Source organism: Bradyrhizobium sp. JR4.3, from assembly GCF_040547695.1.
GTDB classification, from domain to species: Bacteria; Pseudomonadota; Alphaproteobacteria; order Rhizobiales; family Xanthobacteraceae; genus Bradyrhizobium; species Bradyrhizobium canariense.
On record NZ_JBEPQF010000011.1, the window covers coordinates 113,643 to 171,313 of the forward strand.

39 protein-coding genes (2 of these 39 cut by a window edge) are annotated in these 57,671 nt (G+C 65.0%); 31 read left to right on the forward strand and 8 right to left on the reverse strand.

Going from position 1 to position 57,671, the window contains the following annotated elements; all coding sequences use genetic code 11:
• The 5 genes from ABIB91_RS19320 to mmsB form a co-directional block, all read left to right on the forward strand.
• A protein-coding gene (locus tag ABIB91_RS19320; protein ID WP_354164504.1) for an aldose epimerase family protein crosses the window boundary here: on the forward strand, positions 1-284 show its end. The gene continues 793 nt to the left of window position 1, outside the view; 284 of the gene's 1,077 nt are visible here — the last part of the coding sequence; its start codon lies beyond the left edge, outside the window; its stop codon occupies positions 282-284.
• Complete coding sequence (locus tag ABIB91_RS19325) at positions 284-1,162, forward strand: SMP-30/gluconolactonase/LRE family protein (RefSeq protein WP_354164506.1); 879 nt, start codon at positions 284-286, stop codon at positions 1,160-1,162. The genes ABIB91_RS19320 and ABIB91_RS19325 overlap by 1 nt, the downstream gene beginning before the upstream one ends.
• A 73-nt stretch (positions 1,163-1,235) precedes the next feature.
• The gene (gene chvE / locus ABIB91_RS19330; RefSeq protein WP_247370836.1) at positions 1,236-2,309 is read left to right on the forward strand and encodes a multiple monosaccharide ABC transporter substrate-binding protein; all 1,074 of its coding nucleotides are present in this window, start codon (positions 1,236-1,238) and stop codon (positions 2,307-2,309) included.
• A 188-nt stretch (positions 2,310-2,497) separates the two neighbouring features.
• Positions 2,498-4,075 (forward strand): multiple monosaccharide ABC transporter ATP-binding protein, encoded by a 1,578-nt coding sequence (gene mmsA / locus ABIB91_RS19335; RefSeq protein ID WP_354164508.1) that lies wholly within the window; start codon positions 2,498-2,500, stop codon positions 4,073-4,075.
• Positions 4,072-5,262 (forward strand): multiple monosaccharide ABC transporter permease, encoded by a 1,191-nt coding sequence (mmsB, locus tag ABIB91_RS19340; RefSeq protein WP_007608442.1) that lies wholly within the window; start codon positions 4,072-4,074, stop codon positions 5,260-5,262. The genes mmsA and mmsB overlap by 4 nt, the downstream gene beginning before the upstream one ends.
• A gap of 14 nt (positions 5,263-5,276) precedes the next feature.
• Here mmsB and ABIB91_RS19345 read toward each other — a convergent pair whose 3' ends face one another.
• A complete protein-coding gene (locus ABIB91_RS19345) occupies positions 5,277-5,432 on the reverse strand; it encodes a hypothetical protein (protein WP_211394234.1) in 156 nt (51 codons plus the stop codon).
• A gap of 172 nt (positions 5,433-5,604) precedes the next feature.
• Here ABIB91_RS19345 and ABIB91_RS19350 point away from each other — a divergent pair, with 172 nt between their 5' ends.
• The 15 genes from ABIB91_RS19350 to ABIB91_RS19420 all read left to right on the forward strand — a co-directional run bounded on the left by ABIB91_RS19350 (position 5,605) and on the right by ABIB91_RS19420 (position 20,730).
• On the forward strand, positions 5,605-6,180 hold the full coding sequence (locus tag ABIB91_RS19350) for a cytochrome c oxidase subunit 3 family protein (protein ID WP_007593229.1): 576 nt from the start codon (positions 5,605-5,607) through the stop codon (positions 6,178-6,180).
• Positions 6,181-6,182: 2 nt separating this feature from the next.
• Entirely contained in the window at positions 6,183-6,443 is a 261-nt protein-coding gene (locus tag ABIB91_RS19355; protein WP_007593227.1) for a cytochrome C oxidase subunit IV family protein, read from the forward strand.
• Positions 6,444-6,539: 96 nt separating this feature from the next.
• Positions 6,540-6,992 (forward strand): c-type cytochrome, encoded by a 453-nt coding sequence (locus ABIB91_RS19360; RefSeq protein WP_354164514.1) that lies wholly within the window; start codon positions 6,540-6,542, stop codon positions 6,990-6,992.
• A gap of 39 nt (positions 6,993-7,031) precedes the next feature.
• Positions 7,032-8,378 (forward strand): cbb3-type cytochrome c oxidase subunit I, encoded by a 1,347-nt coding sequence (locus ABIB91_RS19365; RefSeq protein ID WP_007593223.1) that lies wholly within the window; start codon positions 7,032-7,034, stop codon positions 8,376-8,378.
• A 59-nt stretch (positions 8,379-8,437) separates the two neighbouring features.
• Entirely contained in the window at positions 8,438-9,250 is an 813-nt protein-coding gene (locus ABIB91_RS19370) for a CbbQ/NirQ/NorQ/GpvN family protein (protein ID WP_354164517.1), read from the forward strand.
• A gap of 10 nt (positions 9,251-9,260) precedes the next feature.
• Positions 9,261-11,177, forward strand: coding sequence for a nitric oxide reductase activation protein NorD (locus tag ABIB91_RS19375; protein WP_354164520.1), 1,917 nt, complete (start codon positions 9,261-9,263; stop codon positions 11,175-11,177).
• Between the two features lie 73 nt (positions 11,178-11,250).
• A complete protein-coding gene (locus tag ABIB91_RS19380) occupies positions 11,251-11,916 on the forward strand; it encodes an HAD family hydrolase (protein ID WP_354164524.1) in 666 nt (221 codons plus the stop codon).
• 8 nt (positions 11,917-11,924) lie between these two features.
• A complete protein-coding gene (locus tag ABIB91_RS19385) occupies positions 11,925-12,875 on the forward strand; it encodes a sugar-binding transcriptional regulator (protein WP_354164527.1) in 951 nt (316 codons plus the stop codon).
• 288 nt (positions 12,876-13,163) lie between these two features.
• Positions 13,164-14,477 carry an ABC transporter substrate-binding protein gene (locus ABIB91_RS19390; RefSeq protein WP_219680967.1) on the forward strand — a complete coding sequence of 438 codons (1,314 nt, stop codon included), beginning with the start codon at positions 13,164-13,166 and terminating at the stop codon, positions 14,475-14,477.
• Between the two features lie 90 nt (positions 14,478-14,567).
• Complete coding sequence (locus ABIB91_RS19395; protein ID WP_219680968.1) at positions 14,568-15,440, forward strand: carbohydrate ABC transporter permease; 873 nt, start codon at positions 14,568-14,570, stop codon at positions 15,438-15,440.
• A 3-nt stretch (positions 15,441-15,443) separates the two neighbouring features.
• Complete coding sequence (locus ABIB91_RS19400) at positions 15,444-16,274, forward strand: carbohydrate ABC transporter permease (RefSeq protein WP_354164532.1); 831 nt, start codon at positions 15,444-15,446, stop codon at positions 16,272-16,274.
• Between the two features lie 16 nt (positions 16,275-16,290).
• On the forward strand, positions 16,291-17,298 hold the full coding sequence (locus ABIB91_RS19405) for an ABC transporter ATP-binding protein (protein ID WP_007593209.1): 1,008 nt from the start codon (positions 16,291-16,293) through the stop codon (positions 17,296-17,298).
• A gap of 32 nt (positions 17,299-17,330) precedes the next feature.
• Positions 17,331-18,104: an SDR family NAD(P)-dependent oxidoreductase gene (locus ABIB91_RS19410; RefSeq protein WP_354164535.1), complete on the forward strand. Its 774-nt coding sequence runs from the start codon at positions 17,331-17,333 to the stop codon at positions 18,102-18,104.
• A 38-nt stretch (positions 18,105-18,142) separates the two neighbouring features.
• The gene (locus ABIB91_RS19415) at positions 18,143-19,789 is read left to right on the forward strand and encodes an FGGY-family carbohydrate kinase (protein ID WP_354164538.1); all 1,647 of its coding nucleotides are present in this window, start codon (positions 18,143-18,145) and stop codon (positions 19,787-19,789) included.
• Between the two features lie 5 nt (positions 19,790-19,794).
• The gene (locus ABIB91_RS19420) at positions 19,795-20,730 is read left to right on the forward strand and encodes a carbohydrate kinase family protein (RefSeq protein WP_354164541.1); all 936 of its coding nucleotides are present in this window, start codon (positions 19,795-19,797) and stop codon (positions 20,728-20,730) included.
• Positions 20,731-20,901: 171 nt separating this feature from the next.
• Here the strand turns inward: ABIB91_RS19420 and ABIB91_RS19425 are convergent, their stop codons facing one another.
• Complete coding sequence (locus tag ABIB91_RS19425) at positions 20,902-21,789, reverse strand: LysR family transcriptional regulator (RefSeq protein ID WP_354164544.1); 888 nt, start codon at positions 21,787-21,789, stop codon at positions 20,902-20,904.
• Between the two features lie 120 nt (positions 21,790-21,909).
• Between ABIB91_RS19425 and ABIB91_RS19430 the strand changes: the two genes are divergently transcribed.
• From ABIB91_RS19430 to ABIB91_RS19460, 7 genes are all read left to right on the forward strand, one after another.
• Positions 21,910-23,331 (forward strand): amidase, encoded by a 1,422-nt coding sequence (locus tag ABIB91_RS19430; RefSeq protein ID WP_354164547.1) that lies wholly within the window; start codon positions 21,910-21,912, stop codon positions 23,329-23,331.
• Between the two features lie 96 nt (positions 23,332-23,427).
• The gene (locus ABIB91_RS19435; protein ID WP_354164550.1) at positions 23,428-24,378 is read left to right on the forward strand and encodes an ABC transporter permease; all 951 of its coding nucleotides are present in this window, start codon (positions 23,428-23,430) and stop codon (positions 24,376-24,378) included.
• Entirely contained in the window at positions 24,375-25,268 is an 894-nt protein-coding gene (locus ABIB91_RS19440) for an ABC transporter permease (protein ID WP_354164553.1), read from the forward strand. Before ABIB91_RS19435 ends, ABIB91_RS19440 begins: the two co-directional genes overlap by 4 nt.
• A gap of 2 nt (positions 25,269-25,270) precedes the next feature.
• Positions 25,271-26,284 carry an ABC transporter ATP-binding protein gene (locus ABIB91_RS19445; RefSeq protein ID WP_354164556.1) on the forward strand — a complete coding sequence of 338 codons (1,014 nt, stop codon included), beginning with the start codon at positions 25,271-25,273 and terminating at the stop codon, positions 26,282-26,284.
• Entirely contained in the window at positions 26,281-27,285 is a 1,005-nt protein-coding gene (locus ABIB91_RS19450) for an ABC transporter ATP-binding protein (RefSeq protein ID WP_354164559.1), read from the forward strand. The genes ABIB91_RS19445 and ABIB91_RS19450 overlap by 4 nt, the downstream gene beginning before the upstream one ends.
• A gap of 54 nt (positions 27,286-27,339) precedes the next feature.
• On the forward strand, positions 27,340-28,833 hold the full coding sequence (locus tag ABIB91_RS19455; protein WP_354164562.1) for an ABC transporter substrate-binding protein: 1,494 nt from the start codon (positions 27,340-27,342) through the stop codon (positions 28,831-28,833).
• Positions 28,834-29,185: 352 nt separating this feature from the next.
• Positions 29,186-30,160 (forward strand): magnesium transporter CorA family protein, encoded by a 975-nt coding sequence (locus ABIB91_RS19460; RefSeq protein WP_354164564.1) that lies wholly within the window; start codon positions 29,186-29,188, stop codon positions 30,158-30,160.
• 43 nt (positions 30,161-30,203) lie between these two features.
• Here ABIB91_RS19460 and ABIB91_RS19465 read toward each other — a convergent pair whose 3' ends face one another.
• Both ABIB91_RS19465 and ABIB91_RS19470 read right to left on the reverse strand, forming a co-directional pair.
• Positions 30,204-30,830 (reverse strand): alpha/beta hydrolase, encoded by a 627-nt coding sequence (locus ABIB91_RS19465; protein WP_354164567.1) that lies wholly within the window; start codon positions 30,828-30,830, stop codon positions 30,204-30,206.
• Positions 30,827-31,765 carry a ring-cleaving dioxygenase gene (locus tag ABIB91_RS19470; protein ID WP_354164570.1) on the reverse strand — a complete coding sequence of 313 codons (939 nt, stop codon included), beginning with the start codon at positions 31,763-31,765 and terminating at the stop codon, positions 30,827-30,829. The genes ABIB91_RS19465 and ABIB91_RS19470 overlap by 4 nt, the downstream gene beginning before the upstream one ends.
• A gap of 129 nt (positions 31,766-31,894) precedes the next feature.
• Here ABIB91_RS19470 and ABIB91_RS19475 point away from each other — a divergent pair, with 129 nt between their 5' ends.
• Positions 31,895-32,806, forward strand: a complete 912-nt coding sequence (locus ABIB91_RS19475) for a LysR family transcriptional regulator (protein WP_354164572.1) — start codon at positions 31,895-31,897, stop codon at positions 32,804-32,806.
• Positions 32,807-33,173: 367 nt separating this feature from the next.
• Here the strand turns inward: ABIB91_RS19475 and ABIB91_RS19480 are convergent, their stop codons facing one another.
• Positions 33,174-35,867, reverse strand: a complete 2,694-nt coding sequence (locus ABIB91_RS19480; protein WP_354164574.1) for a hybrid sensor histidine kinase/response regulator — start codon at positions 35,865-35,867, stop codon at positions 33,174-33,176.
• Positions 35,864-36,895: an ABC transporter substrate-binding protein gene (locus tag ABIB91_RS19485; RefSeq protein WP_354164577.1), complete on the reverse strand. Its 1,032-nt coding sequence runs from the start codon at positions 36,893-36,895 to the stop codon at positions 35,864-35,866. Before ABIB91_RS19485 ends, ABIB91_RS19480 begins: the two co-directional genes overlap by 4 nt.
• A 294-nt stretch (positions 36,896-37,189) precedes the next feature.
• On the opposite strand from ABIB91_RS19485, the gene ABIB91_RS19490 reads away from it, so the two are divergent.
• The 3 genes from ABIB91_RS19490 to ABIB91_RS19500 all read left to right on the forward strand — a co-directional run bounded on the left by ABIB91_RS19490 (position 37,190) and on the right by ABIB91_RS19500 (position 56,610).
• Complete coding sequence (locus ABIB91_RS19490) at positions 37,190-37,960, forward strand: hypothetical protein (protein WP_354164581.1); 771 nt, start codon at positions 37,190-37,192, stop codon at positions 37,958-37,960.
• A gap of 69 nt (positions 37,961-38,029) precedes the next feature.
• Positions 38,030-54,904, forward strand: a complete 16,875-nt coding sequence (locus ABIB91_RS19495; protein ID WP_354164584.1) for a leukotoxin LktA family filamentous adhesin — start codon at positions 38,030-38,032, stop codon at positions 54,902-54,904.
• An 11-nt stretch (positions 54,905-54,915) separates the two neighbouring features.
• Positions 54,916-56,610 carry a ShlB/FhaC/HecB family hemolysin secretion/activation protein gene (locus tag ABIB91_RS19500; protein ID WP_354164587.1) on the forward strand — a complete coding sequence of 565 codons (1,695 nt, stop codon included), beginning with the start codon at positions 54,916-54,918 and terminating at the stop codon, positions 56,608-56,610.
• 18 nt (positions 56,611-56,628) lie between these two features.
• Here ABIB91_RS19500 and bluB read toward each other — a convergent pair whose 3' ends face one another.
• Positions 56,629-57,261: a 5,6-dimethylbenzimidazole synthase gene (bluB, locus tag ABIB91_RS19505; protein WP_354164590.1), complete on the reverse strand. Its 633-nt coding sequence runs from the start codon at positions 57,259-57,261 to the stop codon at positions 56,629-56,631.
• 4 nt (positions 57,262-57,265) lie between these two features.
• Positions 57,266-57,671, reverse strand: the 3' portion of a protein-coding gene (gene cobS, locus ABIB91_RS19510) for an adenosylcobinamide-GDP ribazoletransferase (protein WP_354164592.1). The gene runs 377 nt beyond the window's last position; the window shows 406 of its 783 coding nt (coding positions 378-783); the start codon falls outside the window, past its right edge; the stop codon is at positions 57,266-57,268.

Here is a 57,671-nt window from a genome sequence, read left to right on the forward strand (position 1 = left end):
ATGGCAAACTTGCGCTCGCGGCGCGGCTGGAGGCACCGCGCTCGGGGCGCATCATGGAGCTGCTCACCAATCAGCCCGGTCTGCAGGTCTATTCGGGTAATTATCTCGACGGCACGATCTCGGGCAAGGGCGGCAAGCTCTACCGGCAGTCCGACGCGATGTGCCTGGAGCCGCATATCTGGCCGGACGCACCGAACCGGCCGGATTTCCCGAGCCCGCGCCTAGCGCCGGGCGAGGTCTACCGCCATCACACGGTCTATCGCTTTGCGGTGAGGAGGTCATGATGGAACAGGTGCCCACCTCGGTTCTTTCGGACGATCCTTGCCATCTCGGCGAGGGGCCGACCTATGACGTGACCACGGACACGGCCTGGTGGTTCGATATCCGCGAGGGGCGACTGTTCGAGGCGCAGCTCGCCAGCGGCAGCATTCGCGTTCATGCGCTGGGCCGGATGGCGAGCGCACTTGGGCGGATCGACGCCGAACGGCAGTTGATCGTCGCGGAAGACGGGCTCTATATCCGCAAAATCGCCGATGGCGCGATGACGCTGCTCTGTCCGCTCCAAGCCGATAATCCCGCGACCCGTTCCAACGATGCCCGCGTGCATCCCTCCGGCACGTTCTGGATCGGCACCATGGGCCGCAAGGCGGAAGCAGGGGCAGGCGCGATCTACGCGTTCCATCACGGCGAGATATCGATGCTGTTTCCGCGCGTCAGCATTCCCAACTCGATCTGCTTCTCGCCCGACGGCACCACCGGCTATTTCGCCGACACTGCGCGCGCGGTGCTCTACGCGGTGCCGCTCAATCCCACGACCGGCCTGCCGCGCGGCGAGCCGGAGGTGCTGCTGCGCCACACCGGTATCGGCGGCCTCGACGGTTCGGTGTGCGACGCGGACGGAAACATCTGGAACGCGGGCTGGGGCGCTGGCCGTATCGACGTCTACTCTCCGCAAGGCGAGCGCCTGCGCTCGATGAGCGTGCCGGCAAAGCAGGCGAGCTGCCCCGCTTTTGTCGGCCCTGATCTGTCGCGTCTCCTCGTCACCTCGGCCTGGCAGGACATGGACGCGGCGGCGCGTGCCGCCGATCCGCAAGCCGGCTACACCTTTCTGTTGGAGGCATCCGCGCGCGGTCGCGCGGAGCCTGACGTCAAGCTCGCATAGGAGGCTCGAAGCCGCACACCACCAAAGTTCGCGACGACACGAAAAAACAGTCTGACACCAAAGGGAGTGAAACATGCTGAAACTGAAGACGACCTTCCTCGCGCTGGCGCTGGCCGGCGCTGCGACGATGGCCGCGGGCGTCACCGCCTCGGCCCAGGACAAAGCAACGGTCGGCATCGCCATGCCGACCAAATCGTCGGCGCGCTGGATCGACGATGGCAACAACATGGTCAAGGTGCTGAAGGAGCGCGGCTACAACACCGACCTGCAATATGCCGAGGACGACATTCCGAACCAGCTCTCGCAGGTCGAGAACATGGTGACCAAGGGCGCGAAAGCGCTGGTGATCGCCGCGATCGACGGCACCACGCTCTCTGACGTGCTCAAGCAGGCGAAAGCAAAAGGCATCACCGTGATCGCCTATGACCGCCTGATCCGCGGCACGCCGAACGTCGACTATTACGCGACCTTCGACAATTTCCAGGTCGGCGTGCTCCAGGCCGAGTCGATCGTGCAGGGCCTCGGCCTCAAGGATGGCAAGGGTCCGTTCAACATCGAGCTGTTCGGCGGCTCGCCCGACGACAACAACGCCTACTTCTTCTACAACGGCGCGATGAGTGTGCTGAAGCCGTACATCGACAGCGGCAAGCTCGTCGTCGTCTCCGGCCAGATGGGCATGGACAAGGTCGCGACCTTGCGCTGGGACGGCGCCACCGCGCAGGCCCGCATGGACAATCTGCTCAGCGCCTACTACGGCAACAAGAAGGTCAACGCGGTGCTGTCGCCGTATGACGGTCTGTCGATCGGCATCATCTCCTCGCTGAAGGGCGTCGGTTATGGTAGCGCCGGCCAGCCGATGCCCATCATCTCGGGCCAGGATGCCGAGGTGCCCTCGATCAAGGCGATGCTGCGCGGCGATCAGTATTCGACCATCTTCAAGGACACCCGCGACCTCGCCAAGGTGACCGCCGACATGGTCGACGCTGCGCTGGCCGGCAAGCAGGTCACCGTCAACGACACCAAGACCTACGAGAACGGCGCCAAGACCGTGCCGTCCTATCTGCTCAAGCCGGTCGTGGTCTACAAGGACAATTGGGAGAAGGTCCTGGTCGAGAGCGGCTACTACAAGAAGTCGCAGTTCCAGTAGGAGGTCTACTCCCTCTCCCGACCTGCGGAGAGGGAGTTCTTTAGGGTTAGGGCGAAGCGCATGTTTATCAACTCGTCATGCCCGGGCTTGTCCCGGGCATCCACGTCCCTCTTCGCAAGCGGCTGCACGTGGATGGCCGGGACAAGCCCGGCCATGACGATTGTGGAAGCCCCCAGGAGAATGAACCGATGACCGCAATGCTGGAGATGCGCAACGTCAGCAAGAGCTTTTCCGGCGTGCAGGCGCTGCGCGACGTCAACTTCTCGGTTGAAGCCGGGCAGATCCACGCCCTGGTCGGCGAGAACGGTGCTGGCAAGTCCACGCTGATGAAGGTGCTCAGCGGCGTCTACCCGGCCGGCAGCTACGAGGGCACCATCATCTTTGATGGCGAGGAGCGCCGCTTCCGCGACATTAATGATTCCGAGGCGCTCGGTATCATCATCATCCATCAGGAGCTGGCGCTGATCCCGCTGATGTCGATTGCCGAAAACATTTTTCTGTCGCACCCACCGTCAAAGCTCGGCGTCATCGACCGCGACGAGGTGTATCGGCGCACGCGCGACCTGCTCGCGCAGGTCGGCCTCAAGGAATCGCCGGATACGCTGATCACCGATCTCGGCGTCGGCAAGCAGCAGCTTGTCGAGATCGCCAAGGCGCTGTCCAAGCGGGTGCGGATGCTGATCCTGGACGAGCCGACCGCGAGCCTCAACGAGGCCGACAGCGCCGCGCTGCTGGAGCGGCTGATGGCGTTCCGCGAGCAGGGGATCGGCTCGATCCTGATCTCGCACAAGCTGAACGAGGTCGCCAAGGTCGCCGACCACATCACCGTGCTGCGCGACGGCCGCACCGTCGACGGCATCGACTGCCGCGCCGAGCCGATCCAGGAAGACCGCATCATCCGCAGCATGGTCAACCGCGATCTCGCCCATCGCTTTCCGGAGCGCAGCGCAAAAATCGGCGAGCCCGTTCTCACCGTCGAGAACTGGTCGGTCTACCATCCCATCCATCCCGAGCGGCAGGTGATCAAGAACGTCGATTTCAGGGTGAAGCGCGGCGAGGTCGTCGGCATCGCCGGGTTGATGGGGGCGGGGCGCACCGAGTTCGCCATGAGCCTGTTCGGCCGCTCCTGGGGCACCACGATCAGCGGTCGCATCCGGCTCGAGGGCCATGAGATCGTGCTGCCCAACGTCGCGGCCGCGATCGACGCCGGCCTTGCCTATGTCACCGAAGACCGCAAGCAGCTCGGACTGATCCTCGCCGACGACGTCCGCAAGAACATCACACTGGCAAGCCTCGACCAGGTCGCCCCCAACCGGGTGATCGACGACATCGCCGAGCTGAAGGTCGCCAGCGATTACCGCAACCGGATGCGCATCCGCTGCTCCGACGTCTACCAGGAGACCGGCCAGCTCTCCGGCGGCAACCAGCAAAAGGTCGTGCTGTCGAAATGGCTGATGACCGACCCCAAGGTCTTGATCCTGGACGAGCCGACCCGGGGCATCGACGTCGGTGCCAAATACGAGATCTACTGTATCATCAACGAGCTTGCGGAAGCCGGCCGCGGCGTGGTGGTGATCTCCTCGGAGATGCCCGAGCTACTCGGCATCTGCGACCGCATCTGTGTCATGAACGACGGCGCCTTCGTCGGCGAGTTCCCCGGCGCCGAAGCGACGCAGGAAAAGATCATGCGCGCCATCATGCGCAACGACAGAAATTATGGAAGCAGCGCCCTCGCGGGTGCGGAGATGGGAGGATCGCAGCTATGACCGACAAGACGGTTTCGCTGCCCGAGGAGGGCCGGCACGGCAGCTTCATCAAGAACAATTTGCGCAATTACGGCATGCTGATGTCGCTGATCGCGATCATGCTGTTCTTCCAGGTCATGACCGGCGGCACGCTGCTGCAGCCGCTCAACCTGACCAATCTGGTACTGCAGAACAGCTACATCGTCATCATGGCACTGGGCATGCTGCTCGTCATTGTCACCGGCCATATCGACCTCTCGGTCGGCTCGGTCGCGGGCTTCGTCGGCGCGGTGGCCGCCGTGCTGATGGTGACATACAAGGTCGACTACACGCTCGCCTTCATCGCCTGCCTGCTGCTGGGCGCGGCAATCGGCGCCGCGCAGGGCTATTGGGTGGCCTATTTCAAGATTCCGTCCTTCATCGTGACGCTGGCCGGCATGCTGGTGTTCAAAGGACTTGCGCTCGCGGTGTTGCAGGGCCAGTCGCTCGGGCCGTTCCCGGCGACCTTCCAGAAATTGTCGTCGGGCTTCATTCCGGAGATGCTGCCCGAGGCCGGCACGCTGCATCCGACGTCGATGCTGGTCGGTGCGGTGCTCGCGCTCGGCCTCGTCTACGCCAGCGCCAAGGGGCGCTCGCGCGAGCAGTTGCACGGCATCGAGGTCGAGCCTTACGCGTTCTTCCTCGGCAAGAGCATTCTCCTGGCCTGCGCCGTGCTCTATTTCACCTATCTGATCGCCTCGCATCGCGGTCTGCCGAACGTGCTGGTCATCATGACCGCGCTGATCGCGCTCTACGGCTTCGTCACCCGCCGCACCGTCATCGGTCGGCAGGTCTACGCGGTCGGCGGCAATGCGAAAGCGGCAAGCCTGTCGGGCATCAAGACGGAACGGTTGACCTTCCTCACCTTCGTCAACATGGGCGTGCTCGCCGCGCTCGCCGGCCTCGTCTTCGCCGCGCGCCTCAACACCGCAACGCCGAAGGCGGGTCTCGGCTTCGAGCTCGACGTCATCGCCGCCTGCTTCATCGGCGGCGCCTCGGCCTATGGCGGTGTCGGCCGCGTCGGCGGCGCCGTGGTCGGTGCCATGATCATGGGTGTGATGAACAACGGCATGTCCATCCTCGGCATAGGCATCGACTATCAGCAGGTCATCAAGGGCCTGGTCCTGCTCGGGGCGGTGTGCATCGACGTGTATAATCAGCGGAGATGAGGCTGCGGCAGTCATTACTGCGTCGTGAACAGCACCGCCGCGATCGCGACGGAGAGGCTCACCGCGGAGACGGTGGCGACGGTCGATAGCACGCCCATTCGCCGGAGCGCGATGGCGAAGACGATGATGATGGGCGTTGCGGTCATCAGTCCGATTTGTGCATCGCTCATGTTATCGCTCGCAGCTCCACGGAACCCTGGGGCGTTTGGTACCGCGACCCGGCCGGCCGGACGTTGCGACGGCGCAAACAAATTGATCGGCATTCCCCAAGTTTGTCCGGCAACAAACTCGGATCGGCACGGCTGAGCTAAGTCTGGCTGGTGTCCTGATCCGGAAGAGCAGATGTCGGCAGCCGATTGCGAACCACGGGGAGCCGGCTGGGGAATTCTGGACGATCTTCCCGGCGATCCCATGATCTGGGTGCTGATCTTCAGCGAGCTCGCCGCCTTCGGTCTGTTTCTCGGTGCATTCGCGGTCGCCCGCGCGATCCATCCGGCCGTGTTCGCGGTGGGGCAGGCGGCGCTTGATCCGGGTCTCGCCGGATTGAACACTGTCGTGCTGGTGACGAGCGGTTGGGCCGCAGCCCGGGCTGCGAAGACCGCGCGGGCCAGCGAGAGCCGGGCGACACAATCCTGGCTCCTCACAGCCATGGGGCTTGGCGGCCTGTTCGTGGCGATCAAGCTCGGCGAATATGCCGAAGAGATCGGACGCGGCATCGGACTCGAGACCAGTCCGTTCTTCACACTCTACTTCCTCCTGACCGGCTTCCATCTTCTGCACGTCTGCCTCGGCATCATCATCCTCGCATTGGTCTGCCGCCGCGCTGAAGCGTTCGGCGTCGAGACGGGAACGGCCTTCTGGCACATGGTCGATCTGGTCTGGATCGTGATGTTCCCGATTCTTTATCTGGTGCGGTGACGATGCCGGATCGCCTGGACATCACATGGATCGCGCTGATCGGCCTCGCGCTCGCGACCATCCTGGTGCCACCGCTGGTGCCGCGGCCGCTGCTCGGCAACGCCCTGCTGCTGGCCTTGGCCGCCGTCAAGGGCCGCCGGATTGCGCTCGATTTCCTCGATCTTCGCGCGGCGCCTGCGCTCTGGCGCGGCCTCGTCAGCGCCTGGATCCTCATGGTGGTGCTGTTTGCCTGGCTCACATCTGCCGTCAGCGCCCTGATCTGACTCACTCCTTGCGCCCTGACAAAGAACAGGCCGTGCCGATCAGCGATAAATCGCATCACCGATTTTCTCGGCGGGACTCAATTGAAAGGATTGGCAATGGCTGAACGCCTGACCAAGTCGGCCGCTCGAAACGTCTTCTACGGCGGCTCGGCCTTTTTCTTCGCCATCTTCATCGGGCTGACGGCGCACAGCCACTACTACATGGTCACGACCTCGACGGACGCAGTGACGCTGACGTCGTCGGTCGCCCGCGGCAAGCACGTCTGGGAGAAGAACTCCTGCATCAATTGCCACACGTTGCTCGGCGAAGGCGCCTATTTCGCGCCCGAAGTCGGCAACGTCTGGGATCGATGGGGCGGCAAGGAGGATCCGGCCGGCGCGCGAGAGGCGTTGAAGGCCTGGATGCAGTCGCAGCCTTCAGGCGCGGAGGGCCGGCGACAGATGCCGCAGTTCAACCTCACCGATCAGGAGCTCAACGATCTCGCCGATTTCCTGCAATGGGTGAGCACGATCAAGCGCCAGGATTGGCCGCCGAACAAGGCCGGCTAAGCCCGCCGCTTTCCTCTTTCAAGACAGAGAGAATCCGAGATGAAATATCAAACCCAGAAAGTCGCGATGCTGTATTTCTACGGCGCGCTGACCCTGTTCCTGGCCCAGGTCCTGTTCGGCCTCCTCGCCGGGACGATCTACGTCCTGCCCAACACGCTGTCGGTTCTGCTGCCGTTCAACATCGTCAGGATGATCCACACCAACGCGCTGATCGTGTGGTCGTTGATCGGCTTCATGGGCGCGACCTACTTCCTGCTGCCTGAGGAAACCGAGACCGAGCTGTACAGCCCGCTACTCGCAAAGATCCAGTTCTGGATGTTTTTTGGCGCAGCAGGCGTCGCGGTCGTGGGCTATCTCTTCCACTACCACGAGGGCCGCGAGTTCCTTGAGCAGCCCTTCATCATCAAGGTCGGTATCGTCGTCGTCTGCCTGATGTTCCTGTTCAATGTGACCATGACCGCGCTCAAGGGACGCAAGACCACGGTCACCAACATCCTGCTGTTCGGCCTGTGGGGCGTTGCGATCTTCTTCCTGTTCGCCTTCTACAATCCGGCGAACCTCGCCGTCGACAAAATGTACTGGTGGTACGTCGTCCATCTCTGGGTCGAGGGCGTCTGGGAGCTGATCATGGCCTCCGTGCTCGCCTATCTCATGATCAAGCTCAATGGCATCGATCGCGAGGTGGTCGAGAAGTGGCTCTACGTCATCATCGGCCTCGCGCTGTTCTCGGGGATTCTCGGCACCGGCCACCATTTCTACTGGATCGGCGCGCCCGGCTACTGGCAGTGGATCGGCTCGCTGTTCTCGACGCTCGAGGTCGCGCCGTTCTTCACGATGGTGATCTTCACGGTGCAGATGACCTGGAAGGCCGGCCGCAAGCATCCGAACCGCGCCGCGCTGCTGTGGTCGGTCGGCTGTTCGGTGATGGCGTTCCTGGGAGCCGGCGTCTGGGGTTTCCTGCACACGCTATCCTCGGTGAACTACTACACCCACGGCACCCAGGTCACCGCTGCGCACGGCCATCTCGCCTTCTTTGGCGCCTATGTGATGCTCAACCTTGCCGTGATGGCTTACGCCATCCCGCAGATCAAGGGACGCGCGCCCTATAACCAGTGGCTCAGCATGACGAGCTTCTGGATCATGTGCACGGCCATGATGACCATGACGTTCGCGCTGACCTTTGCCGGCGTGGTCCAGGTCCATCTCCAGCGCGTGCTCGGCCAGGGCTACATGGATGTGCAGGACCAGCTCGCATTCTTCTACTGGGTGCGGCTCGGCTCCGGTGGGTTCGTCGCGATCTCCGCGCTGATGTTCGTCTGGGCGGTGCTGGTGCCCGGCCGCGAGAAGCTGGCGACCATTCCCGCCGTGCTGCAGCCGGCCGAGTAAGCGTGACGGCGGCCGCGTTTCGTCGCGGCCGCCGCTTCAGAAATCTACGGAGAAAGATCATGAAAGCAGCCCTTCACGCCTTGGCCGCTCCTGCACCCGCGCTACCGGCCTATGTCGCAAGCGGCAACGAATGCGCGCTGTTCGAGCATGCCTGGCGGCACCGGCTTCCGGTCCTGCTGAAGGGGCCGACCGGTTGCGGTAAGACGCGTTTCGTCGCGCATATGGCCGCGCGGCTGGGCTTGCCGCTCCACACCGTCGCCTGCCACGACGATCTCACCGCCGCCGATCTCACCGGCCGCTATCTGCTGAGAGGCGGCGACACTGTGTGGACCGACGGTCCGTTGACGCGCGCGGTCCGCGAGGGCGGCATCTGCTATCTCGACGAGGTAGTGGAAGCCCGCAAGGACGTCACCGTCGTGCTGCATCCGCTCACCGATGACCGCCGTATCCTGCCGCTGGAGCGAACCGGCGAGGAGCTCGTTGCTCCCGCGAGCTTCATGCTCGTCGTCTCCTACAATCCCGGTTACCAGACCCTGCTCAAGGCGTTGAAGCCGTCGACGCGGCAGCGCTTCGTCGCCATTGAGTTCGGCTTCCTGCCGACCGAGCAGGAGATTGCGGTGGTGTCGGCCGAGAGCGGGCTGCCGCCGGATCGCGTACGGCCGCTGGTCGCGCTTGCCGGACGTCTGCGGGCGCTGAAGGGGCATGATCTGGAGGAGGGCGTCTCGACCCGACTCGTGGTGTATTGCGCGACTTTGATTGCGGCGGGAGTCTCGATCGCCGATGCCGTGCTCGCCGGCATGATCGAGCCGCTGACCGACGATTGCGACGTCAAGGCAGCGCTGCGGGATGTCGCGCGCGCCGTGATCGGGTGAGGCAGATTCCATGCTCGACTTCCTCGAACTGGAGGAGACGGTCGGCCGTGCCTGGCACCGCATGGTCGGCGGCACCGCGAGCTATCCGGTTCACGATGATCACGCGGTCGCGCTTGCGGAGGTGAGAGGCCGGCTCGCGGTGATGTTTCGCGCGCTCGGAGGCGAGCCAGGCGTTCAGATCGCGAGCGCGGGTGCACGTAGCGCGGGCCATCGGCTCGGCTGGCGGCAGCGCATCGGCCTTGGAGACGAACGTCTCGAACAGCCGGGCCGCGACGCCACTACCATCTTCCTCCCCGACCGCATTGCGATATTTGCCGACCGTGACCTCAACGCATGCCTCTATCGCTGGCTTGCGGCGTGGTTCGCGGTCGCGCCGATCGAGACGATCACGGAGCATGATCCGCTGCGGCGGGACCTTCTGGTCTTGCGCCGGGCGAGCGAGACGGCGGTCTTCGTGCTCACGCAGTTTCCCGGGCTCGCCGCCGATTACGCGCGGCTCGCCGCAGCAATGGCCGAAGCCCGGCCGCAACGTCCGTTGCCGCGTCTTGAGCAGGAGATCGAGCGGATCGTGCTGGCCTTGCTCGGGACCGGAAAGGCGCCCGCAGGCCAGCTGTGGCCGGCGATGATGGGGACAGGTGCGCTGCCGGACAAGGCCCCGCCCGGCTATCGCTCGGTCCTGCCGTGTCCGCTCTGGGGCGATTGCTGGACGCGCGAGTTCTCGCCCGCGCATGCTGGCGACGACGCGTGCGCGCCGGGCGCGGGGGCCGCGACCCAGGACAATCGCAAGCGCTTTGCCGTGCGCGAGCGCGAGGACAACGCCAAACGCCGCGATCCCTTCGTGCTCAACCGCTTCGAAAAGATCCTCGCGATGGCCGAGATGGTCAATGTCGACCGTCCGGCCGATGACAGCGAGGACGAGGACGCGCAGAAGGCCGCCGACGATCTCGAGGAGATTACGCTGAGCCGCCGCAGCGGCAAGCCGGCGAGCCGGCTCAAATTCGATCTCGACCTGCCGCCGGAAGCTCTCGATGCCTCGCCATTGAACGCAGATCTCACCTATCCCGAATGGGACTACCGCAGCAGCTCCTACCTGCCCGATCACTGCCGCGTGCTGGCGGACGCCGCGTCCGAGACCGGAGAGACCTGGTCGCCCGACGAGACCATGCGCCGGCATATCCGTCAGGTACGGCAGCGCTTCGAGATCTTGCGGCCGCGCCGCGAATTGATGCGCGCCCAGGCCGATGGACACGACCTCGACCTCGACGCGCTCGTGCGCGCGCGGTGCGATCTTCGCGCCGGCAGCGGCGGCGGTCTCGATCGCATCCATGTCGCGATGCGCCCGCAGGGGCACGATCTCGCCGTCACACTGCTTGTCGACGTCTCGCTCTCGACGGACGCCTGGGCCGACGGCCATCGCGTGCTCGATGTCGAGAAGGAGGCGCTGCTCGTGCTCGCGCACGGCCTGTCGGCCTGCGGTGACCACTACAGCATCCTGACCTTCACGTCGCGCCGGCGGTCCTGGGTGCGGCTCGAAACGGTCAAAGCCTTCGGCGAGCCGATGAGCGCGGCAGTGGAGCGTCGTATCGGCGCGCTGAAGCCCGGCTATTACACGCGGATTGGCGCGGCGGTGCGCCACGCCTCGGCCGAGCTCGCCCGTCAGCCGCAGCGCAAAAAGCTGCTGCTCGTCCTCACCGACGGCAAGCCGAACGATGTCGATCATTACGAAGGCCGCTTCGCGGTCGAGGACACCCGCAAATCGGTGCAGGAGGCGCGCCGGCTCGGCATCGCCGCCTTCGGCGTCACGGTGGACGCAACCGCGCAATCCTATTTCCCGACGCTGTTCGGGCGCGGCGGCTACGCCATCGTCGGTAATATCCGCCGACTGCCCGCGGCGCTGCCGGCGATCTACCAGCAGGTGGCGCACTGATCCAGAAAGGGTGCGGCGTTCCGTTCTCTGGTGAGCTATTGCCCATGCTATGGGTATATGATCGAATGGCTGGATGGACCAGGGCCGGCCGAAACTCGATCTGATCATCTTCGACTGCGACGGCGTGCTGGTCGACAGTGAGCTGTTGAGCTGTCGGTGCCTGTCCGACGTGCTGGCCGAATGTGGCATCGCGCTGAGTCCGGAGCAGGCGTTCGAGCTCTTTCTCGGACGCAGCACCAAGGCGGTCGAGCAGCATTATCGGGATCTCGGGCAGGTCGTGCCGGACGGCTTTCTGCCGCGCTTGAAGTCGCATGTGTTGAGCACGTTCGCCGGATCACTCCAGCCGATCGCGGGTGTGGCCGCCGTGATATCGGAATTGCGGGCGCCATTCTGCGTGGCGTCGTCCAGCGACATCGACCGTGTCGCGCTCTCCCTTGACGTCACCGGCCTGCGGGCGCATTTCGGCGACCGGATCTACACGGCGCAGATGGTCAGGCACGGCAAGCCGGCGCCCGATCTCTTTCTCTACGCGGCCGAGCAGATGGGCGCGCAACCTGCGCGCACGCTGGTGATCGAGGACAGTGCGAGCGGCGTGCAGGCGGGCAAGGCGGCCGGCATGACAGTCTGGGGATTTGCCGGCGGCGGCCATTATCGCGGACGCGACGGGCAGGCTATACTGTCGGGTGCGGGGGCCGACCGGGTCTTCGCGCGCATGATCGATTTCTGGAAGGACGCCTGACGCCTGCCATGGCCGCCGAGAATGAAAAGTCCAGGCTCGATGACGCCGCGCGTGCCGGCTGGCTCTATTTCATTGCCGGTCACACCCAGGACGAGATTGCGAAGATGCTCCAGGTGTCGCGCGCGTCGGCGCAGCGGCTGGTGTCGCTGTGTCTCGCGGAACGGCTGATCACCTTCCGGCTCGAACATCCCATCGCCGCGTGCATGGAATTGGCGGCGCGTCTGAAGGAGCGTTTCGAGCTTAGCCATTGCGAGGTGGTGCCGGCGGATTCCGCCGCGCCGCAGGCCACGGCGGGCATTGCCGAACGCTGTGCCAACCTGCTCGATTCCACCCTGCGTTCGGAAACCCCCGTCATCGTCGCGCTCGGGACGGGACGCGCCGTGCGCGCCGCGGTCGAGCGCGTCACGCCGATCGACCGGCCCAACCACCAGATCGTCTCGCTGGTCGGCAATATCTCCGCCGACGGTTCGGCGAGCTTCTACGACACCGTCGGCCGGCTCGCCGACCGCACCGGTGCGCGGCACTATCCGATGCCGCTACCGTTCCTGATGTCGTCCGAGGATGAGCGCAACAAGATGGTCCGGATCGAGCCGATCGCGAAGGTCAAGGCGGTCGCGGCCAAGGCGGATTTGCGCCTCGTCGGCATCGGCCAGATGGACCAGAAGGCGCAGGTCCATGTCGACGGCTTCGTGACCCGCGACGAATTGTTCGAGATGATGCGGCAGGGGGCGATCGGCGAGATCACCGGCTGGGCCTATGATTCCAAGGGTCGGCTGCTGAAGGCCGGAACCAACAAGCGCCTGACCAGCATCCCGCCGGAGGTCCCGGCGAAGACCACCACGATCGGCGCCGCCGTCGGCGCCGCCAAGGTGCCGGCGATCGCGGCGGCGCTGAATGGGCGGCTGATCAATGGCCTGATCACGGACGAGGCGACCGCAAGGGCGATTCTGGAGCGGTAGGGCGGCGATAGCGCCTCTCGCACTGCTGTCATCATCCGCGAAGGCGGATGATCCAGTACGCCGCGGCCTCGCTTAGGGCAAATCAACAGGCGGCACGGAGTACTGGATGCCCCGCTTTCGCGGGGCATGACAGCTGAGTGCGAGGCGGCAGCTCTCATCACTCCCGCATCGCAGCACTCATAAGTTGCGCGAACATCTTTGTGCCTGCTTGACAACGGCGCGCCCTCAGTCGAACATACGCCCAACGCGTGGGCATATGCTCAAAAGCGCGAGCTTAGGGAGGTCACCGTGAAACACGTCCTCGGCGCCGTCTGTGGCGCGTCTTGCCTGTTGTTGGCCGTCCCCGCGATGGCCGAAACCACCCTGACGATCGCCACCGTGAATAACGGCGACATGATCCGCATGCAGGGGCTGACGGGTGAATTCACCAAGAAGAACCCCGATATATCGGTCAAATGGGTGACGCTGGAAGAGAACGTGCTGCGCCAGCGCGTCACCACCGACATCGCCACCAAGGGCGGCCAGTTCGACGTTCTCACCATCGGCACCTACGAGGTGCCGATCTGGGCCAAGAAGGGCTGGCTGGTGCCGCTCGCCAATCTTGGCGCCGACTACGACGTCGCCGACCTCCTGCCCAAGATCAAGGATGCGGTCTCCGTCGACGGCAAGCTCTACGCCGCGCCGTTCTACGGCGAGAGCTCGATGGTGATGTACCGCACCGACCTGTTCGACAAGGCCGGCCTCAAGATGCCTGAAAATCCGACCTGGGATTTCGTCATCGACGCTGCCAAGAAGCTCACCGACAAGAGCGCCGGCGTCTACGGCATCTGTCTTCGCGGCAAGGCTGGCTGGGGCGAGAACATGGCGTTCCTCTCGGCCATGGCCAATTCCTACGGCGCACGCTGGTTCGACGAGAAGTGGCAGCCGCAGTTCAATACGCCGGAATGGAAGGCGACGCTCACGACCTATGTCGACCTGATGAAGCAGGCCGGCCCTCCCGGTGCGAGCTCGAACGGCTTCAACGAGAACCTCGCGCTGTTCAATGCCGGCAAGTGCGCAATGTGGATCGATGCCACGGTCGCGGCGTCGTTCGTCACCAATCCGAAGGACTCCAAGGTCGCCGACAAGGTCGGCTTCGCGCTGGCGCCCAACACCGGGCTCGGCAAGAACGCCAACTGGCTGTGGGCCTGGAGTCTCGCAATCCCCGCCGGCTCGAAGAAAGCGGAAGCCGCCGAGAAGTTCATCGCCTGGGCCACCAGCAAGGACTACACCAAGGTCGTGGCTGCGAAGGAGGGTTGGGCCAACGTGCCGCCGGGCACCCGAACCTCGCTCTACCAAAACCCTGAATATCTGAAGGTCGCCCCGTTCGCGAAGCTGACGCTGGCCTCGATCGACGCCGCCGATCCGAACAAGCCGACGGTGAAGCCGGTGCCCTACGTCGGCGTGCAATATGCGGCGATCCCCGAATTCCAGGGCATCGGCACGCAGGTGGGCCAGCAATTCTCGGCCGCGCTTGCGGGATCGATGACGGTCGATGCCGCGCTCACCGCGGCGCAATCTTCAACCGAGCGCGAGATGAAGCGCGCGGGTTACATCAAGTGAGCTCGATCTCTCCCTCCTGAGCTCAGACTTGCGGCCATCCACCGCTAAGGATGGATGGCCGCCTTCTTCCCGCAAGCGGAGAGGCCAACAATGGCAACCCGGCAGACGCAGCTTCTCGCACGGACGCTCCTGACGCCGGCGGTCGGGCTGCTGTTCATCTGGATGATCGTCCCGCTCGCGTTGACGATCTATTTCTCGACGCTGCACTACAGTCTGCTCGATCCCGGCTCAGAATCGTTCGTCGGGCTGGAAAATTTCCGCTACTTCCTCACCGATCCCGCCTTCCTCGCCTCGCTCCAGAACACGCTGGTGCTGGTCGGCTCGGTGCTGGCGCTGACCGTCCTGCTCGGAATTCCGCTGGCGCTGTTGCTCGACCAGCCCGTGATCGGCCTCAACATCGTGCGGCTGATGGTGATCGCGCCGTTCTTCGTGATGCCGACGGTGAGCGCGCTGGTCTGGAAGAACCTGCTGATGCATCCAGTGTCCGGGCTGTTTGCCTGGATCGCCTCGCTGTTCGGCTTGACGCCGATCGACTGGTTCACCGACGCGCCGCTGCTCGCCGTGATCCTGATCGTGTCATGGCAATGGCTGCCGTTCGCGACGCTGATTTTGCTCACCGCGATGCAGTCGCTCGACGAGGAACAGAAGGAAGCCGCCGAAATGGACGGTGCCAGCGCGGTCTCGACCTTCATCTACATCACGCTGCCGCACCTCGCGCGCCCCATCACGGTGGTGATCCTGATCGAGACGATCTTCCTGCTCACCGTCTTTGCTGAAATCTACGTCACCACGGGCGGCGGCCCGGGACTGTCGACCACCAACATCGCCTTCCTGATCTATTCGCAGGCACTGATCCAGTACGATGTCGGCACCGCCTCGGCGGGCGGCCTCGTCGCTGTCGTGATCGCCAACATCGTTGCTTTTTTCCTCGTCCGTATCGTCGGTCGCAACCTGGAGGCATGAGACATGGCGCGGATGGCGACGAGGCAGCGGGTGGTGGTCTCGACCATCGGGGCGTGGTTCTTCGGCTTCCTGATCTTCTTCCCGATCCTCTGGATGGTATTGGCGAGCTTCAAGACCGAACTTGAGGCCTTCGCGATTCCGCCGTCCTTCGTGTTTTTCCACTGGACCACCGAGAACTACGCGACGGTGCAGGAGCGCAGCGACTATTTCCTCCACGCGATGAACTCGATCATCATCGCCGGCGGCTCGACGCTCATTGCGCTTTTGATCGCGATCCCCGCCGCCTGGTCGATGGCGTTCTCGCCGACCAAGCGCACCAAGGACATCCTGCTCTGGATGCTCTCGACCAAGATGATGCCGCCGGTCGGCGTGCTGGTGCCGATCTATCTGATCTACAAGTCCTTCGGCCTGCTCGATTCCCGCATCGGCCTCGTCCTCATCCTGTGCCTCGGAAACTTGCCGATCGTGATCTGGATGCTGTTCACCTATTTCAAGGAGATCCCGCGCGACATCCTCGAAGCCGCGCGCATGGACGGCGCTACCATCGGTCGGGAACTGATTTACGTACTGACGCCGATGGCGATCCCGGGGCTCGCATCGACCATGCTGCTGAACCTGATCCTGGCCTGGAACGAGGCGTTCTGGACGCTCAATCTGTCGACCTCGAACGCTGCGCCGCTCACCACGTTCATCGCGTCCTATTCGAGCCCGGAAGGGCTATTTTGGGCAAAGCTGTCGGCGGCTTCCACGTTGGCGATCGCGCCTATTCTCGTCCTCGGTTGGTTCAGCCAGAAGCAGCTCGTGCGCGGGCTCACCTTTGGCGCGGTAAAGTAGGAAGGGCTGCCGGATCATGGGTCAGATCACACTTCAGGATGTGCAGAAATCCTTTGGCCCCGTGCACATCATCAAGGGGGCGGACCTCGAGATCGCCGATGGGTCGTTCGTGGTGTTCGTGGGGCCATCGGGCTGCGGCAAGACCACGCTCTTGCGGCTGATCGCGGGGCTCGAGGACGTCTCCGGCGGCAAGATCCTGATCGACGGCAAGAACGTGGTCGACACGCCGCCGGCCAAGCGCGGGCTCTCGATGGTGTTCCAGTCCTATGCGCTCTATCCGCATATGAGCGTGCGCGGCAATATCGGCTTCGGCCTGAAGATGGCGGGGCTGGCCAAGGACGAGATCAACCGCAAGGTCGAGGCCGCCGCCGCAACGCTGAATCTCACGCCTTATCTCGATCGCAAGCCGCGCGAGCTCTCCGGCGGCCAGCGCCAGCGCGTCGCGATCGGGCGGGCCATCGTCCGCGAGCCCAAGGCGTTTTTGTTCGACGAGCCACTCTCCAATCTCGACGCGGCGCTGCGCGTGCAGATGCGGATCGAGGTGACGCGGCTTCAGAAGCAGCTCGGCACCACCGCGATCTATGTCACCCACGACCAGGTCGAGGCCATGACCATGGCCGACAAGATCGTGGTGCTCAACGGCGGCAAGATCGAGCAATACGGCTCGCCGCTGGATCTCTACGAGAAGCCGGCCAACCTCTTCGTGGCCGGCTTCATCGGTTCGCCCAAGATGAACTTCGTCACCGGCGAGCACGCCTTGCAGAAGGGCGCGGCAACGATCGGCGTACGGCCGGAGCATCTCAAGATCGAGCGCGACGGCGCCGGCGGCTGGCAGGGAACGATCGCGGTGGCCGAGCATCTCGGCAGCGACACCTTCCTTTATGTCGATGCCGGTCAGCTCGGCATGCTGACGGCGCGCTACATCGGTGAATTGAGCCTGCACGCCGGCGACCATGTATCGCTGGTGCCGGAGCCCGCGCGCATCCATCGCTTCGACGCGAGCGGTAACGCCATTCGGAACTGACAAGAAACGGCAAGAAAACCGGAAAGACCAAAATGTACCTGGAAAAATTCAAGCTGAACGGCAAGATCGCGTTCATCACCGGCGGCGGGCAGGGCATTGGGCTCGCCTGCGCCGAAGCGCTGGCTGAAGCCGGCGCCAGGGTCGTCATCGGCGATCGTGACAGCAAGGTCGCCGACGCTGCGAAGGCCAGCCTGAAGGCGAAGGGCTACGACGCCGAGACGGCGATCATGGACGTCACCGACACCAAGCGCGTGGCGGAAGTGGCCAACGACCTCGTTGCCCGCCACGGCAAGGTCGACATCCTCGTCAACAACGCCGGCATCGCCCGCAGCGAGACGCCGGCGGAGACCGTGACCGACGAGCACTGGCTCAACGTCATCGACGTCAATCTCAATGGCACCTTCTGGTGCTGCCGCGAGTTCGGCAAGCACATGCTCAACGCCAAGAGCGGCGCCATCGTCAATGTCGGATCGATGTCCGGATTCATCGTCAACAAGCCGCAGGAGCAGTGCTTCTACAACGCGTCCAAGGCCGGCGTGCACCATCTCACGAAATCGCTCGCCGCCGAATGGGGGGCGCGCGGCATCCGCGTGAACGCGGTCGCGCCGACCTATATCGAGACGCCGCTCAACGCCTTCGTGAAGAGCAATCCGAGAATGTACGATGCCTGGATCGGTGGAACCCCGATGGCACGGATGGGGCAGGTCGAGGAGATCGCCTCCGTCGTGCTGTTCCTGGCTTCTGAGGCCGCGAGCCTGATGACCGGCAGCATCGTGCTGGTGGATGGCGGCTACACTTGCTGGTAGGCTTGCGTCAAAATTGACGACAGCTTCCGGGGGCGACAATGCCGCGAGCGTATATCGGTGTCGATGTAGGGACCAATAGCACGCGGGCAGGGGTGTTCGACGAGGCGGGCACCTTGCTGGCGACGGCCAAACATCCGATCAGGATCTGGCATGAGGCCGGCGATGTCGTCGAGCAGTCGTCCCAGGATATCTGGGACGCTTGCACGGCGTCGGTACGGGCCGCGATGGCGGAAGCTGCAATCGCGCCCGACAGCGTCGGCGGTATCGGTTTCGATGCCACCTGCTCCCTCGTGGTGCTCGACCGGCAACGCGAGCCGCTCACCATCAGCGCCTCCGGCGACCGGCAGCGCAACGTCATCGTCTGGATGGATCACCGCGCCACGGCCGAGGCGCGGCTGATCAACGAAACCGGTGATGCCGTGCTGCGCTATGTTGGCGGCTCGATCTCGCCCGAGATGGAGATGCCGAAACTGCTGTGGCTGAAGCGGCATATGCGCGCGAGCTTCGACGCCGCAGGGCACTTCTTCGATCTGGCGGATTACCTGAGCTGGCGCGCCACCGGCTCGTTGCAACGCTCGACCTGCACGGTCACCTGCAAATGGAACTACCTTGCGCATGACGGTGGTGGCTGGAGCGCGCCATTCTTCAAGCGCATCGGCCTGTCGGACTTCGTCAACGAGAAATACGCCCGCATCGGCACCGAGATTGTCGCGCCCGGCACGCGGCTCGGCGCCGGTCTAACCGGTACGGCAGCTGCCGATCTTGGCTTGTCACCGGGCACGCCGGTCGGAGCGTCCCTGATCGATGCCCACGCCGGCGGCATCGGCGCAATCGGCGGCCGAGATGAGTCGGACGGCGCCACAGATGTCTCCGACCGCCTCGCCTACATCATGGGAACGTCGGCCTGCATCATGGCGACCACGAAAGAACCGTGCTTCGTGCCGGGCGTGTGGGGTCCTTATTACTCCGGCATGGTGCCGAATTTCTGGCTTAACGAGGGCGGGCAGTCCGCTGCGGGCGCTGCGATCGACCATCTTCTCAAATCGCATCCCGGCCACGCCGAAGCGAGCGCGGCTGCGCGCAGCGACGGTCTCGACCTCATCGAGTTTCTCGAGCGCCGCATCATCGCACGCGCAGGCGGCGCCAGCCGCGCCGCGCTGCTGGCCCGCGACGTCCATGTGCTTCCCGAGTTCATCGGCAACCGCTCGCCCTACGCCGATCCTGATACGCGCGCGGTGATCGCGGGCCTCGATCTCGACACCGACATCGCCTCGATGGAACGGCTGTTCGTCGCCGGTCTGTGCGGGCTCGCCTATGGGCTTGCCGAGGTGATCGAGGCCTTTGCCGCGCATGGCGTCCATTCCAGCATCATGATCATGGGCGGCGGCGCCAGCCGCAGTCCGCTGGTGCGGCAGATCATGGCCGATACGACTGGCCTCACCGTGGCGCTGCCGCAGACCACGGAGCCGGTGCTGCTCGGTGCCGCCATGCTTGGCGCCGTCGCCGGCGGCGCCTATGCCTCGATCGGGGAGACCATGGCAAAGATGTCGGCGCTGGGACGGAAGAGCGAGCCGACCACGCCCGACATCGCCGCCTTCCACGCCCGCAAACGCGAGGTCTACAGATTGCTGCGCGAGGTCGATCGCGGCAGCCGCGCCGCGATGCGTGGAATGGCCGGAGGTTGAAACGGATGTTGATTTCTTGCGGCGATGCGCTGATCGATTTCGTCCCGACGCGAAACATCGACGCGCGCGAAGCGGTGATGCCCGCCGTCGGCGGCTCCTGCCTCAACGTCGCGATCGGCATGGCGCGCCTGGACGCGCCGACCGGCTTTGTCGGCGGCATCTCGACCGACATGTTCGGGCGCATGATCGCCGACCACGCCGCTGCATCCAATGTCGAGCTCGCCCTCGCCACCCGCAGCGAACACCAGACCACGCTCGCCTTTGTTCGTATTCTCGCCGGCGAGTCGCATTACGCGTTCTATGATGCCGAGACCGCGACACGGAACTGGACCTACCGGCGCGGGTCCATTCCGTTCGATACTGTTGAAGCCCTCCATGTCGGTTCGACCACGCTCGTCAACGACCAGGGCGCGACCGAAACCAAGGCCCTGATCGCGGACGCACGGGCGTCCTCGACAATCTCTTTTGATCCGAACTGCCGGCCCAACCTCGTTAACGACAAGCCGGCTTATCTCGCGCGCATGGCCGAGTTTGCGGCCAGCGCCGATCTCATCAAGATGTCGGACGTCGATTTTACCTATCTGTTCGCCGAGGAGCCGTATCACCAGCGTGCGAGCACGCTGCTCGCACGCGGCGCGAGCCTCGTCGTCATCACCCGTGGCGACAACGGTGCGATCGCGTGGCATGCGGGGGCAGGGCAGATCGAGGTCGCCGCCCCCAAGGTCGTGGTCGCCGACACCATCGGCGCGGGTGACAGTTTTCAGGCGGCGTTGTTGTTCGCCCTGCACAAGCAGGGACGTCTCGCCCGACAGCAACTAAAGGATATCGGCGAGGACGAGCTCCGCCGCGCGCTGTCCTTTGCCGCCAATTGCGCTGGGCTGACCTGCACCCGTCCGGGCGCCGATCCGCCCTGGAGCCACGAGATCAGTTGGAGCTGGTAATTCGCTTTTTCCTTCTCCCCTTGTGGGAGAAGGTGGCGCGAAGCGCCGGATGAGGGGTTGCTTCCGCGAATTCACAAGCATGAGGTCACGCGCGGAGAGAACCCCTCACCCGTCTCGCCGCTACGCGGCGAGCCACCCTCTCCCACAAGAAGGGGAGAGGGGAAGCACGCCTCACAGCCGAGCGACAGCCTTCTCGGCGCATTTCAGAAAAGTGCGGATCAGCGGAGTCTGGGAGTCGCGCCGCCAGCAGACCGCGATGTCGATGGAATCGCTTGCGTCCCGCAGCGGCCGGAACACGACCCCGCGCGGCGCCCCGAGCTGGGCGCAGGCGGGCAGGATGGCGAGGCCTTCACCGGCGAGAACCAGGCTCATCGCCGAATGTACCGTCTCCACCCGGCTCGCAATCGGCATCACGATCTGATGCCGCCGCAGCAGGGCCGCGACCGCGGAGGAGGAGGGGTCCCGCTCCGGCGGCGGCAGCGCGATCAGCGGACGGCCCTGCAGTCGTGTCATTGGCACCGCGCTCAGGCGCGCAAGCGGCGAACGGTTTGGCACCGCCAGCATGAACGGCTGCGCGCCGATCCGGGCCACCTGGATCTCGGGGTGGTTGATGGCTGGCATGCAGATCGCGACGGTGACGCTGCGGTCGAGCAGCCGCGCCTCGCGCGTCGAGGCACTGAGCTCGGCGAAATCGAGATCGACGCCGGGAATGGATCGCCGGAGCTCGGGGATGAGACGCGGCAGCATCGCGTTCGCCAGCACGAACATGTAGCCGACGGACAGCCGACCACGGCTACCGGCCGCGACCGCGCGCGCGGCCTCGATGCCGTCAGCCGCCAGCGCCAGCGCCCCGCCGGCGCGCGCCAGCAGCGCCTGGCCCGCTTCGGTCAAATCCATGCCGCGCGTGCCGCGGCGGAACAGCGGCGCGCCGACCTCGGCCTCCAGCTTGCGGATCTGGACCGAGAGCGGCGGCTGCGCCATCCGCAGCCGCTCGGCGGCCTTGCCGACGCTGCGCGCCTCGGCGACGGCGACGAAATAGCGGAGCCGGCGAAGATCCATTGGCATACCGAAAACGTATGGGTTGGTGTTCAAAATCGTATTGGCGGCGAGTTAACAAAACTGTCATCCTGGCTGTCAATGCTATCGGCCACCGGCGGCCGGGTTCGGAGCGAAGTGACGATGAACGGTGATCCCTGCCTGCTGTCCGCAACCGTGCTGCGCGGCCTCATCGCGACAAAGCAGATCTCGCCCGTCGAGCTCACCCGCGCGGTGCTCGCCCGCGCCGAAGCGCTCCAGCCCGAGCTGAACTGCTTCATCACGATCTGCGGCGACGAGGCGCTTGCCGCCGCGCGCGAGGCAGAGCGCAAGCTGATGGCCGGCGGGCCGCTCGGCCTGCTGCACGGCATCCCCGTCACCGTCAAGGACATTGTCAACACCAAGGGCGTGAAGACCAGTTTCGGCGCCATTCCCTACAAGGACAATGTTCCGGACGAGGATGCCGTCGCGGTCGCGCGGCTCCGCGCGCAAGGCGCCATCCTGATCGGCAAGACCACGACGCCCGAATTCGGCAGCAAATGCCTGACCGACTCGCCGCTGTTCGGCCGCACCCGCAATGCGTGGAGTGCCGAGCGTTCCTCCGGCGGCTCCAGCGGCGGCGCGGCGGTGGCGGTGGCGAGCGGCATCTCGCCGCTGGCGATCGCGACCGATGGCGGCGGCTCGACGCGAATTCCCGCCGCCTGCAACGGCGTTGTCGGGCTGAAGCAGAGCAACGGCGTCATCCCGCATAGCCAGGCGCTGGACGTGTTCGGCAACCAGACCTATGTCACGCCGATGACGCGAACCGTCGCCGACACCGCGCTGATGATGCAGGCGATGGCCGGCGAGGATTCTTGCGATCCCTGGTCGATCGGCGTTCCCGTGTCCGATTTCATCGGCACGGCCGCCCCGCGCGGCGATCTGCGTGGGCAGAAAATCCTGTATTGCATGTCGCCGCCCGGACGCCCTGTCTCTGCCGACGTCGCAGCCGGCTTCAAGGTGAGCCTCGATCGGTTGGCAGGGCTCGGCGCCGAGCTCGAGGAATTCTCCGGCGAGGGGTTCGACATCGAGCCGATCTGGCGCGCCATCAATCACACCGTCTGGCGGACGCGCTTTGCAAAACTCGCGGCCGAGCATGGGGACGCGCTGAGCGAGGCCTTCCTCAAGCAGCTTGCGCTTGCCACCGACGTCAGCGGCGTCGCCTATCAGGAGGCGATGTTCGCCCGCACGGCGCTGTTCCGCCGGGTGCAATCCCTGCTTGCGCGCGGGCATTTGCTGGCGATGCCGACCATCACCCGCACCGCCCTGCCAATCGATCAGGATCTGTTCGGCACCATCGAGATCGACGGCAGGCAGTTTGACAGCGTCCGGCCGCACTGGTTCCCTTGGACCATGCCGTTCAACATGACCGGGCACCCCGCGATCAGTCTGCCCTGCGGCTTTGGCCGCGACGGCCTGCCGATCGGCTTGCAACTCGTGGGCCGCTTCCGCAGCGATGCCGACTTGCTGCGCGCGAGCGCGTTGTTCGAAGCCTCGCATGACCTCCTGTCCCGCTGGCCGGCTTGAGGAGAGGGACATGCAAAGGACTTGTTCGCAAAGCACTTGCCTCCGGTGCTCGGACATGTTGATCGTGCTGCGGATGAGCCCTGAATCCGAGCGCGCATGAGCGTATTTGTCCTCCGACGTGTGCTGACCTTGCTGGCGACGCTGGTCGGCGCGTCCGTGATCATTTTCCTGGTGCTGGATGCTCTTCCGGGCAACGCCGCGCAGATGCTGATGGGCGCCGACGCCTCGCCAGATGCGGTCCGTGCGCTCACCGTCAAGCTCGGGCTCGACCAGCCGCTGGCGCTTCGCTATCTGCAATGGATCAAGGGGCTGCTCGTCGGCGATCTCGGCAACTCCTATGTCTACGGCACGCCGGTCGCAAGCCTGATTGCGGAGCGGCTGGTGCTGACCGTTCCGCTCGCGATGATGTCCATGCTGATCACAGTGACGTTGGCGCTCTCGGCCGGCATCTACACCGCCGCCAACCACAACAAGCTCGGCGACGTCGGCGTGATGTCGCTGACCCAGGTGGGCATCGCGCTGCCGAATTTCTGGTTCGCGATCCTGCTGGTGCTGTTGTTTTCGGTGCGGCTGCAATGGCTGTCCGCGGGCGGCTTTCCCGGTTGGGAGGACGGCATCTGGATCGGGATCAAGTCGCTGCTGCTGCCGGCGGTATCGCTCGCGGTGGTGCAGGCCGCGATCCTCGCACGCGTCACGCGCTCGGCGGTGCTGGAAGTGCTGCGCGAGGATTTCGTCCGCACGGCGCGCGCAAAAGGGCTCGGCAAGCGCGAGGTGCTGTGGAAGCACGTGCTGCGCAATGCCATGATTCCCGTGATGACGGTGATGGGCCTGCAATTCGCCAATCTGCTCGCCGGCACCATCGTGATCGAGAACGTGTTCTATCTGCCGGGCCTCGGCCGCCTGATCTTCCAGTCGATCGCCAACCGCGACCTCATCGTGGTGCGCAACTGCGTGATGCTGCTCGCGACCATGGTCGTCATCGTCAATTTCGTGGTCGACGTGCTCTATGCCTTCGTCGATCCCCGCATCAAGGTCCACGATCTGTGAGCGCGCCGCTGACCACCCTCGTCGATGCGCCGGCCACAGCGCGCCCTCTGCCGGCCCGGACCTTCTGGCGCCGCGCGCTGCGTCATCGCAGCTTCGTGCTCGGCGGCGCGCTGAGCCTGCTGGTTCTCGCCTCGGCGCTGCTGTCGCTGCTGTGGACGCCTTGGTCGCCCTATGAGATCGACATCGCCGCAAAGCTCCAGCCGCCCTCGGCCGCGCACTGGCTCGGCACTGACGTCTTCGGCCGCGACATCGTCTCGCTGCTGCTGGCCGGCGCCCGCTCCACCATCATGGTCGGCATCATCGCGGTCAGCATCGGCCTCACCTTCGGCGTCTGTCTCGGTTTGATCGCGTCGGCCAGGCGGGGCTGGACCGAAGAGATCATCATGCGCTTCTCCGATTTCACCTTCGCCTTTCCGGCCGTGCTCTCCGCGATCATGCTCGCCGCGGTCGCGGGGCCGGGCATGGTGACCTCGATCGTCGCCATCGGCATCTTCCAGATCCCGACGCTGATCCGGCTGACGCGCGGCTCGGCCAACGCGATCTGGGCGCGCGAATTCGTGCTGGCCGCGCGCGCGGCAGGCAAGGGCAAGTTTCGCATCACCATCGAGCACGTGCTGCCCAACATCATGTCGATCCTGATCGTGCAGGCGACGATCCAGTTTGCGCTCGCGATTCTTGCCGAGGCCGCGTTGTCCTATCTCGGTCTCGGCACGCAGCCGCCGCAGCCGTCCTGGGGACGGATGCTGAACGACGCGCAGACGCTGCTGTTCCAGTCGCCGATGCTCGCGGTCTATCCGGGCGCTGCGATTGCAATCGCGGTGCTCGGCCTCAATCTGCTCGGCGACGGTCTACGCGATCTGCTCGACCCTCGACTGGCGCGGGAGCGATGACGATGAGCGAGCGCTCTACCATGCCGCTGATCGAGGTCGAAAATCTCGGCGTGCGCCTCAACACCAGCCGCGGGCCGGCACAGGCCGTGCGCGGCGTCAGCTTTGCCCTGAAGCGCGGCGAGACGCTCGGGCTGGTCGGCGAATCCGGCTGCGGCAAGTCGGTGACGGCGTTGTCGCTGATGGGGCTGCTGCCGGACAGCGCCGTCGTCACCGGCAGCATCAAGCTGGATGGTGGCGAACTCGCTGGTTTGTCGGACGCGGATTATTGTCGGCTGCGCGGCAATCGCATCAGCATGATCTTCCAGGAGCCGATGACCGCGCTCAACCCGATGCACACGATCGGCCACCAGGTCGCCGAGCCGCTGCGGCGTCACAAGAAATACTCGGCATCGCAGGCGCGGCGAGAAACGATCGCCTTGCTCGACCGCGTCGGGCTGCCCGATCCGGCCAGGCGCGTCGATGCCTATCCGCACCAGTTCTCCGGCGGCCAGCGTCAGCGCGTCACCATTGCGATGGCGCTCGCCTGCGAGCCGGACCTTCTGATCGCGGACGAGCCGACCACGGCGCTCGACGTCACCATTCAGGGCCAGATCCTCGACCTGATCGCCGATCTGGTCGAGGAGCGCGGCATGTCGATGATCCTGATCTCGCACGATCTCGGCGTCATCGCCGAGAACGTGCAACGCATGATGGTGATGTACGGCGGCACGATCATCGAGAGCGGACCGACCGACGAGGTGTTCCGCCGGATGGGACATCCCTACACGCAAGGCCTGTTCCGCGCCCGGCCGAAACTCGGCGCACGCAAGGGGACGCGGCTGATGACGATATCGGGCACGGTCCCGGAGCTCGCCGATCTGCCGTCCGGTTGCACCTTCGCCGATCGGTGTTCGCTCGTGATCGAGCAGTGCCGGGCCGCGCTTCCACCGATGGTGGACGTCGGACCCGGCCACTTCGTGCGCTGCATCCGGACCGACGTCTCCATGGCCGAACGCGTCGGAGCGCTGACCGCATGAGCACGGCGCCTCTTCTCGACGTCAAGGATATCGAGCAGCGCTACACGCTGCCGCGCGAAAGCGTGTTCCGCCCGCCGGGGCAGGTGCGCGCGCTCAACGGTGTCAGCGTGCGGGTCGACGCCGGCAAGAGCCTCGGCATCGTCGGCGAATCCGGCTCCGGCAAGTCGACCTTCGCGCGGGTGGTGATGGCGCTGGAGCGGCCGACATCGGGGCAGGTCGCGCTGCTCGGCCGCGACCTCAACCGCATCTCCGCCGACGAATTGCGCCGCGCCCGCCGCGATTTCCAGATGGTGTTCCAGGATCCCTACGGATCGCTCGACCCACGCCAGACCATCGCGCGTATCGTCGCCGAACCGCTCACCGTGTTGGAGGGGATTGATCGTACGACGCTACGTGCCCGCGTCTCCGCGGTGCTGCAGCAGGTGGGCCTGCGTAGTGCCGACATGGAGAAGTATCCGCACGAATTCTCCGGCGGCCAGCGCCAGCGCATCGCCATCGCGCGCGCGCTGATCACCCAGCCGAAGTTGATCGTCGCCGACGAGCCGGTCTCCGCGCTCGACGTCTCCGTGCAGGCGCAAGTCTTGAACCTGATGCAGGACCTCCAGGAGCAGTTCGGTCTCAGTTACGTCCTGATCAGCCACGATCTCGCCGTCGTCGACTATCTCTGCGACGAGGTCGCGGTGATGTATCTCGGCCTTGTCGTCGAGCAGGGGCGGCCGGAGGATTTGTTCGAGCGCTGCGCCCATCCCTATACACGGGCCCTGCTGGATGCCGTGCCGCGGGTGCGCGCCGGCGGCGGCCGGCGCCGGCGCGGGGCCCAGGCGATCGCCTCGCAATCGGCGGTCGCGACCGGGTGTCCCTATGTCTCGCGATGCGCGCTGGCCGATCAGCATTGCTGCGAGGTTCTGCCTGAGCTACGCAAGGTGGGCGAGACGCATCTGGCCGCCTGTCACAAGGCGGAAGCCGTGATGGCGTTGCCGCAATTGCCCGTCGAAGGTTAGCGTCCGCGCCGGGATTGGCGTAGGTTGGGACAACAGAAGGCCGGGGAGTTACGCATGTTCAGGAAATTATTCGTCGTTGCATGTGCCGCTGCGTTTGCTGCGGCACCGTTGCCGGTACTGGCGCAAGGCAAGAAGGACAGCGTCGTCATGGGCATGACGCTGGAGCCCCCCGGGCTCGATCCGACCAACGCCGCCGCAGCGGCGATCGCCGAAGTCACGCTCTACAACATCTACGAGACGCTGACCAAGATCAACGAAGACGGCTCGACCTCGCCATTGCTGGCGGAGAGCTGGACGGCCTCGCCCGATCTGAAGACCTATACGTTCAAGCTGCGCAAGGGCGTCAAATTCCACAATGGCGAGCCGTTCGATTCCGCCGCGGTGAAGTTCTCGTTCGAACGCAATGCTGGTGCCACCAGCACCAATAAGGACAAGAGCCTGTTCCAGAGCTTCGAGTCCGTTGCCGCGCCCGACGCCGACACGGTCGTGATCACCCTGAAAAACCCCGAGCCGAACTTCCCGTTCTTGATGGGGCAGGCAAGCGCCTCGATCGTCGAGCCGAAAAGCGCTGCCACCAATATCACGCAGCCGGTCGGGACCGGACCTTACCAGTTCGGCGCCTGGGCCAAGGGGTCGTCGATGACCCTGAACAAATGGGCCGACTATCGCAACGCATCGGCGATCAAGCTCTCCAAGGTGACGATCCGTTTCATTTCTGATCCCGCGGCTCAGGCCGCGGCGCTGCTCTCGGGCGACGTAGACGCTTTTCCGCGCATCGCGACTCGCGTCGTTGCCCAGTTCAAGGCCGACCCGCGCTTCACGGTGCTGATCGGCGGCTCCAAAGCCAAGACCATTGTCGCCATCAACCATCGGAAGAAGCCGCTCGACGACGTCCGCGTTCGCCGCGCGATTCTCGCTGCGATCGACCGCAAGGCGATCATCGAGGGTGCCGTCGAAGGATTCGGCACGCCGATCGGCAGCTTCTACACGCCGGGATCGCTCGGCTATGTCGATACCACCGGCATCAACCCTTACGATCCCGACAAGTCCAAGAAGCTGCTCGCCGAGGCTGGAATCACCGCGCCGCTCGAGCTGTCGCTGAAGCTGCCGCCGCCGCCCTATGCGCGGCAAGGCGGCGAGATTGTCGCGGCCCAGCTTGCCAAGGTCGGCATCATCGCCAAGATCGAGAACGTGGAATGGGCGCAATGGCTGTCGCAGGTGTTCGCCGGCAATGGCCCGCATAATTTTGACCTCACCATTGTCAGCCACGTCGAGCCATTCGACCTCGTCAAGGTCACCGAGCCCGACTATTACCTCGGCTACAACAACGACGCCTTCAACGCACTGTACAAGCAGATCGTGTCGACGCCGGACGACACGGCGCGTGCCAGGCTTCTCGGCGACGCCCAGCGGATGCTGGCAACCGACGCAGCCTCCGCCTACCTGTTCCAGCCGCAATGGCCCACCGTCGCCAGCAAGAAGCTGAAAGGCGTCTGGAAGGAAGTCCCGCAGTTTGAGAACGATTTCTCGATGTGGGCGTGGGAGTAGGGTCGCCCAGGTCGATTGCGCGATTTCGGTGACGATCTCTCCCAACGGAAGAGATCGTCACGAGACCGGTCCAAACAAAAACCTGAAAAACAACCCCATGCACAGTAGCCGGGGATAGTCATTTCAATGACTTGCGCGTCACGCGATTTGAATGGTTTGCGGCGATGCCGTTGACGCGTCGGGCAAAACACTGGCATGATGGCATCATCGAAGAAGGCCGCGGCCGCTTGGTTTGATTGCGCCGGCCCGATGCTCCCCCCGACTTTGAACGTTCGGAACCCTCATGCGTTAGCTCGAGGCAGGATGGCCGCAGGCCGTGCGATCCGGCGCGAGGGTATGCGGAGTTCGGTTCTTGCTCAAACTGTACAGGTGGCCATCTGACGACTGGCAGAAGATCGGCGCGCAGATGCCGTCCGAGATCATCTGGGCTGATCTTTTGGACGCGACCGCGGAGGAAAAGCAGTTCGTCGAACGATTGCTCGGGATACGCGTTCCGTCCGAGGATTCGCTCAGCGAGATCGAAGCGTCGAGCCGCCTGATCCTCGACAACGGCACGCTCTATCTCAGCTCGCCGGCGGTCCGGCTCAACGAGGACAACGAGCCCGAGATCACGCCGGTGGGATTCGTCATCGGCCCTCGCGTGCTGGTGACGGTGCGCTTCGCGCAGCTGCCGATCTTCGACGACATCGGCGAGCGTATCGGTTCCGACGACAGCCTGGAGAACGGCATGTGCGTGTTCACCAGCCTGGTCGAGGCCATGGTCGACCGCGGCGCCGATGTTCTGGAGCATCTCGGCGCGAAGGTCGACAGGCTCTCGCGGGGCGTCTTCAAAGGCGGGCTCGTTCGCACCAAGCGGCCGGTTCGCTCCAGCCGGCGGATGCGCGAGGCGCTGGAGAACATCGGGGAGTTGGCCGATCGGCTCGCCAAGGCGCGCGATGTCCTGCTTGGCGTCGGACGCGTCGCCTCGTTTGCCGGCGATGTCGGGAGTGAATGGATCACGGCCGCGTCGAAGAAGCGCCTCGAGGCCGTCTCGAAGGATGTCGCTTCGCTCGGCGATTACGAGACGCGATTGTCGGACAAGATCCAGCTTCTGCTCGATGCCGTGCTCGGCTTCATCAATATCCAGCAGAACGAGCTGTTCAAGATCCTGACCATCGTCTCGGTCGTCGGCGTGCCGCCCACGATTTTGGTCGGCATCTGGGGCATGAACTTCAAGCACATGCCGGAGCTGGACTGGACGTTCGGCTATCCGCTGGCCTGGCTTGCCATCATTGCCAGCGGCGTGCTGCCGCTGATCTGGTTCAAGCGACGCGGCTGGTTCGAATGAAATAGCGGCGCACCGTTCGACAACGATGCGCCGCTCTTCGGGATCAGACGACTTCGGCGGCGAATGTGCCGATCCAGTCGCGGGCGAGCGTCAAATCGGTTTGCGACAATTGATGGCCTGCCGGCAACACTTTGTGTTCGACCCGCGCTCCGGCTTCCGACAACAGCGAGGCAAGCTTCGCCGAATTGTTCGCCGGAACGATCGGATCAGCCTGCCCTGACAGAAGCAGGACGGGCTTGCCGCCGAGCTCGGCCTTCGGCGGATCCGACAGCGGCACCATGGCGCGGAGCAGAATCGCGCCTGCCAGCACGTCCGGCTTCAACAGCAGCAGCGCGGCTGCGATGTTGGCGCCGTTGGAGAAGCCGACCGCGACCGGCGCGGCGAGGCCATACCGCTTCCGTGCCTCCGCAACGAAGCCGCCGAGTTCGTGCGCGCGGCGGCGCACGTCGTCCTCGTCGAACACGCCTTCGGCAAGGCGGCGGAAGAAGCGCTGCATGCCGTGCTCGAGCACGCGTCCGCGCGGCGAGAGCAGGGCCGAACCGGGCGAGATCATCTTGCCAAGCCCGAGCAGATCGTTCTCGTCGCCACCGGTGCCGTGCAGTAGCAGGAGCGGAGGGGAGCCCGCGCCGGTCGCGGGCTCGAAGCGATGGATGAATGAATTCTCGGTCACGACACCCTCTCTTCCAAATTGGGCAGAACACCCTCGATCTGCTTGCGCTGCGCTTCGAGGAAGCTCGGCAGCTTCAGGTCGCGTCCCAGCGTCGCGACGGGCTCGTCGACGGCGAAGCCGGGGATATCGGTGGCGATCTCGAACAGCACGCCGCCAGGCTCGCGGAAGTAGATGGAGCGGAAGTAGTTGCGGTCCCTCTGCTCGGTCGGATGCAGGCCGTGATTGCTCACGAGCCTTTGCGCCATCTTGCCCTGCTCGGCATCGTCGGCCGCGCGGAAGGCGATGTGATGCACGGAGCCGCCACCTTGGTGCCCGCGCAAAAAGCCCTTGGCCTCGTAGATGTCGACCACGCTGCCTTCGACATCGCCCGGTGCCTTGAAGCGGATCACCGAGCCTTCGCGCGCCGTCTCCTTGAAGCCGAACACGTCGGTGAGGACGGCCGCCGTCTTCGCCGCGCTGTCGAGCAGCAAGGTCACGCCGTGGAAGCCGCGGATCGCATGTTCGGCGGGAACGTCGCCGTTGCTCCAGCCGCGCTCGCTCTCGGCGCCGGGGACACCGACGAGCGCGAGCGCCATGCCATCAGGGTCTGTGAATGGCAGCACGGACTCGCCAAAGCGCTTCTCCAGCGCCTCGTAAGCGATGCCCTTCTCGACGAAGCGCTGCGTCCAATAGCCGAGCGAGCTTTGCGGCACGCGGAAGGCGGTCTGGTGCGTCTCGCCGACGCCGCGGCGCCCGGCCGGCACGCCGGCCCAGGGAAAGAAGGTCAGGATGGTGCCGGGGCGGCCGGTCTCGTCGCCATAATAAAAATGATAGGTGCCGGGATCGTCGAAATTGACCGTCTTCTTGACGAAGCGCAGGCCGAGATCACGGGTGTAAAAGCCGAAATTCCTGATGGGGTCGCCCGCGATCGCGGTCACATGGTGCAGTCCAGACATGGTCGTCCTCCTGAATTCGGGGAGCGGTCTTGCTCTGACCGGAAATATCGTTCCGCTTTGGATTGGAGACAATCCATGCAAATATGACGTCTATGTCTACGATTTGGAAACAATTGCCGGCGCCGGCCCGTGGATAAGGTCGCCAGCCTCCGGGCCTTCGTAAAGGTGGTCGAAAGCGGCAGTTTTGCCGAGGCGGGCCGGCAGTTACGGCTGTCGCGCTCGGCGATCAGCAAATACATCGCCGACCTCGAAGAGAGCCTCGGCGTGCAGCTCCTGAACCGAACCACGCGCCATGCGAGCCCGACCGAGAACGGCCAGCGCTATTTCGAGCGCGCGGTCGTGATCCTGTCGGAGATCGAGGCGGCCGACCAGGCCGTGGCGCAAGCCCAGTCGGCGCCGCGCGGCCTGTTGCGCGTCAACGCGCCGATGTCGTTCGGCACCCTGCGGCTCGGGCCGGTGCTTGCCGATTTCATGTCGCGATATCCGGAGCTACAGCTCCAGCTCGTGCTCAGCGACGATCTGCTCGATCCCGTCCAGGACGGCTTTGACGTGACCTTGCGGATCGCGGAATTGGAATCGTCGAGCTTGATCGCGCGAAAGATCATGCCGGTAGCGCGCATGATCTGCGCTTCTCCGGATTATCTGGCGCGTCACGGCACCCCAAAACATCCGCAGGATCTGCGCGGGCACGCCTCGCTGACCTACGGCTTCCTGCTCACGGGCAATCAGTGGAAGCTCACCGGCATCGACGGCGATCACTGGATCCAGCCGGCCTGGTCGCTCTGCGTCAACAATGCCGAAGTGCTGCGTGATGTCGCGGTCAAGGGCAGGGGGCTCGCGCTGCTCCCGGAGTTCATCGCCGCGGATGCTTTGCGAAAGGGCGAACTGCGAACGGTGCTGGACGAGTATTCCGCGCCGCCGCTCGCGCTCTATGCGGTCTATCCGCCGACCCGGCATCTGTCGGTGAAGGTGCGGCTGTTCATCGATTTCCTGGTGGAGCGGTTTGGCCGGGATGACGAAGCGGGTGTGCGAACCCGCTAACGGGGCGCAGGGCTATGAGCGCACGACCAGATTTTCCCTAGTTTTCGATCTCGAACCGAACCGCGACATCCTCGCCAACGCGCGCAAGCCTACGCGCTCGTGTCCTCGCAATCGCAGATGAAAAGTCGTGGACCATCTCCTTGACTTCGGGCACCAATTTGGCCGTGTTCACGACTTTGATTACATAGGGAGGTTTGAGGGCGTTCATCCCGCCTCCAAAAATCGAGTCTAGAAAAGCTCCCATAATGTCGCCATGCCATTCCGGCGCCCCCTATCGCAATCTTAAGCGCCAGTCGAAAGTCCTGAACAGTTTTCCAGCTGCTGGCGTCGAGTTCTATTTCGCGCATCGTCATACCGAGGGGATCGTCTAGTTGACCGTACGATCTTCGGCAGGCCAGAGCAATTCATCCAGCGTACTCATCGAAGCGTTTCGAATCGCGGCGAGCTCGCGTGCGGCGCTCTGGGATTCCGGCGAGGACATCGAGGCTGCTGCCAGCTCGACCTCGCTGCAGCGCTCGAACAGGCGGACCAGGCCGAGCGCGCCGGCGGCGCTGCCGAGCTGGTGCGTGGACCGCGCGAGCTGCTTGCGATCGCCGGCCGCGGCGGCTTCGGTAATGTCCGTGATCAGCTTCTCGCTGGTCTCCCGCAGCAAATGATGGAGTTTTGCGATCTGCGCCGCGCCCAGCAGCTCCTTCTGGTCGGCAAGGAAATGCCGGTCGATCAATGCGCCTACCGCGAGCTGCGTCGCGGCCGGCTGGTTCTGGGCATCGTCCTCGATCGCCTCGCGCAGCGCATTGATCAGGATCGGCTTGCTGACGATCCTGGCAATGCCTGCGCCCGCGAGCCGCTCGCGGGCGCGGCGTGACATGTCGGCGGTTACCGCGATGATGCGCGGCATCGTGGGCAGACCGAGCTTTCGAATCCGCGATGCCGCCTCGACGCCGTCCATGTCGGGCATGTGCAGATCCATCAGGATGATATCGAACGCGTGATCGCGGGCGAGTGCGATGGCCGACGCGCCGTTCGTGGCGATGGTGGCGTGGTGGCCGAGCCTCTTCAACATCGCTTCGCCGATCTCGCAATTGACGGGGTCGTCGTCGACCAGCAGCACGCGAAGCTGCCGCGATGGCGGCTGGTCCGCGCCTTGCGCGATGCCGCTCGCGGCGAGGCCAAGCGGGACCTCAAGCATGAACGAGCTGCCCGCACCCGGCGTGCTCGCCACCGTCAGCTCGCCGCGCATCAGGTGGGTGAGGCGCCGCGCGATCGCCAGTCCAAGGCCGGTGCCGCCGAACCGCCGCGCGATGCTGTCGTCGGCCTGGACGAAATCCTCGAAAATCCGCTCGTGCATGTCGGGCGCGATGCCGATGCCGGTATCGCGAACGGTGATGCGCAGCAGGACATGATCGTCATGTCCGTCGGCCGCTGCGCTCAGGCCGATGCCGCCGCGCGGGGTGAACTTGATCGCGTTGCCGATCAGATTGAGCAGAATGCGATTGAGCCGCACCGGATCGCCGTGCACGGAGGTATTGATCGTCGCATCGCAGGCGAGATCGAAGGAGAGGCCCTTGTGAGAGGCCTGCGGACGCATCAGATCGGCCGCCGTTTCGATGAGCTGGTCGAGGCGGAAATCGCGGGTCTCCAGAGTCTCGGCGCTGGCCTCCAGGCGCGCATATTCGAGGATGCCGTCGACCAGCGCGATCAGCGTTTCGCCCGACGCGGCCGCCGTCGTGAGGTGACGCCGCGGCGCCTCGCCGAGGCTGCCATCGTCGAGCAGTTGCAGCACGCCCATGACGCCGTTCAGCGGCGTGCGCAGCTCGTGGCTGACGACCGCGAGAAAGCGCGATTTGGTCTCGTTGGCCGCCACCGCCGCGCTGCGCGCGCGCTCGGCGGCATCGTGCTCGGCAAGGGCCTGGTCGCGGGTCTTTTCCAGTTCGGAGGTGCGCTCGATCACCTTGCGCTCGAGCGTCGCATAGGATTCGCGCAAGTGAGCGGCCATCCGATTGAACTGATCGCCCAGCGCCTCCAGCTCGTCACCAGTCTTGATCGCGAGCCGCAGGCCGAGGTCGCCACTGCCGATCCGCCGCGCGCCTTGCGTCAGGATCTGGATCGGCACGGTCATGCGCCGGCTTAGAAACAGAGAGACCAGCACCGCACATGCCAGCAGGATGACCAGGAGAAAAGTCGAGCGTCCGATCGACGCATAGATCGGCGCGTAGGCTTCGGTGAGCGGCAGCTCGACGAACACCAGCCAGCCCAGCGAGGGGACCGTCGCGTAGGTCGACAGCACGCGTTGACCGGACGGATCTTCCTTGACCAGGCCGCCGGCGGGCGGCCCGACGCCATCGAGCGCGGCGCGCACGTCGGCATGGCCGGAGAGATCGCTGCGACGCAATGCCGGCCACAAATCGGGATGCGCGATCAACAACCCCATCCGATCGACGACATAGGCCTTGCCGGTGTTGCCGACCCTGATCCCGGCGACGAGGTCCCAGATGAAGCGAAGATTGACCTCGGCGACAATCACATCCGGCGTGAGGCCCGTTCCGCGCGTGGCGAGCGTCATGAACGGCTCGGTGTCGCCGAGGAAGTAGACCGGCCCGTAATAGGCGCGGCTTTCATTGGCGCCGCGGAAGGCCTGCGAGGCGGAGAGGTCGGCCTTGCTGCCGATCCTGTCCGCGACACGGCGCGACACGCGCACCTGCTCGCGGCCGCCGGCGTCGAGCTCGGCGATTTCCGCGATCGCGGGCGAGAGGCGCAGGAGGCGGATGGCGTTCAGACGCTGGTCCTCGTTCGTGGACAGCTCCGGGGGCAGGCGCGAGAGCCATCTGATCTGGTTTTCGATCTGGCCGATGAACTGGCCGATCTGGATGGCGGCGCTTGCTGCCTGCTCGCGCTGGGTCGCCGCCAGGAGCTGCTTCTGCTCGCGATAGGAGAACCAGACGTCGAAGCCGGTGTTGATGGCGAGCGCGGCAAAAGCGAGTGCGACGATCGAGTAGAGATATTTGCGGAACAGCCGGCCGGGAGGTGGCCGCAGATCTCCCTGGTCGATCGTCTCGTTCACTCGCGGATCTCGTCGGCGCGCGCGAGCAGCGTGAATGGGATCGTCAAATCCAGTGTGCGGGCGACCGTACGGTTGATCAGGAGCTCGTATTTCCGCGGCGATTGCACCGGCAGATTGCCGGCCTTGGTGCCGCGCAGGATGAGATCGACATAGTCAGCCGAGCGCACTTCGAGCGTCGGCCCGTAGCTCATCAGCCCGCCCGCATCCATGAAATAGTAGAACGGGTAAATCGTGGGCACGCGATATTTGGCCGCCGCGGCCACCGCAGCCTGCCGGTGGACCACCAGGAAGCTGTCGACCAGCGCAATCATCGCCGCCTTGGGCGCTTCGGAAAAGGGCCTGACGGCTTCGTCGATCTCCGATGGCGCGCTGACGGGGGCGGGGACCACGGACACGCCGGACAGTGCGGCCTCTTGCTCGATGGAGTCGAGGAAGAATCTGCCGCCGCGAGGTGTGGTCGCCGGGTTGTACAGGATACCGACGCGCGCAAGATCCGGCACGGCCTCCCGGATGAGCTGAAGCCATTTGCCACCCATCTCGGCGCTGCTGTTGGTGAAGCCGGTCACGTTGCCGCCGGGGTGGGCGAGGCTTTCGACGAAGCCGTTGCCGACGGGATCGTTGGCGGTCGCGAACACGATCGGGATGGTTTTCGTGGCTTCCAGGACGGCCGCGGTTTCGACCGTCGAGCCGGTCAGGATCACATCCGGCTTGAGCGCCAGCAATTCCTGAACTGCGGTTTTCAGTCTATCCGGCGCGCCGAAGGTCGAACGGAGCTCAAGGCGGAAATTGACCCCTTCGACCCAGCCTCGCTGCCTCAAGCCCACGATGAGGCCGCCCAGGCGGGAGGTCGGGCTGTCGATCATGCTCCTTCTGGTCAGTTCGTCGTCTAGCGGCAACGCCGTCAGCGATGCCACGACCCGCACGCGATCAGATGCTGCGCCGAGCGCCAGCCACCCCGCGGCGGTTGTGCCCGCCAGGCGAATGAACCCGCGGCGATCGACCGCGAGAGCGGAAGGCCGTTCGGTCATGACATTCTTTGCATGGTGGCTTGCCCCAACCCGATGCTTAGCGCGAACGGCCGGCATCCACAATTGATGAAAAAATGCGTTTGTGACTGCTCGTTCGCAGCGTTTGGCGGCCCGATACCGTATTCCTACGCCGCCAAAGAGTCGCCGTTTCGAGCCTCGTCTCCTCCGTGACACCTTGTAACGCACCGCGGCGTTGCAACATTTTCCGTCTCGGTCGTGATGACGGTTCGGGGAGGCCGATTTCGTAGCTGCTGATTTTTGAAGCGTTGTTTCATATTTTTTCGAAGGTTTTCGATGCGCAAAATCTATCTCGTTCCGGCCCTCGTCGGCCTGCTCACCACCGTTGCAGCGGGACCCCTTGCGGCCCAGGGCGCCGTACCGAAGCAGAAAGCTGCGCCGACACCGAAAGCCGCCGGTGCCGCTCCCGCAGCCGCCGGGACGCCGGTCGCCGCCGGCGCGACGTCGGCAGCCGCGGCCGAGACCGCGGCCCCGGACGACAAGTCCAAGGCGACCGATTCCAAGGCGATCGACGGCTTCCGCTCCGCCAAGTTCGGGATGAACGAGGCCGACGTGCGCGCGGCGATAGCCAAGGACTTCGGCGCAAAGCCCGACGCCGTCAGGGCGCAGGACAATGCGTCCGAGCTGACGCACAGTCTGCTCTATTCGGCGCCCGAACTGCTGCCGAACGGCGGCACCGCCGAGCTTTCCTACGTGTTCGGCTACAAGTCCAAATCTCTGATCCAGGTCGGCGCGGTCTGGTCGAAAGGCACCGACGCGGCGATCACGCCGGAGAAGCTGTTCTCCAACGCCAACATCCTGCGCGCCCATTTCCTCAGCGAGGGCTTCAAGCCCGACTCCATCGCGGTCAACATGCCCGTCAACGGCGGCATCGTGATGTTCCGCGGCAGTGACGCCAAGGATCGCTCGGTCATCCTGCTTCTCCAGGGCACGTTCGAGAACAAGGACAACAACCAGCGAGTGCTGACGCCGACCAGCCTGCTGCTGTTCTACGTGGCCGACGCCAAGAGTCCCGACATCTTCAAGCTGCCGCCCGGCCAGTTCTGATGCCGCACTGCCACGACATTCTCCCACCCGGTTGTGGATCGGCCCCAGTGCCGATGAAGAGGATCTGAAATGCGCCGACCATCTGCAAGGCGAGACAATGACGAGCTGACGCTACGGGGGCTTGCGCGCTTCCGTTCGTTGTCACTGCTCTGCGCGATGCAGATGGTCTTCTTGCCGGTGTTCAGCGTCCGCCTGCAGGCGCAGCCGGCCAACGTGATCACGCCGGACGGCCGCACCGGAACCAGCCTGCAGACGTCCGGCAGCGTCACCAACGTCACCACGTCGACCGTCTCCGGCACCAGTGCCTTCAACTCGTTCTCGCAGTTCAGCGTCGGGCAGGGCAACACCGTCAATTTGCAACTGCCGACCGGCACACAAAATCTCGTCAACATCGTTCGCGACGCTCCGGTCTACGTCAACGGCACGCTGAACTCCTACATGAACGGCGCGATCGGCGGTAACGTCTATTTCGCCGATCCCAAGGGCTTCGTGGTCGGCCGCAGCGGCACGGTCAATGTCGGTAGCCTCAACGTCTCGACGCCGACGCGCGAGTTCACCGACAGTCTGATCGGCGCGCAGGGGCAGATCAACGGTTCGGCCGTCGCCAATCTGATGGCGGGGTCGTTCCCGGTCTCGCCGGACGGCAACATCCGGATCTACGGCCGGGTCAATGCCATCGACGGCGTGCGCCTGACCGGGCAGAACGTCCTTGTCGGTGGTGCCAGCCAGCGCGACATTGCCAATCTCGATCACGCCGCGAAGTTCGCAGCCTCGGTCAATTCCAAAGGGCTGCGCAGCGCCGCCGCGATTTCCGTGCGCAACGGCTCCATTCACATCGGCGCCGTCAACAACGCCAGCGTGAACGGACGGCTGACCGCGCGCAGCAAGACCACGACGCCGAGCAACATCACGATCGTGGCCGGCAACCAAGCCGAACTCGGCAAGAATGCGCGGTTGAGCACGGCGAGCAGGACTGCGGATGCCGGCGGCGTCCTTGTCAAGGCCGGCAACGACGTCACCGTGAAGAGCGGCGCGAAGATCAACGCCAGCTCGAAAACCGGCAATGCGGGCCTGGTCGAACTGAGCGGAAACGGCGTCATCGACGTCGGCAGCGGCGTTGCGATCAACCTCGCCGCCCCCAACGGCCGGGCCGGGACGCTGCTGATCGACCCGACCGATGTGGTGATCGGCGACGCCAGCCAGGGCGACGTCGGCGTAACCCTCGGGAACACGTCCGTCGCCAATGCCATCGCGGCGCTGAGCGCTGGTGGCACCTATCTGGTTCAGGCCGACAATTCGGTCACGCTGGCCGCACATGCGGTGATCGATGCCCGCAACCTCGACGCCACCAAGACTCATTCCGTCGGCAACGCCATCAACGTCGAAATCGACGCGCCGACCATCAGCGTCGTCAACGGAGCGCAGATCCTCGCCCAGGCGATCAATACTGGTGGAACGACCTACACCAGCGGCAGTGTCACGCTTGCAGCCACGGCGAGCCAGACCCTGATGTCTGGCCACGCCCATGCGACCACGGGCATCACCGTTGACGGCACGATCACCGGCGGCGCGATCTCGATTAGCGCGAGCTCCACGGCGGTGGCGAGCTTCACGAGTTCGCTCGCTTCGACGTTCGCGCTTGTCGGCGAATCGGTCCCCGGCATGATCCTGGGCCTCAACGGAGGCTATGTCGCGGCGAGCGCAACCGCGACCGTGAACATCAACGGCCATGCCAATATCTCCGGCAGCGGCAACGTCTCGATCAGCGCGTACGGGTCGGAGAGGGCCGAGGATCCCGTTATCGCCTCGTCGCTCCTCGGCGTATCGCCGGTCGGCGCTGCGGTCGTGGTCGGGAACATCGCCGGCAACGTCACCACCAACGTAGCAAGCAATGCGACGATCAGCGCAGGTGGTAGCCTCGGCATCAAGGCCACCAACGATGCCACGATGAATGTCACGGCCGTATCGCTGACCTCGAGCGCGGTTCTCGTGGCGACGGTGGCCTATTCGACGGCGTCGGTGACGACCACGGCAAACGTCGCGACCGGCGCCCACCTGAGCGTCGGCACCGCGAGCGGATCGACGGGCGGACTTTCGGTGCGCGCGTTGAACAACAACAGTTTCGCGACGGCGGCAACCTCGGTCGGGCTGGACAATCCGGCCCTGAACGGCGGCGTCGGCGGTGCCGTCGCGATCAGCAACGTCAACACCTCGGCGACCGCGACCCTCGGGTCGTCGCTGGGGTCCAGCACTTCGAACCGGATGAACGGCTCGGTGACGGTCGAGGCGACCTCGAACACGACATCGAACTCGACGACGTCCTCGACCATCACAGGTACGCCGGCTTTGATTGCCGGACTCCAGGGTGCCCTGGTCGTTGGCACGATGAATCCCAACCTGTTCTCCCAGCAGTTCAGCACGCTTTTCACCGCGGATCTGAACCTGAAGGCGGCGGCGGCCTTGACGATCGCGCGCAGCACGGAGAGCGCGACGGCGGCGATTGCGCAAAACCCCAGCGGCGGCGCGCCGTCGATCTATACGTCGGGCAACGTCGCCGTCATCAGCAACGTGATCGACGTGGGCGTGCGCAGCATTGCGACGGCCTCGGCGATCAGCTCGAGCCCGGTCGATGGTCAGTCGACGGCCGTTGCCGCAGCGGTCGCGTGGGGCGATTTCACGCACAATTCGAACGCCTATATCGGCGACGCGACCCTGATCAATGCGCCGGAGATCGGCGTCTCGGCAAACACCTATATGCCGATCACCAACACCTGGTTGCAATGGGCCTCGCTGACGGATGTGCTGAGGCATCTCAACGGCAATCTCGGCGTCGGCGGCAGCATCTTGACCAGCTACGCCAACTCGACCGCGGACGCCGGCGACACCGTCGGCATCGCAGGGTCGTTGAACAATTTCATGGTTCACAACAACACCACGGCCTGGGTCGCGACCGGTGCCAGCCTGACGTCGACCTGCACGGTTGCGAGTTGCGGCAGCGGCGCGTGGACGGCTGCGCTGGACAGCGGGACGACGCAGGGCTTCGACGCGACGCTCGCCATCGCGGCGACGGCCTATTCGGCCTCCATCGACGCTGCGGGCAATGTCGGCACGCTCGGCTTCCTTCCCGGCAACACCTCGGGCGGCTCGTCGCTGGGCGGCGCGCTCAATCTGGTCCAGTTCTGGAACAACACCATCGCCGGCGTGGCGTCCGGCGCTTCGCTCGGCGCGACCGACAACGTCTCCATCACGGCATCGACCACCGATCAGTTCTTCGGCGTCGCGCCGACCTCCGGCAAGGCGGCCGGCGCCCTGGCGCTGAACGGGATTACGTCGATCGCGCTCGTGAACAACACGACGCATGCCTCGATAGGCATCGGCGCCACGGTGTCGGCTCCGACGGTGAATGTGCTCGCGCAGCAGGATCTGTCGATGCTGTCGGTTGCCGGCGCGGTGTCAGCCGGCGGCAACTCCGCCGTCGGCCTCGCCGTCGCCTATCTCGGCGCGACCACCGACACCGCTGCCTACGTCGGTGACAATCACAGCGATATCCGGTCGGGCCCGTTCAGCTCGGACGATCCGTTCTCAGGGAACGGCGGCGGTAACGGGTCGGTCACGGCCGACCATCTGGCGATTTCCGCGACGACCGCGGGCCGGATCACCGCGGCGTCGATTGCAGCTGCGATCTCGGAACCTTCGGTTTCGGACTTCGGCACCAAGGCCGGTGCCGTCGGCGCAGCCGCGACCGGCGGAGCGGGCGGGATTTCAACCGCGCTGGCCAAGGTTGGCTCGTCGTCGGGCGCCTCCAGCAGCGGCTTCACGATCGATCTTGCCGGCAGCTCTTCCATCAGCGACGTGAGCCTTGGCACGACCGCCTCGATTACCGGCGCCACGATCAACCGCTACTCGCCACCCCCAACGGCCACCTTGTTGGTCCAGGCGCTCAACGACACCATCCTCAACAACGGCTCGGGCGGCGCCGCTGCCAATCTGGGAGGCAGCGCCGGCTCGACGAGCGTGGCCGTCGACGGCACCATCGCCGCGGCGATCTCGAACAATGTGACCAAAGCGTTCATCTCCAACTCCACGGTCAACAACCAGCAGTCCGTGACCGTGCAGGCATTGAGCGGCGGATCGGAAACCGTCGTGGCGATCGGCCTTGCCGCGTCAACGCGGTCCAACGCCGCCTCGATCGCGCTGTCCGTCGGCATCATCACCGACAGCGCGCAGGCCTACATCGAAAATTCGACGATCGCCGGCGGGAGCACAGGCGTCCAGCGGGCTCTCGAGGTCGATGCTTACCAGACCAGCAACATCGCGGTTGGCGGCGGTTCGCTCTATATTTCCGGCGGACAGGGCGGCTTCGGCGTCGCCATGACGTATGCTTCGATCGGCGATCCCTCCGGCGGCAACGCGACTGACGCGCACATCAAGTCCACGTCGATCAGCAATTACGACTCGCTTCTGGTGCTCGCCGACAATGCCAGCATCATCGCGGCCGGTGCCGCGTCGGCCGGGGCAGGGTCGAACGGCCTGTCGGGTTCCATCGTCGTCGACGAAATCACGTCCACGACCACGGCCTATATCAGCAGCAACTCGACGGTGAACATCAACGTCGGGCGCGTGACGGTGCTGGCGGACAGCGGCGCTGTGTCGGACCTCGATACGGCACTCGGCAATCTCGTCAAGAAGTCGAACAACAATCATCTCGCATCGGACACGTGCACGGCCGCCGCCGGCAACGGCACGGCGAATTGCATAGATTTTAGCGCGGCGGCGCTCAACGACGGCACGGCGAACGGTCCGGGCGCCAGCATCATCTCCGTTGCGGGCATTATCCAGGCCGGCAAGAACAATGTCGGCGCCTCCATGGTGTACGATACCATCGCGACGACGCATTCGGCCTATATCGCCAACGTCCGGATGTCCACGATCGGCAGCGTCAGTGTGAATGCGGTCGACACCACGAAGATCCAGTCGGTCACGATTGGCTTCGGCCTGGCGACCGGTCAGTTTGCCGGCGTCGGCGGCATGACAATCAGCTCGATCGCCAATAATGTTTCGGCGGCAATCGGCAACAACCAGTCCGACACGACGCAATCGACCGTGACGGCCTCCAACATCTCCGTCACCGCGACCGACAATTCCAGCATCACCGGCGCCGCCGCGGTCGCTGGCGCCTCGACGCAAGGCAGCGCCGCGGGCCTGGCACTCGTCTACAGCAGCATCGCCAACAATGTCAGTGCCGGCGTCACCGGCTCCAAGCTGACCGCCTCCGGCAATGTCGTCGTCAACGCGAACTCGAATGCCGATATCTCGACGGTTGCCGTCGGCATTGCGATTTCCTCGCAGATCGGCCTTGCCGGTTCGGTCGCCACCAATCTGATGGGAACCAACGTCACCGCCAGCATCGCCGGCGGAGCCGACATCACTGCGAACGACAACGTTGCCGTGATTGCTGGCAATAATGACAAAGCGGGCGTTTTCGCCGGCGCCGTGTCCATCAGCAAGGGCGCGGCAGGCGGCGCGGGCTCGATGGTCACGAACAAGATCACCGGCACCACCGCGGCCTATATCAGCGGGACGACAACCAAAGTGGATGCGCGCGGAACCAGCACGAGCGACGTGCTTTCCGTCAACAGCGGCACGCTCGCGCACGCGATCGATCTCGGCGGCTTCAGCGCGCCCACCGACACCACGCCCGATCTGAGCGAGACCCAGGAGAGTGTGCGCGGCCTCGCCGTCGTCGCCAGCTCGCACCAGGCCGTCGTCACCAACGTCGCCACCCTGTCCGCGGGCTCGGGCATCTCCATCATGATCAATCCGATCACCAATGTGATGAGCGGATCCACCAGGGCCTATATCGACGGCGCGGCGATCGACACTCGGCTGGCAAGTTCGACGCTAGACCCGCAGATCGATGTGGCCGCCAGCAGCTTCTCCTATTCGGGCGCGTTCGGCGCCGGCGTGGTGCCGCCAACCGGGAGCGGGGGCGGCGGTGCGACCATTCTCAGCACGACGATGTCGCGTGACACCGAGGCCTATATCACCAGTGCGACCGTTGGTGGCGTGCAGTCGGCGAGCGCAACGGTGGGCGCCGTCACCGTGAAGGCCAATGCCGAGCAGGACGCATCATCGATCGCGGTCGGTTTCGGCACCGGCTCGGTCGGGCTGAACGTCTTCGTCGCAACTACCGAGGCCTATGTCGACGGCGGCTCCCTCACGGCGTCGTCGCTCACGGTCAACGCCTACGACGCCACAGGTATCGCGTCGGCGAACGGCTCGGGCGCCTATGGCAGCCAAGCCGCGATCGGGGCGGCGTTCCTGGTTCAGGTCTCGGCGAACCGGACCGAAGCCTATGTCGGCGACGAGTTCCACTATCAGGGCAACGGCGCGGCACACACGACTGCGGTCAATCTGAGCGGCGCGCTCGACGTCGAGGCAACGACGAAGAACCGCTTCCAGGCCTATTCGATTGGCGGGGCACTCTCGACCGGCACGGCGGCAATCGCCGGCATGGCCAACATCGAGATTGCCAACAACACCACCATCGCTGGCGTCTACGACACCACGCTGCAGTCCCCCACTGGCGGTTCGGCTGGCGCGGTGACGATCAACGCCACCGAGGACGTGGCGATCAAGGAGATCGCCGGCGCGCTTTCGATTGCCGCCAGCGGGTCCGGCGTCGGCGTGGGCGCGGCGGCGAACGTGATCGTCTTCAAGAGCCAGACCATTGCGGAAAGCCGCAACAGCGACCTCAATTCGTCCGGCGCGATCAACGTCGGCGCGCTCAGCACCAAGGAAGTCCTGTCCTACGCGGTCACCGCCGGCATCGGCGGCAGCGTCGGCATCGGTGCGACCGTCGGCGTCATCATCATCGGCACCAACACCGCCGATCCGGATACGCAGGGCGAGCAGACCGGCCAGCTCAATCAGGGCAACAACGGCACCCTCGCATCAGTGAACGCGGGCACCAATTCCTCGCATGGCAGCGACGCGGTCGCGGGCGGCACCTCGGGCAATCCGAGCAACGCCAACGCAACCTCGACCTACGACGTCAGCACCGTCCTGACCGGCGGCAATGACGGCGTCACCGCCCAGATCGCGGGCGGCAATGTGACCGGCACGCAGGTCAACGTCGCCGCCACCAGCGCCAACGCGACCAAGATGTTCCTGCTCGGCGCGGGCTTTGCCAAGAACGTCGGCATCGGCGCCGGCATCGGTTACACCAGCGTCGACAGCAGCGTCCTCGCCAATCTGAGCGCGATCGTCTCCGCGCCGTCCGTCACGGTTGCGGCGCGGGTCAAGGACGCCGATACCGGACCTTATTCGGGCAAGACCGTCGACAGCGAGGCGATCGCCGGCGGTGCAGCGCTCTATTTCGGCGCGGATGCGGCGGTGGCGGTCGGCAACGTCGCCAATACCGTCACGGCTCAACTCGGCGGCTCCGTGACCGGAACGGGCGGCACCGGCGCCACTGGCGTCGCCGTGATGGCGATGGACAGCTCGACTCAGAGCGTGACCGCGGGCGGCGGCACCGGCGGCCTTGCAGCCATCGGGGTGTCGATCGCGACCACGGGACGATCGAGTTCGGTCGCGGCGAAGGTGCTGTCGAACGCGACGGTGAACAGCTCGATCCTTGCGGTTGGCGCCGCCGAGGCCGGCGCAATGTCCGCTTCCGCGACTGCGGTCGCCGGCGGTATCGTCGCCGGTGACGGCGCAGTTGCGACAGCGAAGGAAAATTCGACGGTCCTGGCAGAGATCGGTTCCAGCTCATCGATCACCACGTCGGCGACGGGCGCCGGCACGCTGGTGTCGGCATCGATCACGCCCAAGCTTTCGAGCAAGGCGATCGGTGTCGCGGTCGGCGGCGGCGCCATCGGCGTGTCCGTCGCGGAATCGATGGTGACGGCCACCGTCACGGCCGATGTCGGCGACAACACCACCTTCTCGGGCGGTGCGCTCGGTGTGACCGCCATGGCGCTGGTGCCGACGGGCGGCACGACGACTTACGCCTGGTCGCTCGCGGGCGGCGGCGGCTCGTTGATCGGTGCCCAAGGCAGCTATGCCAGGGCGTCCGAGAACGCGACGGTGAGTGCGTATGGCGGCATCGGGATCCATCTTCCCAATGCCGACGTGGTCATTGCCGCAGAGAACGACAGCAGCCAGTACGCCGAGTCGACTGGCCTCTCGACCGGGTTCCTCGCCATTGGCGCGACCGTCGCACAGGTCTCCTCGAGCGCCCACACCTACGCCTATCTCGGGGCCGGCGCGGTCACCGCCGCGTCCAACACGGGCGTTCTCCAGATCACCGCCACGGGCACGGATACCAACGTCGCCAGCGCGCTCGTCGGTGCGGGCGGCACCTATGCCGGCGCAGCAGCGGTTGCGACGACGGCCACCACTGCGGTCACCGACGCCATGCTCTATGGCGAGGCGACGGACAACACGCTTTATTTCGGCGGCCTCAACATCAAGGCCAAACATACGACGAATTATGCCGGCAGCGGTGATGCCTATCAGGCCTCTACGGCGGGCGCCTCCGGTGGCAGCGCGCAGAACGATGTCACGTCGGCGACCACCGCTGAAATCGGCACGCATCTGATCGTCAACTCGGCCGGCGGCGATATGGTTGTGATCGCCAACGACGTGGTCAACCAGGCTGGTGGCGGGGCGCGGTCTGGTTCCGGCGGCGTGTTTGCCGGCGCGGCGGCGCTCAGCAAGTCCAGGGTCACGCAGACCGTCACGACCAACATCGACGCCGGTACGATCCTGAGCCTTAATGCCGATCCGAGAACGACGACGGGCGCAATCAACATCGAGGCCTACAACACGCTGAGCACGACCGACACGGTCAATTTGAGCGCCGCGGGCCTGTTCGCCGGCGGCGGCGCCGAATCCGACATGACGGCAAATGCCACGCTCACGGTCAACATTCAGGCCAGAGAGCTGTTCAGCGCCGGCAACATCTATATCGGCTCGGCGTCGCGGATGGCGGCAAACAATTACGCCAACGCCAGCCTCTATGGTGCGGTCGGCGGAGTCGGTGCCAGCACGAACGCATGGGTGCATGCAACGCAGAACGTCAATGTCGGCAGCACCTCGACAGTGGAGGCCTGGGGCAAGATCAACATCGCCGCAGGCCTGGCCGGCGACGGCAGCGTCTACAGCAGCGTGGCCGCGAACGCGACGACGGTGGTCTACAACAACACGGTCGTTCCCATCTCGGGCCTCTATCGCGGCACCGCCAACGCCGACGACGACACCAGCCTGACGCTTGCCATCGGCTCGAAGGTGCTCGGCGCCAACGACGTCTCGCTCACCGCGACGCCGGGCCAGGTCACGGCCTCCGGCCTCGGCAGCAACTACAATCCGTACCTGGAGATCTTCAGCGCCAAGAACAGCGACAACCACAGCAACGACAACAGCGGCGGGACCGGCAATGTCGCGCTCAACGGCCTCGTGGTGGCCGGCATCCACAATGACGAAACGATCACGATCGCGCTTGGCGCGAGCACGCCGACCCTGTCTACGACGAGCCCCTACGATCCGCTCTCGCTCGAATACGTCTCCGACGTCGATCATTTCAATCGGGTGATGAGCTGGAACCACCAGACGATCCAGTACACCATCGTGGGCGGCTTCAATCCTTACCAGACGATCGTCGCTCAACTCGCATCTCTGAGTGGCCTGACGTCGACGCAGGTCCAGACGGCGCTTTCCGCCACGCAGCCCTCGATCACGTTTGGCGGCACCGATCCGACCGGCGAGATCCAGCGCCAGATCAATACCCTGATCCAGCAGGCGCCGTTCGCTGCCAATGCATCCGGCAACGCCTTCGCGTTCGGCGATATAATGGTGTCGGCCGGCAACGTTTCGATCCTGGCGCAGAGGCTGTCCGGGGCAGGTGGCGCAGGTCTTGCCGCTCCATCGGTGATCGCGCGCTCTTCGCCCATGATCAAGATTGAAAACCAGGGCCTCGATTTCGTCGCGCTGTCGAACCTCACGATCACCAACGTGACGGGGGGGCTGGTCACGCACCCGCAGGTCGACCCGGGGTCGTCGTCGAACGTGACTTTCACGTCGAACAACAGCGCGACGCCGATCATCGACATCTCGGCGGTCTATAACCGCAAGGATCCCAACACGGGTCTCGGTGTCGACCAGAACGGCAACACCCTGACGCGCACGCCCGACATCTACTTCGACGGCGTCGTCACCAACGAGAACGGCCTGCTCAAGATCACCAACAATCTCGGCAACGTCGTCGCATCGCAGACGTTCGATGCTGCGACAATCCAGATGGTGGTGCCGAACGGCTCCTTCACCTTCAACGGCGGCGTCGGCAGCATCTTCAGCTCCAACCACGACGTGGCCTCGCAATGGGCCAATACCGAGTACAAGCCGGCTGACAACGACACGCTGACGGCGGTGATGGCGGCGGCGACCTATCTCGGTGCCTATGGCGCCTACGACAGCGGCGTGCATATTGCTTCCGGCGGCAATCACCCGTACTCCTATTATTGCTGCGCCTCCGGCAGCGCGGGCGTCGCCGGTACGGCGAGCAACAGCACTGTCTTTACGGCGCGGCTGCTGGATCTCTATTACGACGGCCTTTCGCTCTATTCGGCGATCTTCCTGCCGATGGGTTCGGGTGCGCCGGGCAACGGCAACGAACATGCCGGCAGCACTCCCGACGCGTCAACGCTCGCGACGATCGAGGGGCCGACCAGGCAGACCATCAGCACCGCCCCATGGGAAGCAAGCACCTATGATGGCCAGGGCGTCTATAGCGGCTCCAGCCCGTTCAACTGCTCGCATTGCTCCGCCTACTTCCAGGTCATCAACATCCAGCCCGATGTGATCACGCCGAAGACGGCGAACACGGCGACCAACCCGCCGGCGAATGCGCCCTTCATCATCGGCAAGGCGATCATCCTGTCGGCATCGGTTCTCAACATCAACGGCACCATCCAAAGCGGCTCGAGCAGCAACTATTCGGTCAATATCGGCACCGGCGCGCTGAACGCCATCAACGCTCTGAAGGCCGACAGCTCGGCCTTTGCCCAGGCCCAGACCAACGCGCAGCACGGCAGCTATGTGGATTTGACGCAGTATCTGTCGAAGGTGAGTGGCAGCGACGTCCAGGTCGGCGCGAGGTACAATGCCGCCACCGACCAGATCCTCCTGAATGGCGTGGTGCAGGGGTCCGGCGGCTACGTCTACCTGAACGGCAAGATCATCTCGACCTCGACCGACGGCACGCCGCAGGGCAACATCATCGTCAACGGGGGCGCCGGCACGATCACGGTGAACAACACCACCGGCCTTCAACTCGTCACCAACACGATCAATACCGGCGTCAGCGCAGCCAGCGTGATCGAGATCGTCGATCAGCTCAAGGCGCAGACGACGTGGTACGTCTACAATCCTGCCGCCCCGGGCGGCCAGCAGGTGTCGACGTATCGAACCAACAGCGTCAATGCGAGCCAGTACGACGGCTCGATGCTTGCCGCGACAAGCGGCACGGCCGGCCTGCAATACGCGCCGCAAGCCAACATGTACTACCAGTGGGTCGACACCGCGCGGCTGGATCGTTCGACGACGAGCACGCAGTTTGACTATGGCTGGCAATACACCTCGCGGGATCCCAACAGCGGTAGCTCCTTCGTCCGCACCACCAGCCTGGTCTCGGACGTGCAGCAGGTCGCCAACGGCGCCACCACGGGACAATTGCAGAGCACGAATTACCAGGAGGTCGTCACCGCGACCGGTTCGTCTCACGGCGGCGGCGGCAACACCCATTCCGACAAGTGCTGCGGCGCGGATGGACAGTACGATTGGTTCCAGGAGATCTTCGATCACCTGACGCTGACGCTGACTAACACCGTCAAGGCATCGAACCCCATCAACATCCAGTTCAACGGCGGCGGCGCCAGCACGGTCGCGGTCACGTCGAACTCCGGCATCGTCATCAACGGCCCCATCAACAACCTTCAGGGTGCGACCTCGGTCGTGGCCACGGGCGCCAGTTCGGCCATCACGGTCGGCGCGAACGCCAACAACCCGGTGATATCGGGCACCAGTGTGTCGCTGTCGGCGGCGGGCGGCATCGGCAGCATCGGTGCCGGCGGGGCGCCGGTCTCCGTGCAGGTCTATGGCGGCAGCCTCACCGCCAATTCGATCGACCACGATATTGCGATCGCGGCCGTGGGCTCGCTGTCGATCAACCAGGTCAAGGTGAACTCGACCGTGGCCGGCGACGCGCCGCAGGGCAGCGTCTTCATCTCGGCGACCGGCGACATCAACTCGGCGTCCGCCTACAGCGTCGCCAACCCCGTCGTCGTCGGCAAGAACATCGAGATCAGGTCCACCGGCGGTGCGATTGGCGCGGTGACCGGCGTCAGCAACGGCGCGACCGTCCTCACCAACATCAATCCGCTCGTGATCCAGGCGACCGGCACGACGCTGGTCGACGGCAGCGTCGATGGCGGCATGCTCAACAGCTATTCGACGACCGGAACCTACATCGTGCAGTCCAAGGGCGATCTGCGGCTCGGCACGGTCGAGTCGAAGAGCGGCCCGGTGTTCCTCGAGGCCGCGGCCTCCGATGGGGCGCAAGCCAGGATATTGAACGGCCTGTCGTCCGGCGGCCTCACGGCCGAGCAGAGCGCGCATCTGGCGGATGTCTGGACCAGCCTGGACCTCCTCAGCGGCAACGGCGCGACCGCAGCCGTCAACAGTTACCAGACCATGGTCACGGCGGCCTACAACGACTACTTCCAGCTCAAGAACGTCGCCTTCGCGAACGGCAACACCTATAGCCCGACCTCGGTGGGCCTGACCGTGCTGCGGGCGCAGGTAGCCGCCAAGCTCGGCATCGATCCTTCCGCGGTCTCGACGACGGACATGCAGAATGAGGCCACGACGCGCTTGCTGAAGGACCAGTTCCTGCTCGGCATGATCGACACGGTTCAGGTCAAGGCCTCGCTGACCACATTGCTTGGCACCGCGCCTTCTGACCCGCTGGCGACGCTGTTCGGCAGCACGCTCTCGTCGAACCTGTTCACCAGATTGTTCGACGGCGTGGCAACTGGCCATCAGCTTATGCCGACCAACACGGCCCTGCAGACGGCGCTTGCGACCTACAGCTCGACCTATGCCTATACGCTCGCTCCGACCGAGAAGCTCTACGGAATGATCACAGCGGGCTCGCAATGGACCCAGAGCCAGCTCGCCTACACCGTCTCTTCCTCGGCCGTCGGAGCACCGCCACCGCCGATCAGCGAGGATGTCGCGGCCAACATCAAGGCCAGCCAGGTCATGCTGTACACACCGAACGGTTCGGTCGGCCAGCTCGCGGCGCCTCAGACGTTCACGTTCACGAGTGTCAATGCCTCGTCGCTGACGTCCGCCCAGAAGGGACTGCTCGCCTCGGCCGGTCCCGGACAGCTCGTCGTCAACTCCTCGACCGACCCGACGACCGGCGTCGTGACCTACAACGTCACGCTGTCGCAACAGAGCCTCGTCATTCTGGACAATCCAACCGCGGTCACCGCCAAGGCGCTGTCGGAGGTCTATCTTGGCAGCAAGAACAGCCTCGTGCTCGGCGGCATTGCGGCCGCGAGTTACGGTCCGATCGCTGCCGCGCAGGCCGGCGGCATCCAGGTGACCGGCAGGGGTGACGTCAAGCTCGATGCGGTGGGCAGCATCTCCGCGGGCGTGAGCGGGGTTCCTGTGATCTCCGGCGACATTCCCAACCTCTCCCTGATCGCCGAGCACGGCAACATCGGCAGCGCTGGCGCGGCCGGAGCCGACCCGGCGGCCAACGCGAACGCGATCCAGATCGCCTTCGCGAGCCCGACCAGCGATCATCTTGATCAGGTGTCGTCCGGACTGGGCGTCTATGTGAAGCAGACCACCGGCGACCTGGTCCTCGGCAACGTCTCAGCGACCGGCGCCATCCAGTTGGCCGCGACAGGCAGCATCTATGCCGAGGCTGGAACCAACTTCGCCGATCGCACGGCGGTGCATATCGTCGGCACGGATCTCGATCTGCGCGCCGGCGGCGATATCAGCTTCAACGGCGCGACGTTCCAGCCGCTTCAGGTGCAGCTCTCCGGCGCGCTCACAGGCTCCGCGGTCGGCGACCTCAGCATCCTGGTCGTGGCGCACGATCTCGCGGTGGGTGCGACCGGCACCTACGGCGCGCTGACTGCGGGCGGGACACTGACGCTGAACGTGCCGCACGGCGCGATCAGCATCAATGCCGATGTCACCAGCGTTGGCCTGATGCAGCTGCTCGCAAACGGCGCTGTGACTTTCGCCGATGGCACCAGCGCGGCGCCGGTGGTGGCCAGCAGCTCCTCGGGCGGGGTGACGCTGGCTTCCGCCTCACTGTCGATGGGCGCCTATTCGGCCATCAACGCGGCCGGCGTGATCTCAGTGATCACCACGGGCAACGCGACCATCGGCCAGCTCAACTCGTCGCTGTCCTATGCGGCGGCCTCGAACGCGCCGTCGATCGTCGTTACCGCTGGCGGCGTCGCTTCGCCCGGAGCGATCATCGACAACGGCGACGGTCAAACGAAGATCGTCGCGTCCGGCTCAGGGGCAGAAGTCTCGCTAGACGCATCGAACGGCATCGGCAGTGCGGCGGCCCGCCTCATCCTCAGCGCGGCTCGGCTTTCGGCGAGCACGAGCGCCGGTGGCATCTACCTGAAGGCTCTCACCGACACCGAGGCAAGCCTGTTGTCCGCAGTGAAGGGTGGAGTGGATCTGGTTGGTTCAGGCGGCTTGACGCTCGACCAAGTACTGGCGGGCACGGCCACGGGTGCGAGCGGCAGCTTCAGCGCCGTCGCGAACAATGGCAGCATTGTCATCGGCACGGCCGACAGCAGCGGCTCGCAAACGGTCCACGCCAGCCAGAACGTGACGTTCAAGTCGCTGGTTACGACCGGCTACAGCGGTGATGTCGGTAACATCAACGTCACGGCCGACAACGGCTTCATCCTGGCGCAGACGGTGATGTCGGGCGGCGTGACGACGCTCGGCTCGGTTTCGGCCCATGGCGGGGCGACACTGGTTGCAGCCTCGACCATCACCGGCAACACGCTCGCCGCCAGCACCGGAGCGGGCCTGTTGAGCGCCGGCGGGCCGATCAACTGGAACGTCCTCAACGTCGGCACGACGCTCAACGCGACCGCGGGCCAAGGCAGCATAGGCTTCAAGATCGCGCAGAGCGGCGGCACACAGACCATCCACGCCCACGACAACGTCAGCTTCGACGCGCTCACGTCCACCGGCTACAGCGGCGATGCCGGCAGCATCAACGTCAATGCAGACAACGGCTTCATCCTGGCGCAGACGGTGATGTCGGGCGGCGTGACGACGCTCGGCTCGGTCTCCGCCCATGGCGGGGCGACGCTGGTCGCAACCTCGACCATCACCGGCAACACGCTCGCCGCCACCACCGGAGCGGGCCTGCTGACCGCCGGCGGCGCGATCAACTGGAACGTTCTCAACGTCGGCACGACGCTCGACGCGACCGCGGGCCAGGGCAGCATCGGCTTCAAGACCGCGCAGAGCGGCGGCACACAGACCATCCGCGCCCACGACAACGTCAGCTTCAACGCGCTCACGTCCACCGGTATCAACGGCGACGCCGGCAGCATCAACGTCAATGCGGACAACGGCTTCATCCTGGCGCAGACGGTGATGTCGGGCGGTGTGACGACGCTCGGCTCGGTCTCCGCCAACGGCTCGGCCAGGCTGATCGCGGCGGGCACCAACACCGGTCATAACCTCACGGCCACGACCGGCAGCGCTGTCTTGAGCGGCACTGTCGTTCGTTGGGATAATCTCACGGCCGGCGGCACGCTCGACGTCACCGCGACTGTCGGGGGGATCACTCTCGGCACCGCGATCAGCGGCGGCACACAGACCCTGCATGCCGTCAACGACATCGCCTTCAGCCAGCTCACCACGACGGGTACGGGTATCCTGGGTGATGCCGGCGATATCGACCTGCGCTCCGATCTCGGTTCCATCCGGGGCGGATCGATCTCCGCCAACGGCGACACGCACTTCGCTTCGGCGGGCTCGATCTCGCTCGATCGGATCAGGGGCAACACGATCAAGCTGTCGTCGCCGGGTGACCTGACGATCGGCTTCGTCAGCGTGGTGAGGGAGCTCGACCTCGCCGCGGATACGATCAACGTCAATGGCGAGCAGATCCGCTCGACGCCGCAGGTCCCGCTGATCATGAACGTGACGGGCTACAACGGCGGCACCGCGACCTCGGCCAAGGTCTCGATCGACCCTGACAGCATCATCATCAACCAGTTCAGGGTGGTGGACGCCAACTTCTGGACCGATGCGCACGCGGTCGCGATCCTGAACGGCTATGTCCCGGGTCAGCTCATGCTGACCACGGCAACCCAGCAGGTACTGCTCGACAATCGTACGCCGGCTCCGTCCAACTGGCCGTCGCTCCAGCTCTACCAGCCGGGCGGCGTGTTCACGATGAGCCAGGTCGGCAATGCCAATGTCAGCAACGCCTATGTGGTGTTCTACACCGGCGACGTCTCCGCGACCGTTACCAATTACGGGCCGACCCACACCTGCTGCAACGACTTCACCGGCGCCAGCATGATCCGCAACATCTCCGTCGACGGCGAGGGCGCCGAGAACATCGAGACATGGCTCGCGAAGAAGGACGGGGGGACGTTCTACCTGCTCGGTCTCTCCGGCAAGGCGCGGCTCGATGCGCTGCTGACGCCGCGACCGATCGAAACGATCGGGGCCGGACCCGCCGTCAACATCGAGGGATTGAGCGACATGCGCAAGCTGCGCCGGCAGGGTCAGCGCATGGGACGCACCGGCTGGAAGGACGCGGCGATCGAGGCGGCGAAGCCGGCCATTGGCCGTCTCGCACAGGCATGGTAACGGGACCAGGGATGCGGATTTGGGGGGCAGCGTTAGGGCTTGGGCTGGCAGCGTCGTGCATCGCCCCCGCGCGGGCGCAGATTCCGTCGATCAATCCCGGCGTGATCCAGAACGACGTCGACCGGCAACGCCGGCAGCTCGAACAGCAGAGCGCGCCGCCCAAGCTCAACGGGCCGGCGGTGATTGGCGGCGAGCGGGAGAAGTCCCAGCTCCTGAAGCCGGGCGGGCCGAAATTCCGCCTGCACAAGGTCGAGTTCGACGCCTCCAAGTTCATTACGCCGGCCGAGCTCGACGAGATCGCGAAGAAGTACGTCGGCAAGAACGTCGACATCGCCTCGCTGTTGCAGCTCGTCGCCGACATCAACGCCCTCTATACCGAGCGCGGCATCGTCACGGGCATTGCGACGCTGCCCGAGCAGGATGCCAAGGGCGGCATCGTCCGCATCAAGCTGACCGAAGGCCGGCTCCAAAAGACGACCATCGAGGGTAACAAGCAGACCCGCCCCGACTACATCCTTCAGCGCGTGAAGGAGCCCGAAGGCGAGGTGCTCGACGTTCCGAAACTCAATCGCGACGTGATCTGGTTCAACCGGACCAACGACGTGCAGATCAAGGCGCTGCTGCAGCCCGGCACGAGCTTCGGCCTGACCGATCTCCAGTTCGCCGTGATCGAGCCGCCGGTCGACACCTTGCAGCTCTTCACCGACAACCAGGGCGCGGAAAACACCGGGCGTTGGGAGGGTGGGGCCTTCTACAAGCGCCACGGCCTGTTCGGCGTCGACGACCGCCTGACATTCTACGGCGTCCGTTCCGACGGCAATCTCAACGGCAACGTCGCCTACAGCATCCCGGTCAATCCCTGGGGCGGCCGCGCCGGTGTCAGCTATACCGAAGGCAAGATCAAGATCATTCAGGGACCGTTCGTCGCGCTCGACGTCACCGGACGCTCGAGCCAGGCCGCGGTCAATTTCAGCCAGCCGGTCTGGGTGACCCAGAACTGGCTGGTGCTGCTCAACGCCGCGGAGACCGAGGGCAAGACGGTCAGCCGCTTCGCAACGGTGGCCGTGACCCAGGACCATTACGACAAGGCCACGGCCGGCCTCTCGGTGACCAATTCCGGCAATACCTATTCGATCACGGTTTCGCCTGCGGTGAACTACATCGCATGGCAAGACCACGTGCTCGGCAACAACCGCGCGTTCAACACCTATACCGGCTCCATGTTCGCGACCAGCGCCGCGGGGCCTGCAAATTTCAGCACCAACGTGCTGGCGAGCTGGCAGTACACACAGGAAAAGCTGCTGCCGGGCGACCAGATCTTCTCGATCGGTGGTCCCACCACCGTGCGCGGTTATCCCTCCAACTCGGCGTCCGGCGACAGCGGCTATTATTTCAACGCCGAGCTGCACTACAACTGGTCGCAATGGCTCCGGGGTTTCGACACTTACATCTTCACCGACTGGGGGGCGGTGTACTCGACGTTTCCGGGAATCACCGAACTGGGCTCGGTCGGCGTCGGCTTCTCCTGGACCTACGCCTCGTTCATGACGTTCGAGGCGAATTACGCGACGCCGCTGAAGATGGCCGTCTCGACCCAGCACCACTACGAGGCCTATGGCCGCGTCGTTCTCCGGCCGTTGTTGATGTTCCAGAAGCAGGAAAGCCCCGCGCCGGTTGCGGCGGTTGCCGGCAGGAGCAAGTCGTAGGGCGTATGGGGCACGCGCTTAACGCCGCAGTGTGAATTCTTCCGCGCCGCGCCGCTGCTCCCACTTCGCCTGTTCCAGCTCGGGCCGGTCGCATTCGACTTCCGGATAACCGATGCAGAGATAGGCGATGAATTTCCAGGTGTCCGGCACGTCAAGAATGGCGTGGATGCGATCCGGATGGAGGATCGATACCCAGCCAAGCCCGATGCCCTCGGCGCGCGCGGCGAGCCACATCGCGGTGATCGCCGCGACCACCGAATATTCCGTCGTCTCCGGCATCGTCGCGCGGCCGAGGCCGTGACCGATGTCGCTGGCCTTGTCGGCGAACACGGCGAGGTGGCCGGGGGCCTGTTCGAGACCCGAGAGTTTCAGCGTGGCATAGCGCGCTGCGCGCTCACCGGCATAGGCATTCAACGCGTCGGCGTTGCACGCCTTGAAGTCGTCGATCACGGCGCGACGCCGCGCGGCGTCATCGACGATGACGAAACGCCAGGGCTGGCTGAGTCCGACCGAGGGGGAGAGACAGGCCGTCTCGATCAGGCGATCGATGGCGCCGTCAGGCAACTGATCGGCGCGAAAGCGGCGCACGTCGCGGCGCCACACGAACAGCTCGCGCAAGTGCTGGCGGAAGGCGTCGTCGAATTCGACCATCGCGTCACCCTCCGATCTGGAAAGCTGCGGCAACCAGGAGGATCAAAATCTCGCCGGTCTGCTCGAACGCGCCGAGGATGTCGCCGGTCTGCCCGCCAATCTGGCGGATGGCAAGTCGCGCCAGCATCAAGCCGGCGAGGGAGAGCAGGATCAGGCTCACCAACGCCTTGCCGGGCCCAAGCGCGAGCGTGAGCGTGAGGATTCCAACAGCGAATGCGATCGCAACGCTGCGGCCCGGCGGTGATCCGGCGCTCGCCGACAAGCCGTCAGGTCGTGCAGGTGCGACCTGCGACATGAAGGCCGGCAAGCCCGCGCGGGCCGCAGTATGCGCAGCGCACAGCGCGAGCGCGACCGCCCACGGATTGGCGATCGCCGCGAGCGCGCTCCAGCGCAGGCCGAACGACAGGATC

Excerpts from the sequence above, each read along its gene's own strand:
- ABIB91_RS19415 (WP_354164538.1), top strand. The coding sequence starts at position 18,143 with ATGCCGCGAGCGTATATCGGTGTCGATGTAGGGACCAATAGCACGCGG.
- ABIB91_RS19345 (WP_211394234.1), bottom strand. The coding sequence starts at position 5,432 with ATGAGCGATGCACAAATCGGACTGATGACCGCAACGCCCATCATCATC.
- ABIB91_RS19365 (WP_007593223.1), top strand. The coding sequence starts at position 7,032 with ATGAAATATCAAACCCAGAAAGTCGCGATGCTGTATTTCTACGGCGCG.
- ABIB91_RS19325 (WP_354164506.1), top strand. The coding sequence starts at position 284 with ATGGAACAGGTGCCCACCTCGGTTCTTTCGGACGATCCTTGCCATCTC.
- ABIB91_RS19370 (WP_354164517.1), top strand. The coding sequence starts at position 8,438 with ATGAAAGCAGCCCTTCACGCCTTGGCCGCTCCTGCACCCGCGCTACCG.
- bluB (WP_354164590.1), bottom strand. The coding sequence starts at position 57,261 with ATGGTCGAATTCGACGACGCCTTCCGCCAGCACTTGCGCGAGCTGTTC.
- ABIB91_RS19450 (WP_354164559.1), top strand. The coding sequence starts at position 26,281 with ATGAGCACGGCGCCTCTTCTCGACGTCAAGGATATCGAGCAGCGCTAC.
- mmsA (WP_354164508.1), top strand. The coding sequence starts at position 2,498 with ATGACCGCAATGCTGGAGATGCGCAACGTCAGCAAGAGCTTTTCCGGC.
- ABIB91_RS19470 (WP_354164570.1), bottom strand. The coding sequence starts at position 31,765 with ATGTCTGGACTGCACCATGTGACCGCGATCGCGGGCGACCCCATCAGG.
- ABIB91_RS19485 (WP_354164577.1), bottom strand. The coding sequence starts at position 36,895 with ATGACCGAACGGCCTTCCGCTCTCGCGGTCGATCGCCGCGGGTTCATT.
- ABIB91_RS19455 (WP_354164562.1), top strand. The coding sequence starts at position 27,340 with ATGTTCAGGAAATTATTCGTCGTTGCATGTGCCGCTGCGTTTGCTGCG.
- ABIB91_RS19445 (WP_354164556.1), top strand. The coding sequence starts at position 25,271 with ATGAGCGAGCGCTCTACCATGCCGCTGATCGAGGTCGAAAATCTCGGC.
- ABIB91_RS19430 (WP_354164547.1), top strand. The coding sequence starts at position 21,910 with ATGAACGGTGATCCCTGCCTGCTGTCCGCAACCGTGCTGCGCGGCCTC.
- ABIB91_RS19490 (WP_354164581.1), top strand. The coding sequence starts at position 37,190 with ATGCGCAAAATCTATCTCGTTCCGGCCCTCGTCGGCCTGCTCACCACC.
- ABIB91_RS19500 (WP_354164587.1), top strand. The coding sequence starts at position 54,916 with ATGCGGATTTGGGGGGCAGCGTTAGGGCTTGGGCTGGCAGCGTCGTGC.
- ABIB91_RS19400 (WP_354164532.1), top strand. The coding sequence starts at position 15,444 with ATGGCGCGGATGGCGACGAGGCAGCGGGTGGTGGTCTCGACCATCGGG.
- ABIB91_RS19405 (WP_007593209.1), top strand. The coding sequence starts at position 16,291 with ATGGGTCAGATCACACTTCAGGATGTGCAGAAATCCTTTGGCCCCGTG.
- ABIB91_RS19410 (WP_354164535.1), top strand. The coding sequence starts at position 17,331 with ATGTACCTGGAAAAATTCAAGCTGAACGGCAAGATCGCGTTCATCACC.
- ABIB91_RS19395 (WP_219680968.1), top strand. The coding sequence starts at position 14,568 with ATGGCAACCCGGCAGACGCAGCTTCTCGCACGGACGCTCCTGACGCCG.
- ABIB91_RS19360 (WP_354164514.1), top strand. The coding sequence starts at position 6,540 with ATGGCTGAACGCCTGACCAAGTCGGCCGCTCGAAACGTCTTCTACGGC.
- ABIB91_RS19385 (WP_354164527.1), top strand. The coding sequence starts at position 11,925 with ATGGCCGCCGAGAATGAAAAGTCCAGGCTCGATGACGCCGCGCGTGCC.
- ABIB91_RS19420 (WP_354164541.1), top strand. The coding sequence starts at position 19,795 with ATGTTGATTTCTTGCGGCGATGCGCTGATCGATTTCGTCCCGACGCGA.
- ABIB91_RS19355 (WP_007593227.1), top strand. The coding sequence starts at position 6,183 with ATGCCGGATCGCCTGGACATCACATGGATCGCGCTGATCGGCCTCGCG.
- ABIB91_RS19375 (WP_354164520.1), top strand. The coding sequence starts at position 9,261 with ATGCTCGACTTCCTCGAACTGGAGGAGACGGTCGGCCGTGCCTGGCAC.
- ABIB91_RS19435 (WP_354164550.1), top strand. The coding sequence starts at position 23,428 with ATGAGCGTATTTGTCCTCCGACGTGTGCTGACCTTGCTGGCGACGCTG.
- ABIB91_RS19350 (WP_007593229.1), top strand. The coding sequence starts at position 5,605 with ATGTCGGCAGCCGATTGCGAACCACGGGGAGCCGGCTGGGGAATTCTG.
- mmsB (WP_007608442.1), top strand. The coding sequence starts at position 4,072 with ATGACCGACAAGACGGTTTCGCTGCCCGAGGAGGGCCGGCACGGCAGC.
- chvE (WP_247370836.1), top strand. The coding sequence starts at position 1,236 with ATGCTGAAACTGAAGACGACCTTCCTCGCGCTGGCGCTGGCCGGCGCT.
- ABIB91_RS19425 (WP_354164544.1), bottom strand. The coding sequence starts at position 21,789 with ATGGATCTTCGCCGGCTCCGCTATTTCGTCGCCGTCGCCGAGGCGCGC.
- ABIB91_RS19495 (WP_354164584.1), top strand. The coding sequence starts at position 38,030 with ATGCGCCGACCATCTGCAAGGCGAGACAATGACGAGCTGACGCTACGG.
- ABIB91_RS19380 (WP_354164524.1), top strand. The coding sequence starts at position 11,251 with ATGGACCAGGGCCGGCCGAAACTCGATCTGATCATCTTCGACTGCGAC.